This window comes from Sphingomonas panacisoli, assembly GCF_007859635.1.
Lineage (GTDB): Bacteria > Pseudomonadota > Alphaproteobacteria > Sphingomonadales > Sphingomonadaceae > Sphingomonas > Sphingomonas panacisoli.
In genome coordinates this window covers 2,180,578-2,236,718 of record NZ_CP042306.1, presented here as the reverse complement: position 1 = coordinate 2,236,718, position 56,141 = coordinate 2,180,578, and the positions used below count along the sequence as shown (strand labels likewise).

The 56,141-nt window shown below is 66.6% G+C and carries 56 protein-coding genes and 1 pseudogene (2 of these 57 only partly in view); 48 read left to right on the top strand and 9 right to left on the bottom strand.

From position 1 onward, the window contains the following. Window positions 1-422 (top strand): annotated as a pseudogene (locus FPZ24_RS17850) (DUF2155 domain-containing protein) (its annotated part extends 31 nt beyond the left edge of the window); the annotation flags it as partial. Between the two features lie 35 nt (window positions 423-457). On the opposite strand, the gene aat reads toward FPZ24_RS17850, so the two are convergent. The 4 genes from aat to FPZ24_RS11265 all read right to left on the bottom strand — a co-directional run bounded on the left by aat (window position 458) and on the right by FPZ24_RS11265 (window position 3,888). After that, window positions 458-1,120 carry a leucyl/phenylalanyl-tRNA--protein transferase gene (aat, locus tag FPZ24_RS11280; RefSeq protein ID WP_240047703.1) on the bottom strand — a complete coding sequence of 221 codons (663 nt, stop codon included), beginning with the start codon at window positions 1,118-1,120 and terminating at the stop codon, window positions 458-460. Window positions 1,121-1,310: 190 nt separating this feature from the next. After that, the gene (locus FPZ24_RS11275) at window positions 1,311-2,033 is read right to left on the bottom strand and encodes a ParA family protein (protein ID WP_146572045.1); all 723 of its coding nucleotides are present in this window, start codon (window positions 2,031-2,033) and stop codon (window positions 1,311-1,313) included. A gap of 73 nt (window positions 2,034-2,106) precedes the next feature. After that, window positions 2,107-2,502 carry a hypothetical protein gene (locus tag FPZ24_RS11270; protein WP_146572043.1) on the bottom strand — a complete coding sequence of 132 codons (396 nt, stop codon included), beginning with the start codon at window positions 2,500-2,502 and terminating at the stop codon, window positions 2,107-2,109. Between the two features lie 54 nt (window positions 2,503-2,556). Beyond that, the gene (locus FPZ24_RS11265; protein ID WP_146572040.1) at window positions 2,557-3,888 is read right to left on the bottom strand and encodes a DNA polymerase Y family protein; all 1,332 of its coding nucleotides are present in this window, start codon (window positions 3,886-3,888) and stop codon (window positions 2,557-2,559) included. A gap of 60 nt (window positions 3,889-3,948) precedes the next feature. Here FPZ24_RS11265 and FPZ24_RS17210 point away from each other — a divergent pair, with 60 nt between their 5' ends. Continuing rightward, window positions 3,949-4,095, top strand: a complete 147-nt coding sequence (locus FPZ24_RS17210) for a hypothetical protein (protein WP_186728783.1) — start codon at window positions 3,949-3,951, stop codon at window positions 4,093-4,095. Here FPZ24_RS17210 and FPZ24_RS11260 read toward each other — a convergent pair. Further along, window positions 4,079-4,579, bottom strand: a complete 501-nt coding sequence (locus tag FPZ24_RS11260; RefSeq protein WP_146572038.1) for a DNA-deoxyinosine glycosylase — start codon at window positions 4,577-4,579, stop codon at window positions 4,079-4,081. The two genes, FPZ24_RS17210 and FPZ24_RS11260, sit on opposite strands and share 17 nt — an antisense overlap. An 86-nt stretch (window positions 4,580-4,665) precedes the next feature. Between FPZ24_RS11260 and FPZ24_RS11255 the strand changes: the two genes are divergently transcribed. The 33 genes from FPZ24_RS11255 to tatC all read left to right on the top strand — a co-directional run bounded on the left by FPZ24_RS11255 (window position 4,666) and on the right by tatC (window position 40,412). Further along, window positions 4,666-4,896, top strand: a complete 231-nt coding sequence (locus tag FPZ24_RS11255) for a hypothetical protein (protein WP_146572035.1) — start codon at window positions 4,666-4,668, stop codon at window positions 4,894-4,896. A gap of 29 nt (window positions 4,897-4,925) precedes the next feature. Beyond that, window positions 4,926-6,974: an amidohydrolase family protein gene (locus tag FPZ24_RS11250; RefSeq protein ID WP_146572033.1), complete on the top strand. Its 2,049-nt coding sequence runs from the start codon at window positions 4,926-4,928 to the stop codon at window positions 6,972-6,974. A gap of 116 nt (window positions 6,975-7,090) precedes the next feature. Next, complete coding sequence (locus FPZ24_RS11245) at window positions 7,091-7,360, top strand: hypothetical protein (protein ID WP_146572031.1); 270 nt, start codon at window positions 7,091-7,093, stop codon at window positions 7,358-7,360. 137 nt (window positions 7,361-7,497) lie between these two features. Further along, window positions 7,498-8,472, top strand: coding sequence for a cysteine synthase A (locus FPZ24_RS11240; protein ID WP_146572029.1), 975 nt, complete (start codon window positions 7,498-7,500; stop codon window positions 8,470-8,472). Window positions 8,473-8,537: 65 nt separating this feature from the next. Next, window positions 8,538-8,816 carry a hypothetical protein gene (locus FPZ24_RS11235; RefSeq protein ID WP_240047433.1) on the top strand — a complete coding sequence of 93 codons (279 nt, stop codon included), beginning with the start codon at window positions 8,538-8,540 and terminating at the stop codon, window positions 8,814-8,816. Window positions 8,817-9,222: 406 nt separating this feature from the next. Next, window positions 9,223-9,663, top strand: coding sequence for a division/cell wall cluster transcriptional repressor MraZ (locus FPZ24_RS11230; protein ID WP_240047432.1), 441 nt, complete (start codon window positions 9,223-9,225; stop codon window positions 9,661-9,663). Beyond that, complete coding sequence (gene rsmH, locus FPZ24_RS11225) at window positions 9,660-10,601, top strand: 16S rRNA (cytosine(1402)-N(4))-methyltransferase RsmH (RefSeq protein ID WP_146572024.1); 942 nt, start codon at window positions 9,660-9,662, stop codon at window positions 10,599-10,601. The genes FPZ24_RS11230 and rsmH overlap by 4 nt, the downstream gene beginning before the upstream one ends. Next, the gene (locus tag FPZ24_RS11220) at window positions 10,601-11,152 is read left to right on the top strand and encodes a hypothetical protein (protein WP_146572021.1); all 552 of its coding nucleotides are present in this window, start codon (window positions 10,601-10,603) and stop codon (window positions 11,150-11,152) included. Before rsmH ends, FPZ24_RS11220 begins: the two co-directional genes overlap by 1 nt. Beyond that, window positions 11,149-12,882: a peptidoglycan D,D-transpeptidase FtsI family protein gene (locus FPZ24_RS11215; protein ID WP_146572019.1), complete on the top strand. Its 1,734-nt coding sequence runs from the start codon at window positions 11,149-11,151 to the stop codon at window positions 12,880-12,882. Before FPZ24_RS11220 ends, FPZ24_RS11215 begins: the two co-directional genes overlap by 4 nt. Next, complete coding sequence (locus FPZ24_RS11210) at window positions 12,879-14,297, top strand: UDP-N-acetylmuramoyl-L-alanyl-D-glutamate--2,6-diaminopimelate ligase (RefSeq protein WP_146572017.1); 1,419 nt, start codon at window positions 12,879-12,881, stop codon at window positions 14,295-14,297. Before FPZ24_RS11215 ends, FPZ24_RS11210 begins: the two co-directional genes overlap by 4 nt. Next, entirely contained in the window at window positions 14,294-15,664 is a 1,371-nt protein-coding gene (locus tag FPZ24_RS11205) for a UDP-N-acetylmuramoyl-tripeptide--D-alanyl-D-alanine ligase (protein WP_146572015.1), read from the top strand. Before FPZ24_RS11210 ends, FPZ24_RS11205 begins: the two co-directional genes overlap by 4 nt. 6 nt (window positions 15,665-15,670) lie before the next feature. Next, complete coding sequence (gene mraY / locus FPZ24_RS11200) at window positions 15,671-16,750, top strand: phospho-N-acetylmuramoyl-pentapeptide-transferase (RefSeq protein WP_146572013.1); 1,080 nt, start codon at window positions 15,671-15,673, stop codon at window positions 16,748-16,750. Beyond that, the gene (murD, locus tag FPZ24_RS11195) at window positions 16,747-18,027 is read left to right on the top strand and encodes a UDP-N-acetylmuramoyl-L-alanine--D-glutamate ligase (RefSeq protein ID WP_146572011.1); all 1,281 of its coding nucleotides are present in this window, start codon (window positions 16,747-16,749) and stop codon (window positions 18,025-18,027) included. Before mraY ends, murD begins: the two co-directional genes overlap by 4 nt. After that, window positions 18,024-19,244 carry an FtsW/RodA/SpoVE family cell cycle protein gene (locus tag FPZ24_RS11190; RefSeq protein ID WP_146572009.1) on the top strand — a complete coding sequence of 407 codons (1,221 nt, stop codon included), beginning with the start codon at window positions 18,024-18,026 and terminating at the stop codon, window positions 19,242-19,244. Before murD ends, FPZ24_RS11190 begins: the two co-directional genes overlap by 4 nt. Then, window positions 19,241-20,404: an undecaprenyldiphospho-muramoylpentapeptide beta-N-acetylglucosaminyltransferase gene (gene murG / locus FPZ24_RS11185; RefSeq protein ID WP_146572007.1), complete on the top strand. Its 1,164-nt coding sequence runs from the start codon at window positions 19,241-19,243 to the stop codon at window positions 20,402-20,404. The genes FPZ24_RS11190 and murG overlap by 4 nt, the downstream gene beginning before the upstream one ends. A gap of 115 nt (window positions 20,405-20,519) precedes the next feature. Next, the gene (gene murC / locus FPZ24_RS11180; protein ID WP_146572005.1) at window positions 20,520-21,923 is read left to right on the top strand and encodes a UDP-N-acetylmuramate--L-alanine ligase; all 1,404 of its coding nucleotides are present in this window, start codon (window positions 20,520-20,522) and stop codon (window positions 21,921-21,923) included. Window positions 21,924-21,937: 14 nt separating this feature from the next. Beyond that, window positions 21,938-22,819: a UDP-N-acetylmuramate dehydrogenase gene (gene murB, locus FPZ24_RS11175; protein WP_146574428.1), complete on the top strand. Its 882-nt coding sequence runs from the start codon at window positions 21,938-21,940 to the stop codon at window positions 22,817-22,819. Beyond that, entirely contained in the window at window positions 22,816-23,739 is a 924-nt protein-coding gene (locus FPZ24_RS11170) for a D-alanine--D-alanine ligase (RefSeq protein WP_186728781.1), read from the top strand. Before murB ends, FPZ24_RS11170 begins: the two co-directional genes overlap by 4 nt. Beyond that, window positions 23,736-24,656, top strand: a complete 921-nt coding sequence (locus tag FPZ24_RS11165; RefSeq protein ID WP_146572003.1) for a cell division protein FtsQ/DivIB — start codon at window positions 23,736-23,738, stop codon at window positions 24,654-24,656. Before FPZ24_RS11170 ends, FPZ24_RS11165 begins: the two co-directional genes overlap by 4 nt. Before the next feature lie 10 nt (window positions 24,657-24,666). After that, window positions 24,667-25,929: a cell division protein FtsA gene (gene ftsA / locus FPZ24_RS11160; RefSeq protein ID WP_146572001.1), complete on the top strand. Its 1,263-nt coding sequence runs from the start codon at window positions 24,667-24,669 to the stop codon at window positions 25,927-25,929. Between the two features lie 115 nt (window positions 25,930-26,044). Then, a complete protein-coding gene (gene ftsZ, locus FPZ24_RS11155) occupies window positions 26,045-27,520 on the top strand; it encodes a cell division protein FtsZ (RefSeq protein WP_146571999.1) in 1,476 nt (491 codons plus the stop codon). A 116-nt stretch (window positions 27,521-27,636) separates the two neighbouring features. Beyond that, on the top strand, window positions 27,637-29,688 hold the full coding sequence (locus FPZ24_RS11150) for an SPOR domain-containing protein (protein ID WP_146571996.1): 2,052 nt from the start codon (window positions 27,637-27,639) through the stop codon (window positions 29,686-29,688). A gap of 190 nt (window positions 29,689-29,878) precedes the next feature. Further along, window positions 29,879-31,045, top strand: a complete 1,167-nt coding sequence (locus FPZ24_RS11145) for a deoxyguanosinetriphosphate triphosphohydrolase (RefSeq protein WP_146571994.1) — start codon at window positions 29,879-29,881, stop codon at window positions 31,043-31,045. A gap of 80 nt (window positions 31,046-31,125) precedes the next feature. Continuing rightward, window positions 31,126-32,649: a DUF1800 domain-containing protein gene (locus FPZ24_RS11140; protein WP_146571991.1), complete on the top strand. Its 1,524-nt coding sequence runs from the start codon at window positions 31,126-31,128 to the stop codon at window positions 32,647-32,649. Between the two features lie 2 nt (window positions 32,650-32,651). Next, entirely contained in the window at window positions 32,652-33,797 is a 1,146-nt protein-coding gene (locus tag FPZ24_RS11135; protein ID WP_146571989.1) for a DUF1501 domain-containing protein, read from the top strand. Window positions 33,798-33,865: 68 nt separating this feature from the next. After that, window positions 33,866-35,593, top strand: coding sequence for an arginine--tRNA ligase (gene argS, locus FPZ24_RS11130; RefSeq protein ID WP_146571986.1), 1,728 nt, complete (start codon window positions 33,866-33,868; stop codon window positions 35,591-35,593). Continuing rightward, window positions 35,593-36,324, top strand: coding sequence for an SPOR domain-containing protein (locus tag FPZ24_RS11125; protein WP_146571984.1), 732 nt, complete (start codon window positions 35,593-35,595; stop codon window positions 36,322-36,324). Before argS ends, FPZ24_RS11125 begins: the two co-directional genes overlap by 1 nt. Window positions 36,325-36,474: 150 nt before the next feature. Then, window positions 36,475-37,476, top strand: a complete 1,002-nt coding sequence (locus tag FPZ24_RS11120) for a glycoside hydrolase family 3 N-terminal domain-containing protein (protein ID WP_146571982.1) — start codon at window positions 36,475-36,477, stop codon at window positions 37,474-37,476. A 98-nt stretch (window positions 37,477-37,574) separates the two neighbouring features. Further along, window positions 37,575-38,306: a segregation and condensation protein A gene (locus FPZ24_RS11115; RefSeq protein ID WP_146571980.1), complete on the top strand. Its 732-nt coding sequence runs from the start codon at window positions 37,575-37,577 to the stop codon at window positions 38,304-38,306. After that, window positions 38,303-38,905, top strand: a complete 603-nt coding sequence (gene scpB, locus FPZ24_RS11110) for an SMC-Scp complex subunit ScpB (protein WP_146571978.1) — start codon at window positions 38,303-38,305, stop codon at window positions 38,903-38,905. Before FPZ24_RS11115 ends, scpB begins: the two co-directional genes overlap by 4 nt. Window positions 38,906-38,935: 30 nt before the next feature. Continuing rightward, window positions 38,936-39,163, top strand: coding sequence for a twin-arginine translocase TatA/TatE family subunit (locus tag FPZ24_RS11105; RefSeq protein WP_146571975.1), 228 nt, complete (start codon window positions 38,936-38,938; stop codon window positions 39,161-39,163). A gap of 27 nt (window positions 39,164-39,190) precedes the next feature. Further along, entirely contained in the window at window positions 39,191-39,631 is a 441-nt protein-coding gene (gene tatB / locus FPZ24_RS11100; RefSeq protein WP_146574424.1) for a Sec-independent protein translocase protein TatB, read from the top strand. Between the two features lie 4 nt (window positions 39,632-39,635). Continuing rightward, window positions 39,636-40,412, top strand: coding sequence for a twin-arginine translocase subunit TatC (gene tatC / locus FPZ24_RS11095; protein ID WP_146571973.1), 777 nt, complete (start codon window positions 39,636-39,638; stop codon window positions 40,410-40,412). A 212-nt stretch (window positions 40,413-40,624) separates the two neighbouring features. Here the strand turns inward: tatC and FPZ24_RS11090 are convergent, their stop codons facing one another. Next, window positions 40,625-42,208 (bottom strand): sensor histidine kinase, encoded by a 1,584-nt coding sequence (locus FPZ24_RS11090; protein ID WP_240047431.1) that lies wholly within the window; start codon window positions 42,206-42,208, stop codon window positions 40,625-40,627. Between the two features lie 3 nt (window positions 42,209-42,211). Continuing rightward, window positions 42,212-42,379: a NepR family anti-sigma factor gene (locus FPZ24_RS17580; RefSeq protein WP_240047430.1), complete on the bottom strand. Its 168-nt coding sequence runs from the start codon at window positions 42,377-42,379 to the stop codon at window positions 42,212-42,214. 202 nt (window positions 42,380-42,581) lie between these two features. Here FPZ24_RS17580 and FPZ24_RS11085 point away from each other — a divergent pair, with 202 nt between their 5' ends. The 11 genes from FPZ24_RS11085 to FPZ24_RS11040 all read left to right on the top strand — a co-directional run bounded on the left by FPZ24_RS11085 (window position 42,582) and on the right by FPZ24_RS11040 (window position 52,074). Continuing rightward, entirely contained in the window at window positions 42,582-43,388 is an 807-nt protein-coding gene (locus FPZ24_RS11085; protein ID WP_146571971.1) for a response regulator, read from the top strand. Window positions 43,389-43,556: 168 nt separating this feature from the next. Then, window positions 43,557-43,721: a hypothetical protein gene (locus FPZ24_RS17200; protein WP_186728779.1), complete on the top strand. Its 165-nt coding sequence runs from the start codon at window positions 43,557-43,559 to the stop codon at window positions 43,719-43,721. A 78-nt stretch (window positions 43,722-43,799) separates the two neighbouring features. Beyond that, window positions 43,800-44,474, top strand: coding sequence for a sigma-70 family RNA polymerase sigma factor (locus FPZ24_RS11080; RefSeq protein ID WP_146571969.1), 675 nt, complete (start codon window positions 43,800-43,802; stop codon window positions 44,472-44,474). A 331-nt stretch (window positions 44,475-44,805) separates the two neighbouring features. After that, complete coding sequence (locus FPZ24_RS11075; protein ID WP_240047702.1) at window positions 44,806-47,454, top strand: bifunctional [glutamine synthetase] adenylyltransferase/[glutamine synthetase]-adenylyl-L-tyrosine phosphorylase; 2,649 nt, start codon at window positions 44,806-44,808, stop codon at window positions 47,452-47,454. Continuing rightward, window positions 47,444-47,905 carry a peroxiredoxin gene (locus FPZ24_RS11070; RefSeq protein WP_146571965.1) on the top strand — a complete coding sequence of 154 codons (462 nt, stop codon included), beginning with the start codon at window positions 47,444-47,446 and terminating at the stop codon, window positions 47,903-47,905. Before FPZ24_RS11075 ends, FPZ24_RS11070 begins: the two co-directional genes overlap by 11 nt. A gap of 246 nt (window positions 47,906-48,151) precedes the next feature. Next, entirely contained in the window at window positions 48,152-49,336 is a 1,185-nt protein-coding gene (locus FPZ24_RS11065; protein ID WP_146571963.1) for a M23 family metallopeptidase, read from the top strand. A gap of 110 nt (window positions 49,337-49,446) precedes the next feature. Then, window positions 49,447-49,785 (top strand): iron-sulfur cluster insertion protein ErpA, encoded by a 339-nt coding sequence (erpA, locus tag FPZ24_RS11060; protein WP_146571961.1) that lies wholly within the window; start codon window positions 49,447-49,449, stop codon window positions 49,783-49,785. Between the two features lie 7 nt (window positions 49,786-49,792). Then, window positions 49,793-50,563 (top strand): exodeoxyribonuclease III, encoded by a 771-nt coding sequence (gene xth, locus FPZ24_RS11055; RefSeq protein WP_146571959.1) that lies wholly within the window; start codon window positions 49,793-49,795, stop codon window positions 50,561-50,563. A gap of 3 nt (window positions 50,564-50,566) precedes the next feature. After that, window positions 50,567-50,866: a hypothetical protein gene (locus FPZ24_RS11050; protein WP_146571957.1), complete on the top strand. Its 300-nt coding sequence runs from the start codon at window positions 50,567-50,569 to the stop codon at window positions 50,864-50,866. Continuing rightward, window positions 50,863-51,657: a transporter gene (locus tag FPZ24_RS11045; protein WP_146571955.1), complete on the top strand. Its 795-nt coding sequence runs from the start codon at window positions 50,863-50,865 to the stop codon at window positions 51,655-51,657. Before FPZ24_RS11050 ends, FPZ24_RS11045 begins: the two co-directional genes overlap by 4 nt. Before the next feature lie 165 nt (window positions 51,658-51,822). Continuing rightward, window positions 51,823-52,074: a hypothetical protein gene (locus FPZ24_RS11040; protein ID WP_146571952.1), complete on the top strand. Its 252-nt coding sequence runs from the start codon at window positions 51,823-51,825 to the stop codon at window positions 52,072-52,074. 49 nt (window positions 52,075-52,123) lie between these two features. Here the strand turns inward: FPZ24_RS11040 and FPZ24_RS11035 are convergent, their stop codons facing one another. Further along, complete coding sequence (locus tag FPZ24_RS11035; RefSeq protein ID WP_146571950.1) at window positions 52,124-53,278, bottom strand: N-acetyltransferase; 1,155 nt, start codon at window positions 53,276-53,278, stop codon at window positions 52,124-52,126. Between the two features lie 147 nt (window positions 53,279-53,425). On the opposite strand from FPZ24_RS11035, the gene FPZ24_RS11030 reads away from it, so the two are divergent. After that, window positions 53,426-53,716, top strand: a complete 291-nt coding sequence (locus FPZ24_RS11030) for a GIY-YIG nuclease family protein (protein ID WP_420853360.1) — start codon at window positions 53,426-53,428, stop codon at window positions 53,714-53,716. Window positions 53,717-53,847: 131 nt separating this feature from the next. Next, complete coding sequence (locus FPZ24_RS11025) at window positions 53,848-54,951, top strand: fatty acid desaturase family protein (RefSeq protein ID WP_146571946.1); 1,104 nt, start codon at window positions 53,848-53,850, stop codon at window positions 54,949-54,951. 114 nt (window positions 54,952-55,065) lie between these two features. Here the strand turns inward: FPZ24_RS11025 and lptG are convergent, their stop codons facing one another. Further along, window positions 55,066-56,141 carry the 3' portion of an LPS export ABC transporter permease LptG gene (gene lptG, locus FPZ24_RS11020; RefSeq protein ID WP_240047701.1) on the bottom strand. The gene runs 16 nt beyond the window's last position, so the window shows 1,076 of its 1,092 coding nt (coding positions 17-1,092); its start codon lies beyond the right edge, outside the window — the gene reads right to left on this strand; its stop codon occupies window positions 55,066-55,068.

The following is a 56,141-nucleotide window of genomic DNA, read 5'->3' as shown; positions in this document are numbered from 1 at the left end:
CGGCCTTGGCTGGTGTCGGGGCGGCAAGCTGGGCCGGCTATAACTGGTATCAGGGCCAGCACACGTCCGCCCCGGTTGCGACCGCGACCGCCCCCGCGACGACCCTCGACGAGGCCGAAGTGGCGGGCGGGGTCGAGACGGTCGACGTCTCCGGCGACCCGACCAATCCTGAGAACGGCACGACACCGATGAAGGATCGCGTCGCGGTGCTCGGGCTGCTCAACAAGCGCAACGGCCAGGCGCGCGACCTGACGATGAAGCCCGGCCAGGCGACGCGGATCGGCAATGTGATCGTCCGCCTGCGCGCGTGCGAGCAGACCGCGCCGTGGGAGCAGGAGCATTATACCGGCGCGTTCGTCCAGCTGGAGATCGCCCAGACCGACGGGTCGTGGAAGCGCGTGCATTCGGGGTGGCTGTACAAGGAACGCCCGTCGCTCAACGTCGTGCGCGATCCGGTCTATGACGTCTGGGTCAAGAGCTGCACGATGTCCTTCCCGACCAGCGGCCCCGACACGGTTACGGCGCCGTCCGAATCCAAGGGCAGCCGGTCAAGCGCGCCGAAATCGCCCGATTCGACCGACGCCGCCGCCCCGCCCAGCGAACCCTCGATCGCGCCGCCCAGCAACGCGACGTAATCGCCGCGGCTGATCTCGACCGCGCCCATCGAGGCGAGGTGCGGGGTCTGGAACTGGCAGTCGAGCAAGGTGAACCCGCCCGCGCGTAACCGCGCGACGAGCCAGGCGAGCGCGACCTTCGATGCGTCGGTCGCACGGCTGACCATCGATTCACCGAAAAATGCGCGCCCTAAGGCCAGTCCGTAGAGCCCGCCGACCAACTCGTCGCTGTCCCAACACTCGATCGAATGCGTGAAGCCGCGGAAGTGGAGCTGGGTAAAGACTTGCTCGATCGTCGTATTGATCCAGGTGTCGGGGCGATCATCGGCGCTTTCGGCACACAGCGCGATGACATCCTCGAACGCGGCGTCGGCGGTGACGCGGAAGCGATCCGACGCGATCGTTTTCTTGAGCGAGCGTGAAAGGTGGAAGCCGTCGAGCGGCAGCACGGCGCGCTTGCGGGGCTCGACCCAATACACGCCGGCCGCGTCGCGCGCGTCGGCCATGGGGAAGACGCCAACGGCATAGGCGCCGAGCACAAGATTGGGGTCGAGCACGTCGTAGGAGGGCTCGGGCAGGTGTTTCACGCCTCGCTGCCTCTTCCGTGCTCCGGCCTACGCCGGAGCGCTGGCCGCACGTGACGACCTGTCCTGCCAACACTTCGGCCTGCGCCGGAGCACAGGTGGGCGGTTGGCGTCACCGCGCCGGGACCGCCAGCCATTGCTCGACTTCGCGCCACAATCCCGCGAACGCGTCGGCGGCGGGGGAACGGGCGGCGAATTCGCCGACGGGCGCGCGGTGCACGCCCATCTGCTCGATCGCGCTTGCCATCGGGATCGCCGGCCATCCGGGGTTGGCCGCGATACTGTCGGTGTGGAGACGGCGGCGGCGATCGACCATGACGTGAACGGGCAGCACGCGCTTGGTCGTGCCGAGATATCCGATCAGTTCCTCGAACGCGCGCTGCGACAATGGGGATGGGATCACCGGCACGACGATCAGATCGGCCGCGCGCATCGCCTGCTTGTTGGTCTCCGTCAGTCCGGGCGGGCAATCGAGCAGGATGCGGTCATAGTCCTTCGACAGACCATCGAGCAGTTTCGCCAGCCGCTTCTTCTTGTCGAGTTGGTGGAACAGCAGGTCGAGGTCGCGCAACGACGCGTCCGCCGGGATCAGGTCGAGCCGCGCCGTCGTGGTACGGCGGATCAATTTGTCTGGCGGCGCGTCCTTCGAGAACACCGACAGGGCGTCGCCCTTGGACTTTTTGTCCGTGAGTAGGAAACTGCTCGCGGCCTGCGGATCGAGGTCCCACAGCAATGTCCGCCGCGACGACAATGCAGCCGCGGTCCAGGCGAGATTGACCGCCAGCGTCGTCTTTCCGACGCCGCCCTTCAGGCTGTAGATCGCGATGGTGGCCATGGCTTGGGCCTAGGTGCCGGAGGAGAGGCCGGCATGCAACGGCCCGCGTCGCCGCGGGCCGTGCCAGAATGACTTACTTGCTGCAGTTCTGCTTGGCTTTGCCAGGCTGCGTCAGGTCGAACGACTTGTCGGTACCCGACAGCGCCCAGCCGCCATCGGCGGTCATCGGCTTGCCGGCCTCGCCGCTCAGCGTGACGGGCGAAGCATCGACCGGCGACGCGACCGAAGCGGTCATCGTGCCGTCCTTCTTCGCTTCGAAGAAGGTGACCTTCACCAGGCTGTTGTCGCCATGGCAGCGGAACGAGCCTTCCGACTTGATCGCCGGCGGCAATTCGATCGGCGCGGTCGAAACGGTGGTCGTGTTCGCGACGGTGGTGTCGTTGGCGACGGTCGTCGTCTCGGACTTTTGCTGACAGGCCGTGAGCGCGAGCAGCGCGACGGCGGTTGCGGTGAGGAGGGGGGTCTTCATAGGCGTTAACGCTTCGCGCAAGGCGTGGCCGAGGTCAAGACCGCAACAAAAACGTCATTCGTGGAACTCGTCCAGGTCCGGGATGCGGCCGAACGCGATTTTGGTGCCGACGCGGTCGATCCGCCCGCCATGGAACGGCCCGAGCGATACGGCGTGGCGGCCGAACCTCTCGTTCAATCGATCCATCGCGCGGCTCAGCGCAAGCCCGCGCGTTTCGCGCGCCAGCGGGTCGTTGGGGTCGAGATGCGCGAACAGCGATCCCTGCTCGCCGGCAACCGGAACGACTTCGTTGAGCGTCACGCCCACCATACGGACGCGCAAGCTGCCGTGGCGCGCGCGGCCTTCCTCGGCAAGCCGCGGGAACAGCGAGTCGAGCGCGGCGAGCACCTTGAAGCTGTCCTGCGTCGCTTCGAGCTTGCGGCTGCATTGCCAGACCGCCTTGTCCGCCTCGAAGCGCACGTGGAGCACCAGCAGCCGGCTGACATAGCCCTTGCGCCGCAACCGGCTGGCGGCCTTGAGCGCGAGGCGGCGGGCGGTGAGGCGGACCGGTTCGAGCCCGCGTTTGTTGGGTGAAAGGACGTGGCTGTGCCCGATCGAGCGCGTCTGTGTCGGTTTGTCGGGCAGGTCTACGCCGTGGAGAAGGTACCATAGCCGATCGCCGTTGACGCCGCCCCAAGCGCTGCCGGCGTCGCGCGGGCGGCGCTCGCACAAGTCGCGAATGTCGTTGACCCCGTCGCGCGCCAGCCGCCGCTCCATGTTCGCGCCGATCCCGGCAATGTCGCGCAGCTTGAGGTCGTAGAGCCGCTGCGGCAGCTCGGTGGCGTCTAGGACGACAAGCCCGTCGGGCTTCTGCATATCGGACGCGAGCTTCGCCAGCAGCCGGTTGGGCGCGATCCCGACCGACGAGGTCAGGCATTCGCCGACATTGCTCAGGATGCCGGCCTTGATGCGGCGGGCGAGGGCGATTGCGGCGTCGCGGTCATTTTCGTTGTCGAGCAGGCGGCATGCGACTTCGTCGATCGAGCAGACGCGCGTGACGGGGATGTGCTTCCAGATCTCCGCGATGATCGCGTCGTGGAACTCGACGTAGCGTTGGTGCTGGGCGGGCGCGATCATCAGGTCGCGGCACAGGTTCTTGGCTTCCCAGACGGGGGTGCCGGTCGAGATGCCGTAGCGCTTCGCCTCGACCGACGCGGCGATCGCGACAGTGGTGTCGGACCCGACCGGCGCGACGATCACCGGTTTGCCGCGCAATGTGGGATCGAGCTGCTGCTCGACGCTGGCGAAATAGGAATTGAGGTCGAGGAACAGCCACCGCAGCGGTCGCGACGGGAGCGTCAGCAGCGCACTGTTCGAGGTTCGGTCGAGGGTGGGAGACTCGGGCATGGCGACGGAACATTAGCGGAACATTGCCGAGTCCGACAGTTCTTATGCTAAGGGGACGGCATGTATCCCGATCCGCCGAAAAAAGTCTGGCCGTCGAACCCGATCCTGTTCGTCGCGATCCTGCCGCTCGCGGCGGGGTTCATCATCGCCGCGTCGCTGTCGGCGGGCCCGCGCGAAGTGTACAAGGCGCTCAAGGGGCAGAAGTGAGCACCGACCGCAGGGCAGACCACGCCGCCTGCTTGGCCGCTACGCCGACGGTATGGAGCGGGCTGCTCGAGGGCAGGGCGATCAAGGCGTAGCGATCGATGCCCGCCATCTGGCGTATTCCGAGCCGATAGGCGGTGCCGCCATTGAATGCGATCGCGCGGAGATCGGGGAGACCCGCCGCGAGCGCGGGCAGATCGTTGGCGGTGTGATCGCGGATCGCCGCGTCGCGGCTCCCCGGTCGCATAGCGCTGGAGACGACGTCCCACAGTCCGATCCGCGCCGCGCGCATCGCCGCGAGCCGCTGCTCATACTCCAGCGCCGCCAAGTCCACGGCCGCGACCGGTGACAGCAACCGCCAGAACTGGTTCTGCGGGTGCGCATAATACCGCCCCGCCGCCAAGCTGCGGTCGCCCGGCAAACTGCCGCAGATCAGCAGCCGCGTATGGGCATCGACGACGGGCGCGAAGGATCGTTTGAGCGTCATCGCGCAATCATTAGCGTTCTCGTGCGCCGCCGTCTTGACCGCGCGGTCCGATCGGGTGACCATCGGCGCAATCAGGGAGGGCTGGCATGAAGACTTGGCTGATCGCGGGCATCGGATTGATGGCGCTGTCCGGATGCAGCGGTGGCAGTTCGGATGCGGTCGGGGAGAATTCGGCCGGGTCGATCAAGACGACTGCGGTCGGCGAGGTCGTCGCCACGCCGTCGCCCACGGCCACGCCCACCGCCGATGCCGGCATGACCTCCAACGATACCGATGCGACGGCTGACACGGCGTCCGACAACGCCGCCGCCGAATAACGATCCGCTTTTCCACGAGGGGGGACATCATGATAATCCGTTCGATCGCCGCGATATTGCTCGCCGGCGCCGCGCTGTCCGTGTCCGCGCCGGTCGCGTCGCAGACGCCCAAGGATCAATTGCTTACCCCGCCGGCCAATGCGGAGGAGTTCGTCATCGTCTCGTCCGCCGGACAGCATGGCACGGCGTGGATCTGGACGATGCCCGACGGGACCATCGCCAGCCGCCAGAGCTTCCTGCTGCGCGGCATGGTCACCGAGGTGGACGAGACGATCAAGCTCGGTCCGAACGGCCAGCCGGAGAAGATCGTCGGACGCGGGATCACGCCCAACGGCGACGCCGCGGAAAGCTTCGACGTCGTCGGCGGCAAGGCGAGCTGGAAGACGCCGATCGATGCTGGATCGGCCGCCTATGACGGAAAGAGCCAATATGCCACGGTCGGCGGTACCTGGGCCGACCTAAAATACTGGGCGGAATCGCTCTACAAGGCGCCGAACAAGACGCTGACGTTGCTGCCGAGCGGCACCGAACGGATGGAGAAACTGGTCGATATCCAGGTCGGCAGCGGCCCGACCGCCAAGACCGTCACGTCGTGGATGATCAAGGGCCTCAGCCTCGAGCCGGGTCTGGTCCTGATGAACCAGGACGGCAGCTTCTTCGGACAGGCGGGCGGAATGGCGCTGCTACCCAAGGCCTATGCCGACGACCGGCTGAAGCTGCAAAAGGCGCAGATCGACGCCATGGCGGCGCTCAACCCAGCGATCCGCGAGCGCTTCGGCAAAGTGTCGCCGGTGCCGGTCGCATTCACGCACGTGAAGATGTTCGATGCGATCGCGGCCAAGTTCCTCGACGACCAGACGGTGATCGCGGACAAGGGTAAGATCGTCGCGGTCGGCCCGGCCGCCAAGGTCAAGGTCCCGGCGGGCACCAAGGTGATCGACGGCACCGGCAAGACGCTGAGCCCCGGCATCTGGGATGCGCACATGCACACCCAGTCCGACCTGCAGGGCATCATGCTGCTGTCGATGGGCGAGACTAGCGCGCGCAACCCCGGCGCCGATGTCGAGCCGACGATCGAGCGCAACAAGCGGATCGCGGCGGGGCAATTGCTTTATCCGACTGTCTATTCGTCGGTGCTGATCGACGGGAAGGGACCGCTTGCGGCGCAAGGCGGCGTCGCGGTGTCGTCGGCTCAGGAAGCGATCGACGCGGTGCGGATGGCCAAGGAAAAGGGCTTTACCGGGGTCAAGTTCTACACCTCGATGAAGCCCGAATGGCTGTGGCCGGCGATCAAGGAAGCAAAAAAGCTGGGGCTGCACGTCCACGGCCACATCCCGGCGACGTTGCGCCCGACCGACGTGATCGCGGGCGGCTATGACGAGATCACGCACATCAACTTCGTCATGATGCAGGCGATGCCCGACAGCGTGGTCAACATCGACAACGGGATCGAGCGGTTCAATGGCCCGGGCAAATACGCCAAGGACGTCGATCTGACCAAGGAGCCGATGGCGTCGCTAATCAAGGAAATGGCGGCCAAAAAGATCACCGTCGATCCGACCCTGAGTGCGTTCGAGAATTTGTACGTTCCCGAAAACGGCGAACTGCAGCCCGCTTACACAGCGTTCGTCGGCACGATGCCGTCGGTGACCGAGCGCTATTTCCGCTTCGGCGGATTCCAGCCGCCGGCGCCGGTGACGCGCGCCGATTGGCGGGCGAGCTTCGCCAAGATGATGGAACTGGCCAAGCGGCTCCATGACGCTGGCGTGCCGATCGTCGCAGGGACCGACGGCGGCGGGTTGGAGATCATCCGCGAGCTCGAACTGTACGTACAGATCGGCTTAACGACGGCGGAGGCGCTGCAATCGGCGACGATCGTCCCGGCCCGGCTGGTCGGCGCTGACAAGGCGACCGGATCGATCACCGTCGGCAAGGAAGCCGATCTAGTGCTGGTCGATGGCGACGCATCGAAGGATATCGGCGCGATGCGGCGGACGTTGTGGGTGATGTCCGATGGCGCGCTGATGAATGCCGATGACTTGCGGGAGGTGGCCGGCTTCAGCGGCCGGCCGAAATGACACTGATCTAGATTAACCTCCCGTTAGGCATGTTTGCGCGAAATAGGGCCGGAAGGGGCCTGATCGTGCAGCATGTCGATTCTATCGTTGAGCAGCCGCGCGAATGGCGCCGAGCCGTGTTCGACACGGTCGATGAGGCGTATTTCGCGCAAGGCGCCATGCCGCCGGGCAGCGTCGCGCAGCTCCACTGGGCGCTCGATACGATGCGTACGGAGCAAGCCGAGCGCGCGATCATCGACCGCGCCGAGGCCATCGCGGTGACGCTGCACCGCTTGCTCGCCGCGATCCGCACGACGCCCGGCGACAACTTGGCGGTGATGCCGATCCGCCGCGAGTTGCGTGCGATGGGTGTCGATTGGCTGAAGGCGATGCCGGTCTTTCACTGAGTAATTCTCGCGCTCCTGAGAAGGCAGGAGCCCCGGATGATCTGCGAACGCGGCGCTGCTTGGCCCTAGGCTCCTGCTTTCGCAGGAGCACAGGAAACTTTGTTGCCCCCGCCGCGCGCCGGCCTATCTATTCGTGCATGACCATCGTTCCCGACACGCTCTCGCTCATCGGCAATACGCCGCTCGTCCGGCTCAAGGGGCCGAGCGAGGCCGCGGGCGCCGACATCTACGGTAAGTGCGAGTTCGCCAATCCCGGCGCCAGCGTGAAGGATCGCGCGGCGCTGTTCATCGTGCAGGATGCCGAGGAGCGCGGGCTGCTCAAGCCGGGCGGGACGATCGTCGAAGGAACGGCGGGGAATACCGGCATCGGTCTGGCGCTGGTCGCCAACGCCAAGGGCTACAAGACGATCATCGTCATGCCCGAGACGCAGAGCCGCGAGAAGATGGACACGCTGCGCGCGCTCGGCGCCGAACTCGTGCTGGTGCCCGCCGCGCCCTACGCCAATTGCGCGCATTTCGTGCACACTAGCCGGCGGATTGCCGAAGAAACCCCCAACGCGGTCTGGGCGAACCAATTCGACAATGTCGCGAACCGTAAGGCGCATATCGTCGGCACGGCGGAAGAGATTTGGGACCAGATGGACGGGCGGATCGACGGCTTCACTTGTTCGGTCGGGACCGGCGGGACGCTGGGCGGGGTCGGGCTGGGGCTGAAGGCCAAGGACGAGAAGGTCGTGATCGCGCTGAGCGACCCACATGGCGCGGCGCTGTACGATTATTATGCGTGCGGCGAGTTGCATAGCGAGGGCTCGTCGGTCGCCGAAGGGATCGGGCAGGGGCGGATCACCGCCAATCTGGAAGGCGCGCCGATCGATACGCAGTTCCGCATTTCGGATGCCGAGGGGTATGAATGGGTGCGGCGACTGCTTGACGAGGAAGGCCTGTGCATGGGCCTGTCGTCGGGAATCAACGTCGCGGGCGCGGTGCGGCTGGCAAAGCAATTGGGACCGGGCAGCCGGGTCGCGACGATCCTGTGCGACACCGGATTCCGCTACCTTTCGACGCTCTACAACAACGCCTGGTTGGCGTCCAAAGGATTGGTTCCCGCCTGATGCGACGGGCCGTGCTATCTGCAAGGTCGACAAACCTGGATTAATCCGTTACAAAATTGCCACACATGAAAATAATGGTTCGCGATTCAATACAGACGATGCAGCGCGTGAAGGTGGGCGTGATCGGCCTTGCTTCGGTGTTGCTGATGATCGGGTTGGCGGCGACGATCTTCGGGATCGTCAGTCGCGAGAAACCCGGGACCGCCGTTGGTGCGCCCAAGGCGGACGTGGCGGCTAATCTGACCGCTTCCAATGGCGCCGTGCCCAGTGCCGCGCCGACCAGCGAACCGCTCGCCGAAATCGGCGTCGCCCCGGCCGCCTCGCCGACTCCGACCAAGCCGTGACCGCCCGACATTGCAGTCGATGTGGAGGCGTCATGGGAATTTCCCCCACGGCGCGGCCGGCCCCACGCGTTTCCGCCGTTTTCGCGCACGCGCGCGCATCGACTTTGGTCGAACCCTGCGAATTCGGGGAAGAATCTTTTGGCCGAGTTAGAGTGACTTAGCGATCTGGTGGGCGAAATAGCCCATAGAACCCCAAAGATTACCATTGTATCCCATGCCGTCCCTTGATACGCCTTCGGGCAGCAAGAGGGGCGTTCTTACCCATTGATTCGTATCGCGTCGGAGGTGGCAGGGGCCATTTCCGCGACGGGGAAGGCGTGCGTGTTTTTGGGGTCGGGGTCGAAGCGTGGCTGGTCGTGGGATATACACCGGTACGGCACTGCAATCGGTCGATGATAAATCGCGCGTGTCGATTCCTGCCAAGTTCCGCGACGCGATCATCGCCAACAGCGATCCCGAGACGCTGAAGGCCGGCCCGACCGTCCGCATCGCCGTCCATCCCAAATACCAGTGCCTGGTCGGCTACGACCAGGCGCGCTTCGACGAAGAGATCGCGCGTGCGACCCGCACCTCGCTCGAACGCCTCGACGAGAATGGCGACCCCGACGACAGCCAGCTGCGGCGCTTGTCGGGCGGCGGCGAGATGGTCGGGTTCGATTCGACCGGCCGCTGCGTCCTGGTCGGTTGGCACAAGCGCAAGGCGAACATCACCAAGCACGCCTTCTTCTACGGTTCGATCCATTCGTTCGAAATCTGGGACCCCGAAACGCTGCTGGCCGACCCCCACGCGCCGGAAGTGATGAAAGATGCGTGCCGCGGCGCGCTCGAAGAAAAGGGCCTGTTGTGAGCACGGCCACCCCTCATATTCCCGTTCTCCTCGATGCGGTGATCGACGCGCTCCTCCCCACCCCGGGTGAGCGCCATGTCGATGCCACGTTCGGCGCCGGCGGCTACACGCGAGCATTGCTTGCCGCCGGCGTTTCCGTGTTCGCGTTCGATCGCGATCCGGCTGCGATCGCTGGTGGCCTACCCCTCTTGGCCACCAGCGATCGCTTCACGCTCATCGAGGCGCCGTTCTCCGCGATGGAGAGTGAGCTCGATGCGCGCGATGCGACGCCGGTCGATGGCGTGGTGATGGACATCGGCGTGTCGTCGATGCAGCTCGATCAGGCCGAGCGTGGCTTCTCGTTCCAGGCCGATGGTCCGCTCGACATGCGGATGAGCCAGTCGGGCGAGAGCGCGGCGGATTTCCTCAACACCGCGGCCGAAGAGCAGATCGCCGACGTCATCTATCAGTACGGCGACGAGCCCAAGAGCCGCCGGGTCGCCCGCGCGATCGTCGCGGCGCGGCCGCTGACGACGACCGGGGAACTCGCGACCGTCGTGCGCAAGGCGTTGGGCCACAAACCGCATGACAAGAAGGACCCGGCGACGCGGACCTTCCAGGCGATCCGCATCCATATCAACCGCGAGTTGGGCGAGCTGTCTGACGGCCTCGCCGCTGCGGAGCGCGTGCTGAAGCCCGGCGGGCGGCTGGCGGTGGTGACGTTCCACAGCCTCGAGGACCGGCTGGTCAAGCGCTTCTTCCGCGAACGCAGCGGATCCACGCCGGCGGGGTCGCGGCATCTGCCGCCGGCCGCCGCTCAGGCAGCGGCAAGTTTCGAAAAGGTCGGCCGCGCGGTGCGCGCCGGCGAGGGGGAGATCGCGGCGAATCCCCGCGCGCGGTCGGCAACATTGCGGGTGGCGCATCGGACGGCGGCGGCACCCTGGGCGGGAGAAGCGTGATGGTCGTGGTGAATCGGTTTCGTTGGTTCGGCTGGTTCGTGCTCTGCGTGGGCGTGATCCTGGGCTGCTACCTGATGTCGTCGCGCGTCGCCGCCGAGCGCAACAAGCTGGCCGATGTCGAGCGCGCGATCGCCACGACGCAGCGCGACATCCGCGCGCTCGAAACCGAATTCGACACGCGTGCGAACCTGGCGCAGCTGCAGCGCTGGAACGGCGACACGCTCAAGCTGTCGGCGCCGACCGCCGCGCAATACGTTCGTGACGATGCGCAGCTCGCGATGCTCGACAGCGGCCAGCCGCAAGTCCAGAACGCGGCGGTGATTCCGAGTGCGCCCGCCGCCACCATCGAAACCACCCCGGCCTCGGTCACCGTGACCGTGGCGCCCGCCGCCGCGCCCAAGGCTAAGCCCGCTGTCGCGACCACCGTCGCGGTCGTAAAGCCCGCCGCCAAGCCACGCGCGCAAATGGCGATGCTCGACCGCCGCATCATGGGCGGTTCATCGCTCGGCGACCTGATGCGCCGCGTCGGCGCCGACGGCAGCCGCCAATGACGACCACGATCGCGCGGCCGCTCTCGCCGCGCAGACTAACCGACGATCGCGGCATGTCCCGCGCAACCGCCCAGAAGCGGTTGATGATCATGATGCTTCTCTACGGGTTCGCCGTCGGCATCGTGCTGACGAAGCTTACCTTTTTCGCGGTGTTTGCGGGTCCCGCATCGGCCAAGACGATCGGCGGGCGCGTCTCGCGCGGCGATATCGTCGATCGCAACGGCGCGCCGCTCGCGCGGACGATCGACGCCTGGGCGATCGGGGTGCATCCCGAGCAAATCCTCGGCGACAAGCGCGACATCGCGCAACGGCTCGCCGGCATCCTGGGCCTCGACGAGAACAAGATCTACGCGCAGCTCGCGGGCAACAATTTCGCCTATATCGAGCGCGACGCCTCGGCGTCGCTCGTCACCGAAGTCAACGCGATCGGCGAGCCCGCCATCGTGTTCGAGCGCGAGCCGCAGCGGCTCTATCCGCAGTCCGAACTCGCCGCGCCCGTGCTCGGCTTCCTCGACATGAGCGGCAAGGGTGCGTCGGGCATGGAGCGCGCGCTCGACACCCGCCTGACCGACCCGACCAAGAACGGCCAACCGGTCGCGCTTTCGATCGACCTGCGTGCGCAGTCGGCGCTGGAAAACGAACTCGGCCAGCAAGTCGTCGCGCTGAAGGCAAAGGGCGGGGCGGGCGTGGTGCTCGACGTCAAGACCGGCGAGATCATGGCGCTGGCGTCGTTCCCGACCTTCAACCCCAACAACCCCGGTGCCGCGCCCGCGCCAACGCGTACACCCGAGGGCCGCGAGATTCCTGGGCCGTTCTTCAATCGCGTAACGACCGCGGCGTACGAGCTCGGATCGACGTTCAAGCCGATCACAATGGCTGCTGCGATCGATAGCGGGACCGTGACCTCGATGGCGCGGCGCTTCGACGCGACCCAGCCGCTGTCGATCGACGGGTTCAAGATACACGATCATGACGGCCAGAACCGCTGGCTCGATATCCCGGAGACTTTGATCCATTCGTCGAACATCGCGACCGCGCGGATCGCCGACGAAGTGGGCGGCGATCGGCTGTCGCACATGTTCCGCCTGATGGGCTTCGACCAGCCGATGCCGTTCGAGCTGCCCGCGCGCGGCCGCACGCTGTTCCCGGCGAAGTTCAGCCGCATCACCACGATGACCACCGCGTACGGCCATGGCATCGCGGTGACGCCGCTGCACCTCGCCGCCGCTTATGCCGCGCTCGTGAACGGTGGGGTCTGGCATCCGGCGACCCTCATGAAGGTCGCCGACGGCCAGGCGATCCCCGGCCGCCGCGTGATCAGCCAGGCGACCAGCGACCGCATGCGTCAATTGCTCCGCCTCGTCGTGCTCGAAGGCACCGGCCGCAATGCCGATGCCGCCGGCTTCCGCGTTGGGGGCAAGACCGGTACCGCCGAAGTCGCGACCGGTGGCGGCTATTCGAAGCGCGCCAACGTTTCGACGTTCGCGGCGGCTTTTCCGATGGACGCACCGCGCTATGTGGTGATCGTGATGCTCGACTCGCCGAACGGTGCCGTGAACACCGCCGCCTACACGGCGGCCCCCGTCGTCAGCCGCTTCATCCTGCGCGCCGGACCGATGCTGGGCGTGACGCCCGACGCGACGCGCGACATCGACGTCAGCGGATTGCAGGCGATGGTCTGGCGCCGCCCCGGCGAAGAGAAAGCCAAATCGACGGTGGATCCCGAATGAAACTCGGCGGGCTGGTGTCGGGCGGCGGCGACGCCAGCGTCACCGGCTTCGCGATCGACCATCGGAAAGTCGCGCCCGGCACGATCTTCGGCGCGTTCGAAGGCGCCAAGGTCAATGGCGAGGATTATATCGCGGCGGCGGTGGCGTCGGGCGCGATCGCGGTGGTCGCGCGGCCGGGGGTGACCGTCGAGGGCGCGCTGCACATCGCCGCAGACAATCCGCGCCAGGAATTCGCGCACCTCGCCGCCAAGTTTTTCGCGCCGTTCCCCGACTATGCGGTCGCGGTGACCGGCACCAACGGCAAGACCTCCACGGTCGAGATGACGCGGCAGCTCTGGCGGATGACCGGGCTCAACGCCGCGTCGATCGGGACGCTGGGCGTGACCACGGCCGACGACAGCGTGCTGACCGGGCTGACCACGCCCGACGTCGTCACGTTCCTGTCGAATGTGGCCGGGTTGGCGCGTGAGGGTATAACCCATGTCGCGTTCGAGGCGTCGAGCCATGGGCTGAGCCAGTATCGCACCGAGGGGCTGAAGGTGTCGGCGGCCGCCTTCACCAACCTCAGCCGCGACCATCTCGACTATCATGGCGACATGGCCAATTACCTGACCGCGAAGCTGCGCCTGTTTGCCGAAGTGCTCGATGCGGACGGGACAGCGGTGGTGTGGGCCGACGACCCGCAGGCGGCGCGCGTCGTCGATCTCGCCCATGCGCGGCGGCAGCGGATCATCACGGTCGGTGAGCGCGGCGGCACGCTCAAGCTGGTCGGGCGCGACCCGACCTTGCTGGGGCAGGGGCTGACGATCGAGCATGACGGGCAGGCGCACAAGGTCAACCTGCCGCTCATAGGTGCCTATCAGGCCGCGAACGCGCTGACCGCGGCGGGACTGGTGATAGCGACCGGCGGCGACGTCGCGCAGACGATCCAGAACCTGTCGCGGCTGCAGCCGGTGCGCGGGCGGTTGGAGCGCGCGGTCATCAATCGCGCCGGCGCGCCGGTCTATGTCGATTATGCGCACACGCCCGACGCGCTCGAAGCGGCCATCGCTGCGCTGAAGCCGCACACCGCCGGGCGTCTGATCGTCGTATTTGGTGCAGGGGGCGACCGCGATCACGGCAAGCGCGAGTTGATGGGAGAGATTGCCGCACGCTACGGCGACATGGTGATCGTGACCGACGACAATCCGCGCAGCGAAGACCCCGCCGAGATCCGCGCCGAGGTGCTGAAGGGCGCGCCCGACGCGACCGAGATCGGCGACCGTCGCCGCGCGATCGGCGAGGCGGTGGCGGTCGCGGGTCCCGCGGACATCGTGCTGGTCGCGGGCAAGGGACATGAGCAGGGGCAGATCGTCGGCGACCTCGTCCTGCCGTTCGACGACGTGACCGTCGCGCGAGAGGCGGCCGCGACATGAGTCTGTGGGCCTCCCAGCAAATCGCCGAAGCAGCCGGCGGCGCCGCTTCGGCGGCGTTCGACGTTTCAGGGGTGACGTTCGATTCGCGCGAGGTCGGGCCGGGCGATCTGTTCATCGCGATGACCGGCGAGGCGACCGATGGCCACCGGTTCCTCGACCAGGCGTTCGAGCGCGGGGCGGCGGGGGCGTTGGTCAGCCGGCCTACCGCGCATCCTCACGTGCAAGTGGCGGATACCTTCGCTGGGCTGGAGGCGCTGGCCAAGGCGTCGCGGGCGCGGACGCATGCACGGATCATCGGCGTTACAGGATCGGCGGGCAAAACCGGGACCAAGGAGGCGCTATTTGCTGCGCTCGACCGGTCGCCGAGCAAATCGGCGCATCGATCGGTCAAGAGCTACAACAACCATACCGGCGTCCCGCTCAGTTTGTCGCGGATGCCAGCCGAGGTCGATTACGGCGTGTTCGAGATGGGGATGAACCATCCCGGCGAACTCGCGCATCTGACCACGCTGGTTCGTCCGCACGTCGCGATCGTCACTGCGATCGCGCCTGCGCACGCCGCCTTCTTCCCCGACGAAAGCGCGATCGCCGATGCCAAGGGAGAGATTTTCCAGGGGCTGGAACCCGGCGGCGTCGCGATTATCCCCTATGACAGCCCGCACCGCGACCGGCTGATCGGTCACGCGCAGCCGCATGCTGCCAAGATCGTGACGTTTGGGCTAGACGCAGGCGCGGACGTCGCCGCGCTCGAAGCGATCCGCACCGCTAGCGGCGGTACCTTCGTTACCGCGCGCGTCGGCGAGCGGGAACTGAGCTACACCATCTCCCAGCCCGGCCAACATTGGGTCAGCAACTCGCTCGCCGTCCTCGCGGCGGTCGATGCGGTCGGCGGCGATCTCGCGCTGGCGGGGCTCGCTTTGGCCGAGCTTGGCGGGCTAGCGGGGCGGGGCGACCGCTTCACCGTGACGGTCGGCGACGGCACGGCGCTGGTGATCGACGAAAGCTACAACGCCAATCCCGCCTCGATGCGCGCGACGCTCGCGGTGCTGGGCGCGGAGGAAGGCCGCAAGCTCGCAGTGCTCGGCGAAATGCGCGAACTGGGCGAGAAATCGGACGCCTATCATGCCGAGCTGGCCAGCCCCGTTCGTGACGCCGGCGTCGAAACGGTCATCCTGGTCGGCGAAAAGATGAAACCCCTCGCCACGGCGCTTGAAGGGCAGATCGAAGTCATGCATGTGCCCGACGCCGCGACCGCGCGCGACCGCCTGACGGCGATGCTGCGTGCTGGGGATGCGGTCCTCATCAAGGGTTCGAACGGCGTGGGATTGTCCGCGGTCGTCGCGGCGTTATCAGGCGGGAAGGTTTAGGGTCCGATGCTCTACTGGCTCGCTGCGCAATTCCAGTTCGCCCATGGCTTCAATCTGATCCGGTACCAGACGTTCCGGGTCGGCGCGGCGGTGGCGACGGCGCTGCTGATCGGCCTGATCATCGGCCCCCGCTTTATTGGCTGGCTGCGCGTTCGCCAGGGCAAGGGCCAGCCGATCCGCACCGACGGTCCGCAGTCGCACCTCGCCAAGCGCGGCACGCCGACGATGGGCGGGCTGATGATCCTGACCAGCATGGCGGCCTCGATCCTGTTGTGGATGGACCTCAGCAACCCGTACGTCTGGGCCTGTCTGTTCGTGACGCTCGGCTTCGGGACGATCGGGTTTCTCGACGATTACGACAAGGTACGAAAGGCGAGCACCGCAGGCGTCTCGGGCAGGGTCCGACTGCTCGGCGAGTTCGTCATCGCCGGCATTGCCAGTGCGATCATCGTCCACACTAATGTGCGCAACGGCACGCAGCTCTACCTGCCCTTCTATAACGGCCACGTCATCGATCTCGGCTGGTTCTACATCGCGTTCGCGGCGTTCACGATCGTCGGGTTCGGCAATGCGGTGAACCTGACCGACGGGCTCGATGGGCTCGCGTCGATGCCGGTTATCATCGCCAGCGTGACGCTGATGATCATCGTCTACCTGGCCGGCAACGTGAAGTTCGCTGATTATCTCGGCATTCCGCACATCCCGCGCGTCGGCGACCTCGCGATCTTCTGTGGGGCGATGATCGGGGCCGGCCTTGCGTTTCTGTGGTTCAACGCCCCGCCTGCGGCGGTCTTCATGGGCGATACCGGCAGCCTGGCGCTCGGCGGCGCGCTCGGGGCGATCGCGGTCACCGCGCATCACGAAATCGTGCTCGGCATCATCGGCGGCCTCTTCGTGGTCGAGGCGATGAGCGTCATCATCCAGGTGTTCTGGTACAAGCGCACCGGCAAGCGCGTGTTCAAGATGGCGCCGATCCACCATCATTTCGAACAGCTCGGCTGGGCTGAGAGCACCGTTGTGATCCGTTTCTGGATCGTCGCACTGGTGCTGGCGCTGGCGGGGCTCTCGACGCTCAAGTTGCGGTGATCACGTGCCCCGCCTGGCGCGGCGAACGCTATGCGGTGCTGGGGCTGGCGCGCTCGGGCGCGGCGACGGTGCGCGCGTTGCTGGCGAGCGGGGCTGAGGTCGTTGCCTGGGATAGCGACGAGGCGAAGCGCAACGTCGAGGGCGCGAGCTATGCCGACCCGACGACGATCGATCTGACCGGGTTCGCAGGCGTCGTCGCCTCGCCGGGTGTGCCGCTCAACCGTCATCCGATCGCCGCCAAGGCGCGCGACGCCGACGTGCCCGTCATCGGCGACATCGAACTGTTCGCGCAGGCCCGCGAATACATGCCCTCGCACCGCGTCGTCGGGATCACCGGGACCAACGGCAAATCGACGACCACCGCTTTGATCCATCATATCGTCGAGACCGCCGGCATCTCGGCGCGGCTCGGGGGCAATATCGGCCTGCCGATCCTGGGCGAGGAGCCGTTGCCGCTCGGCGGGATCTACGTGCTCGAACTGTCGAGCTACCAGATCGACCTGACCCACAGCCTCGATTGCGACGTCGCGGTGCTGCTGAACCTCACGCCCGATCATCTCGACCGTTATGACGGGTTCGAGGGCTATGCGGCGTCGAAAGCGCGACTGTTCGCGATGCAATCGAAGGATCACGACGCGGTGATCGGGATCGGCGACGCTGCCTCGGCGGCGATCGCGCGGACCTTGTCGTCGCGCGGCGAGCATCTCCACAAGATCGCGCCCGGCGTATGCATGGACCAGTCGCGCTGGCCCTCGCTGCAGGGACCGCACAATGCGCAGAACGCGCTTGCCGCGATCGCCGCGTGCCAAGCGCTCGGCGTGCCCGAGGCGGCGATCGACGCGGGACTGGAGAGCTTCAAGGGCCTGCCGCATCGGATGGAGCGGGTCGGCGTCGTCAACGGCGTCGCATACGTCAACGACAGCAAGGCGACCAACCCGGATTCGACCGCGCCGGCGCTGGCGGCGTTCGACCGCATCCACTGGATCCTGGGCGGGCAGGCCAAGACCGACAATCTCGACGCGTGCCGACCGTCGTTCGGCCACGTCTGCGCCGCCTATACGATCGGCGAGGCTGGGATGCTGTTTCGCGATCTGCTGTCGAACGATATCCCGACCACTTACGCCGAAAACCTGACCGACGCGCTCGACCTGGCGCGCGCCGCGGCCGAGCCGGGCGACACCGTGCTGCTGTCCCCGGCCTGCGCGTCGTTCGATCAGTTCCGCGACTATGAAGACCGCGGCGATACGTTCCGCGGGCTCGTCGAGGCGATGGCATGAACGACATGCCGCAAAAAGATGGCTTGCTGACGCGCGTCGCTCGGCGTGGCGGGCGGGCGGATCGCTCCGCGCTGGGCTCGTGGTTCTGGGACATCGACTGGCTGCTGCTGATCCTGACCCTGTTCCTGATCGCGATCGGGCTGGTGGCGGTGGCGGCGGCATCGCCGGCGACCGCCCAGCGTTATTCGGACGCGACGCACCATATGCCGGCGCTCTATTATTTCTGGCGGCAGCTGATGTGGGTGTGCGTGTCGCTGCCGGTACTGGTGATCGTGTCGATGCTGCCCGCCGATCAGGCGCGGCGCTTCGCGTTGATCGGGTGCGCGGGGTTTTTGCTCTGCCTGGCGCTGGTGCCGATCGCCGGGGTGACGGTGAACGGCGCGCGGCGCTGGCTCGGTGTCGGGATCGCGCAGTTCCAGCCGTCGGAATTCCTCAAGCCCTGCTTCATCGTCGCGACCGCGTGGCTACTGTCGATGAAGGGCAAGGAGGGGTTGTCAGCGACCGTGCTGATGCTGCTGACCGGCGGGCTGACCGCGGTGGTCGCGGTGCTGCTGATGCTCCAGCCCGATTTCGGCCAGACGGTGGTGTTTTCGCTGGTGTGGATCGCATTGCTGCTGATCTCCGGCATTTCCCCGCGCGTCATCCTGTCGCTAGGCGGGCTGGCGCTGGGCGGCGTGGTGGCGGCGTATTTGTTCTATTCGACGGCGCGCACGCGGATCGACGCCTTCCTGTTCCCCGGATCGGGCGACGGTGCCGAGCATTTCCAGGTCAACGCGGCGCGCGCGACGCTGACCGCGGGCGGCTGGTTCGGCACCGGACCGGGTGGCGGGCAGATGAAGTATCGCCTGCCCGAGGCGCATACTGACTACATTTTCTCGGTGATCGGCGAGGAATTCGGCCTGATCGCCTGTGCCATCGTCGCGATCATCTTCCTGGCGATTGTTGTACGCGTGTTCGTGAAACTGCTGGACGAACAGGACGATTTCCGCCTGCTTGCCGCCGCCGGGCTCGCGATCCAGTTCGGTGCGCAGGCGCTGATCTCGATGGCGGTCAATACCGGCCTCGCCCCGTCAAAGGGCATGACGATGCCGTTCATCAGCTATGGCGGGTCGTCGATGATCGCTTTGTCGGTCGGGATGGGGTTGCTGCTTGCCTTTACCCGCCGGAACCCGTTTGTGCTCCGCTCACCCTATGTCGTGAAATGGAGCGGCGAATGACGAGAGTGCGGCAGTTCGTGCTGGCCGCGGGCGGCACCGGGGGGCACATGGTCCCCGCGGCGGCTTTGGCCGAGGAACTGAAGCGGCGCGGGCATCGCGTCGATCTGATCAGCGACGAGCGCGGCGTGCGTTTTCCGGGGCTGTTCGAGGGCGTCGAGACGCACGTCCTGCCGGCGGGCCGCGTGCAGGGTGGACCGATCGGCTGGTATCGCGCGGGTCGTGCGATGTGGGCCGGCCGCGCGCAGGCGATCGAGCTGTACAGGGAGTTGAAGCCGGCGGCGGTGATCGGGTTCGGCGGCTATCCGGCGCTGCCCGCGCTGATGGCGGCGTTCAACCAAGACATCCCTACCGCGGTGCACGAGCAGAATGCGGTGCTGGGCCGCGTCAATCGGCTGGTCGCGGGGAAGGTAGATGCGATCGCGACCTCGTACGGCAAGGTCGAGCGGCTGGCCGACAAGTATCGCGACAAGGTGACGCTGACCGGCAACCCGGTGCGCGACGAGGTGCTGGCGCTGCGCGATAAGCCCTACCCGCTGCTCGAGGAGGACGGCATCTTTCGCGTACTCGTGACCGGCGGGAGCCAGGGCGCGAGCGTGCTGAGTTCGGTCGTGCCGGACGGGCTCGCGATGCTGCCGGTGCAATTCCGTCGTCGCTTGCAGGTCACGCATCAGGCGCGGGTCGAGGACATCGAGAAGGCTCGCGCCAAGTATGCCGAACTCCAGATCGCCGCAGATCTCGCGACGTATCTGCCCGATCTGCCCGATCATCTCGCCTGGGCGCATCTCGTCATCGCGCGCGCCGGCGCCTCGACCATCGCCGAGCTGACCGCCGCAGGGCGTCCCGCGATCCTGGTACCGCTGCCGACCGCGACCGACGATCACCAGACCGACAATGCGCGCGAGATCGCCGAGGCGGGCGGGGCGCGGGTGATCGCGCAGAGCCAGTTCACGCCGGTCGAACTCGCCAAGCAGATGCAGAAACTCGGGCTCGATCCCGAAGCGCTGACCAACGCCGCCGCCCGTGCACGCTCGTGCGGGCATCCCGACGCCGCGCGCGACCTCGCCGATCTGGTCGAGAACATCAGCAACCCGGCAGGGGACATGCCGGTGGGCGAGGCGCAGCCCGAAACGCCTGGCGGCGGAAAGGTAGCCTACGCATGACGGCGGTTATCGCCCCTCAGCTCCTGTGCTCCGGCGCAGGCCGGAGCGTTGGCCTCATGGTGCGCCGCCCGGCACCCAACGCTCCGGCCTGCGCCGGAGCACAGAAGGTAGTAATATGACCGGCCTGAAGACCGACATCGGTGCGATCCATTTCGTCGGCATCGGCGGCATCGGCATGTCCGGCATCGCCGAGGTGATGCACAATCTCGGCTACAAGGTGCAGGGGTCGGACGTCGCCGAGGGCTATGTCATCCAGGGGCTGCGCGACAAGGGCATCGACGTGAAGATCGGCCATGCCGCCGACAATCTGGGCGACGCGGCGGTGGTGGTGACCAGCACCGCGATCAAGCGCGCCAATCCGGAGGTCGAGGCCGCGCTCGAACGCCGCATTCCGGTCGTGCGTCGCGCGGAAATGCTCGCCGAACTGATGCGGCTGAAGTCGAACGTCGCGGTCGCCGGCACGCATGGCAAGACGACCACCACCTCGATGGTCGCGGCACTGCTCGACGCCGGCGGGATCGATCCGACCGTCATCAACGGCGGGATCATCAATCAATACGGCTCCAACGCGCGGCTCGGCGACAGCGAGTGGATGGTGGTCGAGGCCGACGAGAGCGACGGCAGCTTCCTGCGCTTGGACGGCACGATCGCGGTGGTCACCAACATCGACCCGGAACATCTCGACCATTACGGCAGCTTCGACGCGATCAAGGACGCGTTCGTCCAGTTCATCGAGAACGTGCCGTTCTACGGCGCGGCACTACTGTGCCTCGACCATCCCGAAGTCCAGGCGGTGCTGCCGCGTGTCCGCGACCGGCGCATCGTCACCTACGGCTTCTCGACCCAGGCCGACATTCGCGGCGTCAACGTGACCCCGATCCCCGGCGGCAACCGGTTCGAGGCGATCATCCGCCAGCGCGACGGCACGACGCGCTCGATCGAGCATATCGAACTGCCGATGCCGGGCCGGCACAACGTCCAGAACGCGCTGTCGGCGATCGGCGTCGCGCTCGAAATGGGCGTACCCGACGCGACGATCCAGCAGGGCTTCAAGCAGTTTTCCGGCGTGAAGCGCCGTTTCACCAAGGTCGGCGAGGTCGGCGGCGCGGTCGTGATCGACGATTACGGCCACCACCCGGTCGAAATCCGCGCGGTGCTGGCCGCGGCGCGCGAGGGTGTGTCGAACCGCGTCATCGCCGTGGTCCAGCCGCACCGTTACACGCGGCTCGGCAATCTGATGGAGGACTTCCAGCAGGCGTTCAACGATGCCGACATGGTCTATGTGACGCCCGTCTATGCCGCGGGCGAGCAGCCGATCGAGGGCGTCGATGCGCAGGCCTTGGTCGATGGCCTGAAGCGGCGCGGACATCGTGCCGCGGCAACGATCGGCTCGGCGGAGGAACTCGCGAGCGAACTCGCCAGCGTGGTGCAACCGGGCGACATGATCGTGTGCCTGGGCGCGGGCGACATCACCAAATGGGCGGCGGGCCTCGCCGCCGGGATTGAGGCGGGGCGGTGACCGTCTGCTACGCCATGCCCCCGGTGCGTGGACGCCTGACGCACGGCGCGCCGCTCGCGCCGCTCGTGTGGTTCAAAAGCGGCGGCGCGGCGGAATGGCTGTTCGAGCCGGCGGACGTCGCCGATCTCGAAACCTTCCTCTATGCGCTCGATCCCTCGGTGCCTGTCATGGGCCTCGGGCTGGGCTCGAACATGATCGTGCGCGACGGTGGCGTGCCGGGCGTCGTGGTGCGGCTGGGCAAGGCGTTCGCCAAGGTCGAGCGGCTCGACGACACGACGCTGAAATGCGGCGGCGGGGCTCCGGGCATCCTCGTCACATCGCAGGCGCGCGACGCGGGTATCGGTGGACTGGAGTTCATGCGGTCGATCCCCGGCACCGTGGGCGGGTTCGTGCGGATGAACGGCGGCGCCTATGGCCGCGAGGTGAAGGACGTACTGGTCGAGGCGGAGGTCGTGCTGCGTTCCGGCGAGACGCGGACGCTGGCGCTCGGCGATCTCGGTTACACCTATCGACATAGCGGCCTGCCCGACGGCGCGATCGTCGTCTCGGCAACGTTCCGCGGCCATCCCGAAGAACCTGCGGTCGTTCAGGCCGAAATGGACCGTATCGCCGCTGCACGCGAGGAATCGCAGCCGCTGCGCTCGAAGACCGGCGGATCGACCTTCAAGAATCCGGAAGGCCACAAGGCTTGGCAATTGGTCGATAAAGCGGGGTGTCGCGGCTTGCGCCGGGGCGACGCGCAGGTATCGGAAAAACACTGCAACTTCCTCCTCAACCTCGGCGACGCGACCAGCGCCGACATCGAAGGCCTGGGTGAGGAAGTGCGCGCAAAGGTGAAGGCGGACAGCGGCGTGACGCTCGAGTGGGAAATTCAGCGCGTAGGGGTGTCGGCATGAGTACGCCGTTGCATGTCGTCGTCCTGATGGGCGGCTGGTCGGCCGAGCGCGAAGTGTCGCTGATGTCGGGCAAGGGCATCGTCGCGGCGCTCGAATCGCTCGGGCATCGCGTCACCGCGATCGACATGGATCGCGATGTCGCCGCGAAACTCGCCGCTGCAAAGCCCGACGTTGTGTTCAACGCGCTGCACGGCACGCCCGGCGAGGACGGCAGCGTGCAGGGTATGCTCGAGCTGATGGGGCTGAAATACACGCATTCGGGCCTCGTCACCTCGGTGATCGCGATCGACAAGGTGCTGACCAAGAACGCGCTCGTCCCGCACGGCATCCCGATGCCCGGCGGCCGCATCGTCAAGTCGGCGGAAGTGTTCGAAGGCGATCCGCTCAAGCGGCCCTACGTACTGAAGCCCGTCAACGAAGGCTCGTCGGTCGGCGTCGCCATCGTCACCGACGACGGCAATTACGGCAACCCGATCGGCCGCGACGTGGCGGGACCGTGGCAGGATTTTGAGGAATTACTGGCCGAACCCTATGTCCGCGGGCGCGAGCTGACGACTGCGATCCTGGGCGGCAAAGCGCTCGGCGTGACCGAACTCAAACCCAAGTCGGGCTGGTACGATTACGACGCCAAATATACCGACGGGATGACCGAGCACGTCTTCCCTGCTCAAATCCCGGATCATATCGCCGAGGCGTGCAAGCGCATCGCGCTTGAAGCGCACCGGCTGCTCGGCTGTCGTGGTGCGTCGCGGTCGGATTTCCGCTGGGACGACGAGCGCGGCGAGGACGGGCTGTTCCTGCTCGAGGTCAACACCCAGCCCGGCATGACGCCGCTCAGCCTCGTACCCGAACAGGCCAAGCATCTCGGCATTTCCTATCCCGAACTCGTCCAGATGATCGTCGACGAGGCGCTGGCATGAGCAAGCGCCCGACCAATCGCGGTCGTCCGACCAACCGCAAGAAGAAGGCGTCGATCCTCGACCGCATCCTGGCGCGCATCCCGCTCAGCCATATCGCGCTGCGCCGGATCGCGACCTGGACGATCGTGCTGGTCGCGGGCGGTGCGGTCTATGCGGCTGGAGCGGTGACCGGGGCGAACGCCGCGATCGGGACCGCGCTCGCCGAACAGGTCGGCAAAGCGGGGCTGCGCGTCGAGCAGATCGAAGTGCGTGGCGTGAAGCGGATGGACGTCACCACGGTCTACGCCGTCGCGCTCGACCAGAAATCGCGCGCGATGCCGCTGGTCGATCTCGAACTCGTCCGCGACCGGTTGCTGCAATATGGCTGGGTACAGGATGCGCACGTGTCGCGGCGACTGCCCGACACGCTGCTGATCCGCATCGTCGAGCGCACGCCCGCCGCGGTGTGGCAGGACAAAGGGCAGTTGAGCCTGATTGATCGCGACGGCGTCTATCTCGAACCGGTGTCGTCGGACGCGATGCCCGACCTGCCGCTGGTGATCGGCCCCGGCGCCGACCGGCAGGAACCGGCCTATCAGACGCTGATGGTCGCCGCTCCCGCGCTCAAGCCAAAGGTCCGCGCCGCGACATGGGTCGGCAACCGGCGCTGGGACCTGCTATTCGACACGGGCGAGACGCTGTCATTGCCCGAGGGTGACGACGAAGCCGCCAAGGCGCTCAAATTGTTTGCCGAAAAGGATGGCACGAGCAAATTGCTTGGCAGCGGCTATGTGAAGTTCGATCTGCGCGATCCGACGCGGATGGTGGTACGCAAGAGCAATCAAGGGAGTGGGCAGGGGACGCCCACGCCGAAACCGACGTCGACCGCGAAGCCGACGACGACAACGAACCGCGCGCCGACGCGCGACGACGTGTAAGGGGGAGTATATGGCAAAGGCTGGACCGGAAGGACTGATCACCGCGCTCGATATCGGGTCGTCGAAGGTCTCCGCGATGATCGCGCAGAAGGGCGATGGCGGCGAGCTGATCGTGCTCGGCACCGGCCAGCGCGAGAGCCGCGGGGTCAAGCGCGGCTGCATCGCCGATATGGGCGCGACCGAGGTCGCGGTGCGCGAAGCGGTCGAACAGGCGGAACGGATCGCGCAGACCAATATCGAGAATGTCTGGGTCGGGTTTTCGGCGGGCGGCCTCGTCAGCGACGTCGCCTCGATCGAGTTTGAGATGGGCGGGCACCGGATCGAGCAGTCCGATATCGATGCGCTGCTGCGCGCCGGGCGGGAATCGATCGACCCGGCGGGGCGGATGGTGCTCCACGCGCAGCCGGCGCTCTACACGCTTGACGGACTGACCGGGGTCAAGGATCCGCGCGGCCTGCATGCCGATCGGCTGGGCGTCCATATCCACGTCGTCGCCGCCGACGGATCGCCGGTGCGCAACGTGGGCCTGTGCGTCGCCAAGTCGCACCTGGAGGTGAAGTCGATCATCGCCGCCCCGGTCGCGACGGGCCTCGCCTGTTTGAGCGCGGAAGAGCGCGAACTCGGCACCGCGCTGGTCGAAATGGGCGCGGGGATCACCAACGTCTCGCTGTTCGCGGGCGGGATGCTGGTCGGGCTGACCACGATCCAGATGGGCGCGGCGGACATTACCGACGACATCGCCTCGACCTTCGGCGCGAGCCGTACCCAGGCCGAACGGATCAAATGTTTCCACGGCTGTGCGAACGCGACACCGCGCGACAATCACGAGGTGATCGAGATCACGCCGCTGTCCGAGGATGGCGCGAGCGAGGGGCCGCGCATCACCAAGGCGCAGCTGATCGCGGTGATCCGCACGCGGCTGGAAGTGCTAATGGGCGAGATCGGCAAGGCGCTGACCGCGATGAAGTTCGACGGCAATGTCGGGCGTCAGGTCGTGCTGACCGGCGGCGGGGCGGAACTGAAGGGCATCGCCGATTATGCGCAGTCGTCGCTGGGCCGATCGGTGCGCGTAGGCCGGCCGCGCGGGCTGGCTGGACTGCCCGATGCGCATTCCGGACCGGCGTTCGCGACGCTCGCTGGGCTTATCCATCACGCCGCGACGAACCCGATCGATCTTCGTGCGTTGGCGGCGGATGAACGGCAACTCGTACACAAGCCATCGCCATTTTCGATGGTCCGTCGCCTGATCCGCACGGCTCGGGCGAATTATTAACAAAATAAGTCACCGAACCCCTAATTGTGGTGGATAGTATAGGGGGGATGGTGCAAGAAGTTGTGGGCATAGGGCGTTCCCGCCCATTTTCGGGAACATGACGGAGACAGGTGACATGGTCGAATTTCTTCCGCCGGAAGTTGACGAGTTGACCCCGCGAATCGCGGTGATCGGTGTGGGTGGCGCGGGCGGCAACGCGATCGCGAACATGATGAAGAACGACGTCCAGGGCGTCGACTTCCTGGTCGCCAACACCGACGCCCAGGCGCTCAAGCAGAGCCAGGCGGGGCAGAAGATCCAGCTCGGCGCGAAGATCACCCAAGGCCTCGGCGCAGGCAGTCGGCCGGAGATCGGCCGTGCGGCGGCGGAAGAGACGATCGACGCGGTCGCCAAGACGCTCGAGGGTAGCCACATGTGCTTCATTGCGGCCGGTATGGGTGGCGGCACCGGCACCGGTGCGGCCCCGGTCATCGCCAAGGCGGCGCGCGACGCGGGCATCCTGACCGTCGGCGTCGTGACCAAGCCGTTCGCATTCGAAGGCAATCGCCGCGCGAAGGCGGCCGAGGCGGGCATCGAAGAGCTGCAAAAGTATGTCGATACGCTGATCGTCATCCCTAACCAGAACCTGTTCCTGGTCGCCAACGCCAACACGACCTTCAAGCAAGCGTTTGAAATGGCCGACGAAGTGCTGCAGCAGGGCGTGCGCGGCATCACCGACCTGATGGTCATGCCCGGCCTGATCAACCTCGACTTCGCCGACGTCCGTTCGGTGATGCAGGAAATGGGCAAGGCGATGATGGGTACCGGCGAGGCCGAGGGCGACAACCGCGCCATCGAAGCCGCGTCGAAGGCGATCGCAAACCCGCTGCTCGACGGTGTCAGCATGAAGGGCGCGAAGGGCGTCATCGTGTCGATCACCGGCGGCGAGGACATGCGCCTGCTCGAAGTCGACGAAGCAGCGAACCATATCCGCGAGCTGGTCGACGAAGACGCCAACATCATCTGGGGCTCGGCGTTCAACCCCGACCTGGAAGGCAAGATCCGCGTTTCGGTCGTCGCGACCGGGATCGAGGCCGACGCCAATGCGGTTGCCGCCGCCGAGCCGGCCACCCGCGCCTTCTCGTTCGGCCGTCGCAGCGAAGCGGTTGCGCCGGTGTCGGTGCCGGAAGCGCCCGCCGCCGTCGAACCGACGCACGAGCCCGAAGTCACCGCGGCCGCCGATCCGATCGTCGACACCGCAGCGGACGACGAGCCGCTCGAACTGTCGGCGCCGGTCGTCGAGCCGACTGCCGAGGACGGGCTGGACACGCCGACCGCCGATACCGACGAGCTGGTGCTCGATGCCGGCGCAGAGGTCGAGCCGGCACAGCCGACCCGCCTGACGTTCGGTGACGACGATTACGTCAACGATCGCGGCGCAACCATCGCGACGGGCGAGGAAGAAACCCCGGCGCCCAAGGTCAAGCTGGGCGGCACCTTGTTCGAGCGGATGCAGAACGTCGCACGCGGTGCGTTCGGCGAGTCCGAGCCGGAAGCCGAGAAGGATTCGCTGGATATCCCGCGTTTCCTGCATCGCCAGAACAACCAGTAATTGTCTCATCCTGAAACGGGGTGTGACGGTTCGTCGCCGTCGCGCCCCGTTTTGGCGTTTGTGACCCAGCCAATCATTTCCCGTTCAGCCAGCGATCGGCTTAAGCTACACCCCAGATGATGTTGCGCCGGACCCTGACCTTTGCCGCGCTCGGTTTTGCGGTGGCGGGTGGCGCACAGGCGCAGACCGCGAGCGAGAATCGTGACGCCGATGCGCTCGCTGCCGACATGCGGCTGCTGGCCGCCAACCCGCTCGATATCGAAGCGCTGATCACCGCGGGTGAGCTGACGCTGCGGATGGGCGACAGCACCGCGGCGGCGACCTTCTTCGGCCGCGCCGAGAAGCTCGACCCCAACAATCCCCGGATCAAGGCAGGCTGGGGCAGCATCATGGTCCGCGCCGAGCGCCCCGGCATGGCGCTGATGCGGTTCCAGGAGGCCGAGCGGCGCGGGCTGAGCCCCAGCAAATATGCCGGCGATCGTGGGCTCGCCTACGATTTGATCGGCGAGCAGGAGCGGGCGCAGCGCGACTATCGCCTGGCGTTGCGTGATGGCGCCGATGATGAGGTGACGCGGCGTTACGCCCTGTCGCTCGGCATTTCGGGGAAGAAGGACGACGCGCTCAAGCTGCTCGACCCTTTGATCAAGACCGGCGATCGCGCGGCATGGCGCGACCGTGCGTTCATCCTGGCGATGAGCGGCGACACGGCGGGCGCCGAGAAGATCGCCGAGACAATGATGTCGCCGGGGCTCGGCGCGGGCCTGACGCCCTTCTTCCGCCGCCTGCCTCAGCTTGCCGCGGCCGATCGCGCGTTCGCGGTGACGTTCGGCGAAACTCGCGCGACGCCAGAGCGAGTCGCCGACGCGCAGTTGGTGCCGCAATTGCCGCGACTCGGCCCCGATCCGTACGCGCCCAAGCCGGTTGTCGCGCCACCGCCGGTGGTGCTGGCGTCGGTCGATGACGGACGCAAGCGCAAGAAGCGCAAGAAGGACGAGCAGGCGCTCGCCGCGCGAACACCGGTCGTCGCCAAGCCGGTCGAGGTCGCCGCTGTCGCACCGCCGGTCTATGTTCCGCCGCGCGCGACGCCGACGCCAACCCCGGCAACGCTGCCGCCGCCGGTCCGTGTCGCAGCGGTTGCGCCGAGCCCGGTTCCCGCACCTGCACCTGTTCCGGCCCCGGCGCCGACGCCAACGCCAGCCGTAGCGGCCGTGGCGCCCCCGCCGACGCCTGCGCCGACTCCGAACCCGGTGAGCGTCGGCGCGGCGATGCCGTCGAGCTCCGCACCGGCACCAGCGCCCGCCACTCCTGCGCTAAATCCGGCCCCGACCGCGCCGGTCGAAGTCGCGGCGAATACGCCGATCGCGACCCCCGCCGAACCGATCCCCGGCACCGCCGACCAACCGAGTGCCGCGGAAGCCGGCGTGCCGCAGCCGACCGCCACCGCACGGGTCAGCGAGGACACCGTGCTCGCGCGGATCGTCGCCGGGCTCGACAAGCCGCCGCCCGCGCCGACGCCGAAACCTCGTCCGGTACCCGCCGTTGCGCCGGCGGCGGCGCCCGCCGAGGTCAAGGTCAAGCCGGTCGAGGAGGCCAAGCCCGCGACGACGCGCACGCGCAAGCCTTCGAAAAGCGAGATAGCCGACGCCGCGGTGGAGTCCGCGAAGGGCAAGATGCCGAAGCTCGACGCGCGGGGCCGGCCGATCAAGGTCGCCGCTGACGATGACGAACCCCCGCTCGACAAGAATGGCTGCCCGATCCCGCCCAAGCCGGTGAAGGGCAAGGTCGCAGCGCCCGTAAAGTTCAAAAAGCCGATGACCGCGCGCGAAAAGGCGAACGACGCACGCTGCAAGACCGCGACCGCCAAGGCCAAGGCGGACGCCGAAACCAAGGGCGAGCCCGCGCGCGTCTGGGTCCAGGTCGCGGGCGGCGCGAACGAGGGCGACCTGCGTAAGGCTTGGGCTGCGCTGCAGTCGAAGGCGCCCGACCTGTTCCGCGGCCGCCAAGGCTGGAGCACGCCGCTCCGCGCCACCAACCGCGTCCTGACCGGGCCGTTCAAGGACAGCGACGAGGCGCAGGCGTTCGTCAACCGCATGAGTAAGGCCGGGCTGTCGGGCTTCGTCTTCACGAGCACCAAGGGGCAGAAGATCGATCGGTTGGGGGCTAAATAGGCGTCATGCTCCCCTCCCTGGAAGGGAGGGGCTGGGGGTGGGTGGAAGTATCGCGATACCGCCATCGTCACATCTTGACGTCGCGTCTCGCCACGCCTCGACCCACCCCTGACCCCTCCCTTGCAGGGAGGGGAATATTGGCCGCAAGTATCGGTTAGATTTCAGCGCGCTCGCCAGCTACATCCCCGGCATGCCCGAGCTCGCGCCCTACGCCTCCGACCCATGGCTCACGCGGGGACGGCTCTATCCCGAGGACGAGACGACCGCGCGCGGCCCGCGCGATGCGTTTCAGCGCGACCGCGACCGCATCGTCCATTCGATCAGCTTCCGGCGGCTGCGCCACAAGACGCAGGTGTTCCTCGCGCCCGACGGCGACCATTTCCGCGTCCGGCTGACGCACAGCATCGAAGTCGCGCAGATCGGCCGCACGATCGCGCGCGCGCTCGGGCTCAACGAGGATCTGACCGAGGCGTTGTGCCTTGCGCACGATATCGGCCACCCGCCGTTCGGCCATGCGGGTGAGGATGCGCTGCAGGCGGCGCTGAGCGGGCAGGGCGGGTTCGACCACAATGGCAATACGCTCCGCGCGCTGACCGAGATCGACAGCCCGTATCCGCGCTTTCCCGGGCTCAACCTGACATGGGAGACGCTGGAGGGATTGGCCAAACACAACGGACCGATCCACGCCCCGCAATGGGCGCTCGCGCGTGCCGACGAGCAATTCCCGCTGGATCTCGACACGCATGCCAGCCTGGAGGCGCAAGTCGCGGCGATCGCTGACGACATCGCCTACGACAATCACGACATCGACGACGGCCTGCGCGCCGGACTGCTGAGCCTCGACCAGTTGCTTGGCGTGCCGATGATCGCCGCGCGCTGGGACCAGTGCCGCGCCCGCTTTCCGGAGGTGCCGCCGTCGCGGCTGGCAGGTGAGCTGATCCGCGGTCAGATCGGCGCGATGGTCAACGATCTGATCGCGACCAGCCGTGCGGCCATCGCCGAATCCGGGATCACGTCACCCGACGATGCGCGCGATACCGGGCGGCCGCTGATCGGCTTTTCGGACGCGATGCGCGAGGACGAGCGCGGGCTGAAGCGTTTCATGTACGCCAACCTCTATCACCACCCGCTGCAACTCGCGGCGGCGGACCAGGCGCGGGTCGTCGTCGCCGGCTTGTTCGGGGCCTATCACGCCGACCCGTCGCTGATGGCGGGGGAGTGGCCCGATCGGATGCCGTCCGACGAGCCCTGGCTGAGCCGCCACATCGCCGATTTCATCGCCGGGATGACCGATCGCTACGCCATCGCGCGGTATCGCGAGGTCGTCGGGCCGATCGACTTGCCCGAAGGGTTCTAGGCGGTCCCGCGTTATCGCCGGGATATTTGTGCGACAAAGGCGTTGTACCCCGCAGTCGCATCGCATGGAGTGACGTGGCAATGGCCGATGCCAGCATCGCGCTCAATCGCTTCGGGCTCGGCGCCCGTCCCGACGAGAGCATCCCGAACGACCCGAAAGGCTGGCTGAAAGGCCAGATCGACAAGTTCGAGCCCAAACCCGCGGCGTTCGCCAATGTGCCGACGCGGACCAAGGTGGCGGGCGAGCTCGCCGACTATCTCGAGCAGCAACGGATGCTGCGGCAGCAGGGGCTGGGGCGAAAGCAGCAGGCTGCCGCGGCGATGCCTCCGCCGCCAATGACGCCCGGAATGGCCCCGACCATGGCTCCCGGTACGCCCGAACCCGGCGCCAAGCCCGACCCCGATGCCGGCGACCCGCTCAAGGCCGCGCGCCGCTTCGTCGGCGGGCAAGTGCGCGACGACTATGCCGCAGCGGTGGGTGCGCGGATCACCGCGGCGCTGATTAGCCCGACGCCGTTCGCCGAGCGCCTAACGCATTTCTGGGCCAATCATTTCGCGGTGTCGGCCGACAAGCTGCAGGTGATCGGCCTGTCGGGGCTGCTCGAATTCGAGGCGATCCGACCCAATTTGATGGGCAAGTTCGGGGATATGCTTAACGCGGTCGAACGGCATCCGGCGATGCTGCTCTATCTCGACCAGGCGGTGTCGGTCGGGCCGAACAGCCCTGCCGGTCAGTTCGCCGCCAACCGTCCACGGGCCAACGGACAGAAGGTCGGGCTAAACGAGAATCTCGCGCGCGAGATCATGGAGCTGCACACGCTCGGCGTGCGCACGACCTACACCCAGGCCGACGTGACCGAGTTCGCGCGCGCGCTGACCGGCTGGACCGTGAGCGGGATCGGTCGCGGGCCGGGTGCGCGGCTGGCCGGGACCGACGGTGCGCCGGGCGAGTTCGTGTTCGCGCCGCGGCTGCACGAGCCGGGCGAGCGGACGATCATCGCGCGCAAATATGCCGAGGGCGGCGAGAAGCAGGCGCAGGCGGTGCTCGACACGCTGGCGACCAGCCCTGCCACCGCGGAACATGTCGCGACCAAGCTCGCGCGGCACTTCGCCGGTGATATGCCGCCGGCGGCGCTCGTCGCGCGGTTGAAGGCATCGTTCCTCAAGACCGGCGGCGACCTGCCGTCGCTCTATCGCGTGCTGATCGACAGCCCCGAATGTTGGGTCGCCGCACCGGTCAAGTTCAAGTCTCCGTGGGAATGGACGGTATCGACGGGCAGGGCGCTCGGGATGAAGCAGATGCTGCCGCTCGCCGCGGTCGGCCTGCTCAATCAGCTCGGGCAACCGACCTGGAAGCCCGGATCGCCGGCCGGCTATGACGATATAGCCGCAAGCTGGGCCGGCCCTGACGCGCTCGTACGCCGGGTCGAGGCGTCCGAACGCTTCGCCACGCGTTCTGGCGGCGCGATCGACGCGCGCGCGCTCGCCCCCAAACTCTTCCCCGGCGCGCTGACGCCGGCCACCGAACAGGCGCTGGCGCGCGCCGAGAGCCCGGGTCAGGGCCTCGCGCTGCTGCTCGTGTCGCCCGAAATGCTGCGGAGGTAATCATGTACGATCGCCGTTCCTTCCTGATCCGCTCCGGTGCCTTTGCGGGCCTCGCGCTTGCGCCGCGCATGGCGTTCGCCAAGGCAGAGACCGACCGCCGTTTCGTCTTCATCATCCAACGCGGCGCGGCCGACGGGTTGGGCACGATCGGCGCGGTTGGCGATCCGGCCTTTGCCGGCGCGCGCGGGCAGCTCGCGGCCGATTTTGCCGGCGCGAAGAAGCTCGACAGCATGTTCGCGCTGCACCCCGCGATGACCTCGTTGGCGGGGATGTACGACGCGAAGGAGGCGCTGTTCGCGCATGCCATCGCCTCGCCGTATCGCGACCGCTCGCATTTCGACGGGCAGAACGTCCTCGAGAGCGGCGGTACCGGCGCGTACCAGGTCAAGGACGGCTGGCTCAATCGCATGCTCGGGCTGATCCCGTCGGGCGAGGCAAAGGCGATCGCGGTGTCGGCGACGGTGCCGCTGGCGCTGCGCGGGCCGCATGAGGTCAGCAGCTACGCCCCTTCGGCGCTGCCTCAGGCGTCCGACGACCTGATGATGCGCGTCGCGTCGCTCTACCAGGGCGACGGCCAACTGCACGGCCTGTGGAGCGAGGCGATGAACACGCGGACGCTGACCGGCGACCTGACCGCGGCCAATGCGGCCAACGCCGCCGCGACCGGTGCGCTCGCGGCCAAGCTGCTTGCGCCCGCCAACGGCGCGCGGATCGCGATGATCGAGACCGGCGGCTGGGATACGCATGCGGGTCAACGTGGTCGGCTGGCGGCGCAGCTCAAGGGTCTCGACGCCATGATCGCCGCGCTCAAGACCGGCATGGGGCCGGCGTGGAGCGATACGATGGTGTTGGTCGCGACCGAATTCGGCCGCACGGTCGCGGTCAACGGCACCGGCGGCAGCGACCACGGCACGGGTTCAGCCGCGATGCTGATCGGTGGCGGGGTCAAGGGTGGTCGCGTGATGGCCGACTGGCCCGGGCTGGGCCAAGCCGCGCTCTACGAAGGCCGCGATCTGAAACCGACGCTCGGGCTGGACCAGTTCGTCGCGGGCGCGGTCGCGGGACATTACGGCGTCGAGCCAGGCAAGGCGATGGCGACCCTGTTCCCCGATACCAAGGGTGCGGCGGCGGTTAGCGGACTCGTCTAGGCCGGAGGGTTTGAAGCAGCGCCGTCATTCCGCTACAGGCGCCGCTTCCTCCCACCGCTGGACCCGTAATGACGCTCTACACTCGCTTTGCCGCGCATATCGACGCGGCGCTCGACGCCTTGACCGCGAACGGCGATTTGCCGAGCGGGTTGGCGCGAGCCGCGGTGACGATCGAACCGCCGCGCGACGCCAGTCATGGCGATCTTGCGACCAACGCCGCGATGGTGCTGGCCAAGCCGGCAAACACCAATCCGCGCGCGCTGGCCGACAAGATCGCGGCCGAACTCGGCAAGCTGGACGAGGTCGCGTCCGTGTCGGTCGCCGGGCCGGGGTTCATCAACATGAGCCTGACCGACGATACCTGGCGGAACGAACTCGCCGCGATCAACGACGGGGGCGCCGACTATGGGCACTCGGCGACCGGCAAGGGCCGGACCGTCAACGTCGAATACGTCTCCGCCAACCCGACCGGTCCGATGCACATGGGGCATTGCCGGGGCGCGGTCGTGGGCGACGCGCTGGCCTCGTTGCTCGAATGGGGCGGCTACAAGGTCATCCGCGAATATTACGTCAATGACGCCGGCGGGCAGGTCGATACGCTCGCGCGGTCGGCGCACCTGCGGTATCGCGCGGCGCTGGGCGAGGATATCGGCGAGATCCCCGAAGGACTGTATCCCGGCGACTATCTGGTGCCGGTAGGGCAGGCGCTCGCGAAGGAATTCGGCGACAAATACGTATCCGCGCCCGAGAGCGAATGGCTCGTCCTGTTCCGCAAGGCGGCGGTCGCGGCGATGATGGCGCTAATCAAGGCCGATCTGGCGCTGCTCGGCATCCATCACGACCTGTTCTCGTCCGAGGCCGAGCTGCAGGCGGCGAAGAAGCCAGAGGCTGCGGAGAAGGAGCTGCGCGCGCGGGGCCTGGTCTATGACGGCATGCTCGAAGCGCCCAAGGGCGAGACGCCCGAGGATTGGGAGCCGGTCGAGCTGCCGCTGTTCCGCTCGTCGCAATTCGGCGACGATCAGGACCGGCCGATCAAGAAATCGGACGGCAGCTGGACCTATTTCGGTGCCGACCTCGCCTATCACTGGCAAAAGGCACAGACGGCGGATGCGCTGATCGATATCTGGGGCGCGGACCATGCCGGGACGGTCAAGCGGATCGTCGCGGCGGTGCAAGCACTGACCGGCGGCAAGACGCGGTTCGACGTCAAACTTGTCCAGATGGTGCGGCTGCTGCGGGCCGGCGAGCCGGTCAAAATGTCCAAGCGTTCCGGTAACTTCGTGACGCTTGCCGACGTCGTGCGTGAAGTCGGTAAGGACGTGGTGCGCTTTACGATGCTGACCCGCAAGGCCGACGCCCAGATGGACTTCGACTTCGCCAAGGTGGTCGAGGCGTCGAAGGACAATCCGGTGTTCTACGTGCAGTATGCGCATGCCCGAGTCGCGTCGCTCAAGCGGCGCGCGGCGGAGGCTGGCATCGCCTGTAAATCGGTCGATTTGTCCCGCCTTGATACGGAAGACCTGACGTTGGTGAAGCTCGCCGCGCAGTTCCCGCGGGTCGTCGAGACTGCGGCCGCGGCACGCGAACCACACCGTATCGCCTTTTATCTCTATGACTTGGCGGCCGCTTTTCATGCATCATGGAATGTCGGCAACGATCGACCGGAGCGTCGCTTCCTGTTGACCGACAACCACGAGCTCACCTGCGCCCGTCTTTTCCTCGGCGACGCGATCGGGCAAATTGTCCGCAACGGCCTGGCCATCATGGGGGTGGAAGCGGTCGAGGAGATGAATTGATGGCGGGGGAGAAATGGAGCGAGCCGTCGGTCACCGACAATGACCGGCTGCCCTGGCTCGAGACCGCGGGGGACGATTACGAAGAGGGTCCGCCGCTCAGCCGTATCGTCGGCATGGTGCTGATCGGGCTGGTCGCGCTCGCCGCGGTGCTGGGGGGCATCTACTGGTTCAAGCATCGCACGCCGGCCGCGGGGAATGGCGATCTGATCGCCGCGCAGGAAGGCGACTACAAGGTCAAGCCGGACGATCCCGGCGGAATGAAGGTGGCCGGCGAAGGCGACGCGGCGGTCGCGGCGAGCGGTGGGGCGGCGGGCGGCAACGGCTCGATCGCGGTCACTAGCCTGCCCGAGGCGCCGATCGTCGGCAAGAAGGCCGGTCCAGACGCCAAGGGCGGTCCGGGCGCGTCGACCGCAACCGCAAGCGTTTCCGGCTCGGGCGGTAAGCTGACCGCGCCGGCCCCGGGCCGTCCGGTGACCATCGCCAATGGCGGCGGCGGTGGGGCGCTCGTCCAGCTCGGTTCGTTCCCGAGCGAGGGTCAGGCCAACACCGCCTGGGGGCAGGCGTCGAAGCGGTTCGGCTATCTGGCGGGCCTCGGCAAATCGATCGAGAAGGCGGAGGTCAACGGCCGCACCTTCTATCGGTTGAAGGTCAATGCCGGCAGCGCGGGCGCGGCGCAGGAACTCTGCGGCAAGCTGAAGGTCGCGGGCGAGGCGTGCATCGTTACGAGCTGAAACCGTTCCCCTCCCGCTTGCGGGAGGGGCTAGGGGTGGGCAAGAAAGGTCGGGGTTCCCCCAGCGTTTTCTTTTGCGGTCGGGGTTCTGCCCGTAAGATTACGCCCACCCCCGACCCCTCCCGCAAGCGGGAGGGGAGAAAGTTGGTCCATGAAGCCCGTCATCTACGGCCTGTCCGGCCTTGCCCTCACCGACGACGAACGCGCGTTCTACAAGGATGCCGATCCGTGCGGCTACATCCTGTTCAAGCGCAACGTGCAGGATCGCGCGCAACTCCGTGCGCTGACCGACTCGCTGCGTGACCTGTCGGGCCGCGACGACGTACCGATCCTGATCGACCAGGAAGGCGGCAAGGTGCAGCGGATGGGGCCGCCCGAATGGCCCGATTTCCCCGCCGGCCCGGCATTCGACGCGCTGTACGAGGTTGCCCCGGTCTCCGCGATCGAGGCGGCGCGCGCGCATGCCAATGCGACCGCGCTGATGCTGGCCGAAGTAGGGATCAACGTCGATTGCTGGCCGCTCCTCGACGTCAGCCAGCCCGACACGACCGAGGCGATTTCGATCCGCGCGCTTGGTCACGAGCCGATGCGCGTCGCCGCGATGGGCCGCGCGATCCTCGACGGGTTGCGCACCGGCGGCGTCGTCGGCGTGGTCAAGCACATGCCGGGCCACGGCCGCGCGGTGGTGGACACCCATCACCACCTGCCGACCGTGCGCGCGTCGGAGGCCGAGCTCGAAATCGATCTCGAACCGTTCCGCAGCCTGGCCGATGCGCCGATGGGCATGACGAGCCACATCGTGTTCGAGGTGTGGGACAAGGAGCGCCCCGCGACGCTCTCTCCGATCGTCGTCGATCATATCATCCGCGGCCAGATCGGCTTCGACGGGCTGCTGATGACCGACGATATCGACATGAAGGCGCTGTCGGGCACCGCGGGCGAGAAAGCAGCGGGGGCGATCGCGGCGGGATGCGACGTGGTACTCGATTGCTGGGGCCGGATGGACGAGATGGCGGAGATCGCCGCGCTGCTCAACGACATGCCGGCGAAGTCGCTGGAGCGGCTCGACCGAGCGATGGCGACGGTGAAGGCCCCGGAAGGGGATTTCAACGCATTGATCGCCAAGCGGGACGAGCTTCTAGGGTTGGCCTAAGTGCGTCACCCCAGCGAAAGCTGAGGTCTCGGGCGCTGGCGCGGTCCGCCAGAGATCCCAGCTTTCGCTGGGATGACGGATGTGGCTAAAGTACGTCGATGGACTCCGACACCGACACGCTGACGCTCGACATCGACGGGTGGGAAGGACCGCTCGACCTGTTGCTCGCGCTGGCGCGGGCGCAGAAGGTCGATCTCAAGCAGATTTCGATCCTGGCGCTGGTCGAGCAATATCTGGTCTATGTCGAGCAAGCGCGCGCGTTGAAGCTGGAGGTCGCGGCCGATTACCTCGTGATGGCGGCGTGGCTGGCGTATCTCAAGTCCGCGCTGCTGCTACCGCGCGATCCTGAGGTCGAGCCGAGCCCCGAGGAGCTGGCGCTGCGGCTGCAAATGCGGCTCGAACGCCTCAACGCGATGCGCGACGCGGGCGCGCGACTGCTGGCGCGCGATCGGCTGGGCCGCGACGTGTTCCGTCGCGCCGCACCCGAGGGGCTGCGTACGGTCCGCAAAGCGCAGTGGCAGGCCGAAATCTACGATCTGATCGCTGCCTACGGGCAGATCAACGCGCGCAACCGCCCGGTCTTCCACGTCGTCCACGAACGCCCCGTCATGACGCTCGACGCCGCGCTCGAACGCGTGTCGCGGCTGCTCGGCGTGCAAGTCGAATGGGCGACGATCGAAAGCTTCCTGCCCGACAGCCTTGACGGCGCGTTCCGCAAGTCGGCGCTCGCGTCCAGCTTCGTCGCCGCACTCGAACTCGCCCGGAGGGGGAAGGCAGAACTGCGTCAGCAATCGCCGTTTGCGCCGCTCTACCTTAAGGCCACGGCATGATCGAACCCGACGATTTGTCGCGTGCGGTGGAGGCGGTGCTGTTCGCGGCCGACGAGCCGCTGACGATCGAGGCGATCCGCGCGCATGTCGGCGATGACGCCGATGTCCGTGCGGCGCTGACGACGCTGGCGGAACACTATGCCGGGCGCGGTATCGAACTCGTCCAGCGCGGTGACCGCTGGCATTTCCAGACCGCGGGCGACCTCGCGCATTTGCTTCGCCGCGATCGCGAGGAGGCGCGCAAGCTCTCCCGCGCGGCAATCGAGACGCTCGCGATCATCGCCTATCACGAGCCCGTCACGCGCGCCGAGATCGAGGCGATCCGCGGCGTGCAGATATCCAAGGGCACGCTCGACGTGTTGATGGAAGCGGGCTGGGCGCGCCCCGCCGGGCGGAGGGAAACGCCGGGCCGTCCGTTGCAGTTCGCGACGACCGCGGAATTCCTGACGCATTTCGGCCTTGCCAGCCGCCGCGACTTGCCCGGGATCGACGATTTGCGCGCGGCCGGGCTGCTCGATCCGATCAACCTGGCGATGGCCGAACTGTCGATTGGCGAGGAGGCTGACGAAGAGATGGCAAATGCGTCCGAAGAAGACTAAGTGGCGTATATTGCCTGAGGAGATTGAGTGATGGGTAGCTTCAGCCTGGTGCATTGGCTGATTTTCGGGGTGATCGCGATCCTGGTGCTGGGGGGCGGCCGCTTTTCGAACATGATGGGCGACGTCGCCAAGGGCATCAAACAGTTCAAGAAGGGCATGGCGGAAGAAGACGAGACACCGCCGAGCCGCCTCGAATCGAAGCGCGCCGACACGGTGATCGACGCCGAACGCGAGCGCGCCCGCGACGCCGACCGTTAATTCTCGCCGGAGAGCCGTCCGGCCGTGATCTTCGATATTGCCCCCACCGAATTGCTGGTGCTGGGTGCGGTGGCGCTGGTCGTCATCCCGCCCAAGGATCTGCCCAAGGCGATGCGTCTCGCCGGGCAGTGGATCGGGCGCGCGCGCGGCATGGCGCGGCAATTCCGCTCGGGCTTCGACGACATGATCCGCGAATCAGAATTCCAGGAGATGGAAAAGAAATGGAAGGCGGAGAACGAGCGCATCATGCGCGAATTCCCCGCGACGCCCGATCAGGCGATGCTGATGGCGCCGGTGCCGCAAGACGATTCCACGCCCGAGAGCGAGGATGCACTGGCGATGACGACGGAGATGGCGCCGGTCGAGGCTACGCCCGCCCCTAAGCGCAAAACACCCGCCAAGCCGCGTGCCGCGGCCGCCAGGAAACCGACAGCGAAGAAGCCCGCCGCCAAACGGGCAAAGCCGTGACGCGATGAGCGACGACGACGAAATCGACGCCAGCCGCGCGCCGTTGCTCGAGCATCTGATCGAGTTGCGCAAACGGCTGCTCATCAGCTTCGCGACGCTCGCGGTGCTGTTCGGTATCTGCCTTTACTTCGCCGAGCCGATCTTCGGCTTCCTGATCGAGCCGCTCGCCAAGGCGGGCGAGAAGAAGGTCTATTATACCGAGCTGTTCGAAGCGTTCTTCGTCCAGCTCAAGGTCGCGTTCTTCGCGGCGACCGTGCTGTCGTTCCCCGTTGTCGCCAATCAGCTGTGGCAGTTCGTCGCACCCGGCCTGTACCGCAAGGAAAAGCGCGCGCTGTTGCCGTTCCTGCTGGCGACGCCCATCCTGTTCACGGCGGGCTGTGCGATGGCCTATTACGTCGCGATCCCCGCCGCGGTGCATTTCCTGCTCGGCTACCAGACCAAGGTCGGCGACGTGCAGCAGGAAGCGTTGCCGCGCGTCGGCAATTACCTGACCTTCGTCATGCAGTTTCTGTTCGGGTTCGGCGTGTCGTTCCTGCTGCCGATCCTGATGATGCTGCTGGAACGGGCCGGGATCGTGACGCTGGGGCAATTGGCGCGCGCATGGCGCTATGCGATCCTCGGCTGTTTCGCGATCGCGCTGGTGCTGGCGCCGCCCGACGCCGGGTCGATGGTGATGCTCGCGGCGCCGCTGGTCGGGCTTTACTTCCTGACGCTGGGCGTGATCTGGCTGACGCATCGTCGGCGTGCAAAGGCTGTGGAAGCGGAAGAAACCGCCGCCTGATTACCTGCCGATTTCACAAGTCCCGGAAAGAATTTAGGCCCGGAAGCGTCACCGGGGGGAGGGGTTGACGCTTCCGGGCCTATGTCATGGATAGCGAGAGCGGGGGGGCATAAGGTCGCTATCCGAAGATGAAAACGCGCTTGGTGCGATCGGGTTCCAAAAGAAATCGCATTTTTCGAATTTTTTTTCGCAGCCGGGTTTTTCGCGGATTTTCAGTCTTTTCCGGTGACCGCGACGGCGATTTCGTAGGATCCTGCCAGGGGATCGTGGTGCAGCGGCGATCGGAGTTGCCGCGACAATCCTTCCATCACGCGGCCATAGCGCTGGCCGAGCGCTGCCTTCAATGCGTCGCTGTCGGCAAGCGCTGGCGAACTCGCGCGCAAGATCGCCGATGCGGGCGTTTCGCCGGCCCGCACGGACAAGCGGAACTGCGCGCCGGGCGAAATGCTGATCGCCAGTTCGATGATTTCGGTCAGCAGGAACGCGATCGCAATCGCCGTATCCTGGCTCACCAGATAGGGCTCGATCTCGAGCTGGATGCCGAGCTTCGACGCCTCCGGGCTGGTCGCGCGGATGTTGGAGGCGAGTTCGCCGATCACCGCGCGCAGCGACAGGCCGCGATGATCTTCCATTTCCGCGAAATGGTGACGATGCACGACCGACAGCGCATCGACACGGCGCTGGATCGACGAATAGGCGCGCGCCGCTTCCGCCGCCTCCGCACCGCGCGAATGCAGGTTGATCAGGCTGGAAATGACCTGAAGGTTGTTCTTGACGCGGTGATGCACCTCGCGCGTCAGCTTGGTCTGGCGCACGAGGCCCTCGGCGAGCCCGGCCTCGTGCAGAATCAGCGTCCGGCTGAGCGACCGAAACGTCTCGCCGAGCTCCCGAATCTCCTGCGCGGGGAGCGAGCGGACGTCGGCCGAATCGATCGCTTCGCCCGGGCGATATGCCGCGACACGCGCGCGCAGGGTACGCAGCGGCTGGATCAGCAGTCGATCGACCACGAACCAGGCGATGCTCGCCGCCGCGAGCCACATCAGGATCGGCAGCAGCATCGCGATCAGGATCGGCGATGTTATCAGGTTGCGCCGCATGCTGACGTTGAGGGTCAGATTGCCGACATTCAGCGGCGCGTTGACGGCCTGATGACTATCCAAAGGGCTGTCGCGATCGAGCGCGCGCAAAGCTAGATCCTGACCGTCAGCGCCGCGGATCGTTTCGGCGTAATCGACGCCGGTCACGGTCGGCTTGGCGATGTCGGTCAGGAACGGCGCGGGAAAGAAGGCGCTGCCGCGCAAATCACCATTGGCCGCCGTGATCGATAGCACGACGCCCTTGCCGGGAACGACTCGCCCTGCCGGTTGGCCGCCCGCGATGGCGTCGGGGGCGGGGTAGGGGGACGATGTCCCGCACAGCATCCGGCCGGTGCGATCGATGATGCTGAAGCTGGCGCCGGCGGCGATCTGTTGCGCGAAGACGCCGCGGGCGCGGGCGCAACTCGGCGCGTCGGCATGATCGGCGGCGAGCGCGTTCATCGCCGTCGTCAGCGCTGCCATATCGCCGACCAGTTCGATCGCCAGGTTTCGTGAGCTTTCCTGCGCGGCGACGCGAAGCTGCGACTGCGCTTCCATGCTCGCCTGACGGGTGGTGCTGAGCGTTGCGAGGATCGCGATGATCGCGAACGGCAGCAGCGCGGCGAGCAGGATCAGGAAAATCTTCGCCCCGGTCTGCAGCCGGCCGAAGCGCGCACCGATCGTCATCCCTGCGCGCTCACCGGCGGTGAGGCTGGCCACGAACTATCCCAGCTTACGGAGGAGATCGAGCATTTCGTCGGGGACAGGTTCGCTGACGGCGTCATGATAGACCGTGCGCAGCGCGGTCCCCATCGCTTCGTCCTTTGCCTTCTTGCTCTTGTCGCCAACGTTGCCGGGCGTCCCGCCTTTTGATGACCGCCGATCAGGCAACGCAAACCCCCATTGAAATCACCCGGCCGTACCGGAATCACTATCCGCATACGCGGTAACACGGCGCTTTATGCGCACCGTTATATTCGTGAAACCAAAAAGCATCTCGATTGTTCCACTAGCGAACAGAAAAATCTTGTTTGCGTAAACCAAGGCCCGCTCGCACAAGAGCCCGCGCCTTTTCGGGGAGATAGAATACATCATGTCGCTTGGTCAGCAGCTTGCACCTCACCTGCCTTTCTTGCGTCGCTACGGCCGCGCGCTGACCGGAAGCCAGGAACATGGCGACCGTTACGTCCGCGCCGCGCTGGAAGCGATCGTCGCCGCGCCGGACGAGTTCCCGCGCGACGTCGAGCCGCGGCTGGGACTGTACCGCACATTCCAAGTCATCTGGCGTACGACCAATGCCGACGACGAAGTCGCGCTCAGCGACGACGGGTCGGCGGCGGAAGGGCAGGAGGCGGTCGCCAATGCCCGCCTCGCACGCATGACGCCGCTGTCGCGCCAGGCGCTGCTGCTGACCGCGATGGAAGGGTTCACGCCGGAGGACGCCGGGTACCTGATCGACCACGACGCCGACGAGGTCGAGGCGCTGGTGACGGAGGCGCTGGCCGAGATCGAGAAGCAGACCCGCGCGCGGGTGCTGATCATCGAGGACGAGCCGATCATCGCGATGGATATCGAGACGATCGTCCGCGACCTGGGTCACGACGTGACCGGCGTTGCGGTCACGCGCGACGAAGCCGTGGCCTCTGCGATGAGCGAGCGGCCGGGTCTCGTGCTCGCCGATATCCAGCTCGCCGACGACAGTTCGGGGATCGACGCGGTCAAGGACATCCTGGCCGAATTCCAGGTGCCGGTGATCTTCATCACCGCCTTCCCGGAGCGTCTACTGACCGGCGAGCGGCCCGAGCCGACCTTCCTGATCACCAAGCCGTTCCAGCGGTCGACGGTGAAGGCGGCGATCAGCCAGGCGCTGTTCTTCGACGAGAGCACGATCCCGGCTTAATCGGATCGCGATGCCGGCCCGCTCCCCCACCCGACCGCCCATAGCATATCCTGTTTGGACGGCCGGGTGGGGGAGCGGGCCGGCACCGCTCGTCGCCGAAAGGCTACCAAAAAACGGAAAGTTCCATCGGTTACGGAGCCAAAACGGAACTAGCGCGTTCGAGGGTGCATGACTGATCCAGATACTCCCGAGACCGGTACGCACGAAACCGGCGACGAGGCGCGGGCCGGCGAGACGTCGGGACATATGCGTTATGTGCTGCTGATTTCGATTCTGCTAGCCATCGGCATATTGTCGGCGATCGTCTGGGTACCGCTGCTGTTCCATAAATAAGCTTGATGCAGTTGGTTGCGGCGGCGGCCAACCTATCTATTTCGTAAGGCGCTCGTTCGCGCCCATTCCCGGAGTTCCATGACCACGATCGACAGCGATGCCATGAACGAGGGGGAAGCGGTCGAGCACGTCGCGCTGTCGGACACCGAGTTCAAAGAGCAATTGGGACAGGTCATTCCGCACCTGCGCGCGTTCGGCCGTTCGCTGTCGGGCAGCCGCGATCTCGCCGACGATCTCGTCCAGGAAACGCTGATGAAGGCGTGGGCCGCGCGTCAGCGATTCCAGGCCGGCACCAACATGCGCGCCTGGACGTTCATCATCCTGCGCAATCTCTATCTCAGTCAGATGCGCCGTGCGCGGTTCAAGGGCGAATGGGACGATCTGGTCGCCGACCGGGTGCTCGCCGCACCCGCCAGTCAGGATAAGCATGTCGAACTGGGCGATATGCAACGCGCGCTGCTGCATCTTCCGCAACCGCAGCGTGAGGCGCTGATCCTCGTCGGTGCCGGTGGCTTCGCCTATGAAGAAGCCGCTGAAATCTGCAACGTCGCGGTCGGCACGATCAAAAGCCGCGTTGCGCGTGGGCGGGTCGCGCTCGAAGCGTTGCTGAGCGGAGGTGACATGTCGTCACGTCGCACCGCGCCGGACAATCAAGGCCGCACCGCGCTCGACACGATCATGGATGAAGTCGATGACCTGAGCGGCGACCATCACCCACGACCCGACGATATCGAGGACGAAGACGACGATTAACTGTCGTTGAGGCGGGTAAGCAGCGCCTTCAGATCGGCGGGGAGAGTCGTTCCACCGTTGAAGATGTGGCGAAGCGCGTTGCCCACGCCATCGCTTTCGCGCGGCATGCGGACGGTCTGTCGCAGATTACCACCTGTGGAGGCGCTGGAGGAGCTAGGGGGGCTCATGACCGTCAGAACGACCGGTGCGACGTTTTGTTGCCCTTTTGTTGCTGCGCCGCGCTTAATTTAAGTTAACCCCGTAACGACTTGGCTGCGACGCGGGCAATTCTATCGGCGCGCGCGTTGGTCTAGAGCGGCGGTGTGAGCCACCCCCCTACTTCGCTGACGCCATTGCGCGCGCTTCCGCGCATGCACCGTTTCTGCGCGTCGCGATCGAGCAGCAGCCCGATCTGGTTGCCGACCTTGCGCAAGGGATCGTCCCCGATCCAGCGCCGTTCGACCCCGATCTCCCGATCGGCATCGCGATGCGGCGGGCGCGGCGTCGGGAGGCGCTGATCGTTGCGATTGCGGACTTGGCGGGCGCGCTCGATCTCGATGGGGTAACGCGGCGGCTGACGGCGTTTGCCGACCGCGCGCTCGACGCCGCGATCCGCGCCGCGATCCTGGAGCGCGTGCCCGATGCCGAACCTGTAGGGCTCGCCGCGATCGCGCTGGGCAAGCAGGGGAGTTGCGAACTCAATTATTCGTCGGACATCGATCCGATCCTGTTGTTCGACCCAACGACCTTGCCGCGCCGCGCGCGTGACGAACCCGAGGAGGCCGCGGTCCGGATCGGTCGCCGCGTCGTCGAACTGCTCCAGGCGCGCGACGGCGAGGGTTATGTGCTGCGCGTCGATCTGCGCCTGCGCCCGTCGCCAGAGGTCACGCCGATCGTGCTGCCGGTCAACGCCGCGATCTCCTATTACGAGAGCGCGGCGCTGCCGTGGGAGCGCGCCGCGTTCATTCGCGCGCGTGCCGCCGCCGGCGATCTTGCGCTGGGGCGGCATTTCCTCGACGCGATCCGCCCGTTCGTCTGGCGCCGCGCGGTGGATTTCGGTGCGGTCGGTGAAATCCGCGAGATCACGCGCCGCATCCGCGACCATCATTCGCAGGGCCAGGCGTTCGGCCCCGGCTACGACCTCAAGCGCGGACGCGGCGGGATTCGCGAAATCGAATTCTTCGCGCAGATCCACCAACTCATCCACGGCGGCCGCGACCCGGCATTGCGCGCGCCGGCGACGATGGACGCGCTCGACGGATTGGCGGCGGCGGGGCGGATCAGTCGCGACGAAGCGGCGGCGTTGAAGGCGGCCTACGTCGCCTTCCGCACCACCGAACACCGGCTGCAGATGGTCGACGACCGCCAGACCCATGCGCTGCCCCGCGCGCAGGATGCGCTCGACAATGTCGGGCTGCTCGCGGGGTTAGGCAGCGGCGCGTCGCTGATCGCGATGCTGAATCCCCATGTCGTCGCGGTCGGCGGCATCTACGATTCGCTCGATCCGCCCGACACCGTGGCGCTGTCGAGCGACGACGACACGCTGCCCGCGCAACTCGAAGCGATCGGGTTCGCCGACGCCGCGACCGCGGTGCAACTGGTCGAGCGCTGGCGTGGCGGGTCGTATCCGGCGCTGCGTAGCCCGGCGGCGCGGCAGGCGCTCGAAGCGGTGCTGCCCAGCCTGATGGCGGCTTTGGGGCAGGCGCCCGATCCGCGTGCCGCCTTGATCCAGGTCGACGCGATGCTGTCGCGGCTGCCCAGCGCGATCAACTTCTTCCGCCTGCTCGAAGCGCGCCCGCAGCTCGCGCAATTGATGGCGACGATCCTCAGTCACGCGCCGCCGCTCGCCGAGGCGCTGGGGCGACGGCCGGCCTTGCTCGATGGCTTGATCGACGCGACCGCGTTGGCGCCGGTGGGGGACGTATCGACGCTGATCGCCGAGATGGCGCGGGGCGAGGCGGGGGACGATTACCAGGCGACGCTGGATCGCGTGCGGCGGATCGTCGGCGAAAAGCGCTTCGGGCTCGGCGCGCAGTTGGTGGCGGGGGCGAGCGACCCGCTCGACGTGTCGCACGGCTATGCGCGGGTCGCGGTCGCCGCGATCGAGGTACTCGCCGCCGCAACCGTCGCCGATTTCGCCGCGACGCATGGGCGGGTGCCGGACAGCGAACTCCTGATTCTCGCGCTCGGGCGGCTGGGCGGCGGAGCGTTGACGCACGCGTCCGACCTCGACCTGATCTATCTGTTTACCGGCGATTTTTCCGCGGAATCGGATGGCGCGAAGCCGCTCGGCGCGGTGCATTACTACAATCGCCTTGCGCAGCGCGTCAGTGCAGCCTTGTCCGTGCCGACCGCTGCCGGTCCGCTCTACGAGATCGACACGCGATTGCGGCCATCGGGCGCGCAGGGGCCGCTGGTCGTCTCGCTCGACGGGTTCGCACGGTATCAGCGCGAGGATGCCTGGACGTGGGAGCATATGGCGCTGACGCGGGCGCGGGCGATCTTCGGCTCGGATGCGGCGCGGTCGGCGGTCGCCGCGGTGATCGACGAGGTGCTTCAGACCCCTCGCGATCACGCCAAGACTGTCGCCGACGCGGTCGAGATGCGCAGCGAAATGGCACGCCACAAGCCGCCCGCCGGCCCGCTCGACGCCAAACTGTTGCCCGGCGGTCTGGTCGATCTGGAATTCGCGGTACACGTCGCGCAATTGACTCATAACGCCGGGTTCGATGCCGATCTCGATCCGGCGATCGCGACCTTGGCGGATCGGGACATCCTTCCCGCGACGATGGGCGAGGCGTACCGGCTGCTCACGCGCATCCTCGTCCTGCTCCGCCTCGTCGCCCCCGACAGCCAGCCGCCGTCCGACGCCACCCGCGCGCTGATCGTGCGCGTACTCGGCACAAGCGATTGGGATACGCTGGTTGCGCGGTTCGACGCGACGCGGCAGGAGGTCGCGGCAGTGTGGGCGGACGTCAGCGGAGGCACGAATGAGCGTTGAGATAGGGGACGATCTGCCCGACCTCGAATTGACCGGCGCCGACGGCCCGATCCGGCTGCGCGATTATGTCGGCAAGCCGTTAGTGCTCTATTTCTATCCCAAGGACGATACCGCGGGCTGCACCAAGGAAGCGCAGGAATTCAGCGCGCTCGGTGACGATTTTGCCAAGGCCGGGGCGGTCGTCCTCGGCGTGTCCAAGGACACGCAGGCCAAGCACGCCAAGTTCACCGCCAAATACGGCCTGACAGTGCCGCTCGCGAGCGACGAACGCCAGGTGATCGAGGCGTTCGGCGCCTGGGTGCCGAAAGTGCTTTACGGCCGCGACTATATGGGTATCGACCGCTCGACCTGGCTGTTCGACAAGACCGGGAAACTGGTCAGAAGCTGGCGCAAGGTGAAGGTGCCCGGACACGTCGAACAAGTGCTGTCGGCGGTGAAGGAACTCGGGTGAATCGTTGATCGGCCACGCGAATCACTTCACGAAGTGAGCGATTGGTTCCCGTCATTCATCCGCGATTCAACGACTCGCCGCGCGGACGTGCCGGTCTGCCCCACGAATTAACCTTTGCTATTGCATGAAAACGACGCCGCGGGCTGATTGCATCCCGTAATCCGGACGAGTGTGGGGTTGGTCCGGTCGTTCAAGCAATCACAGGTCGTCGCTTGCGGTGACCGTCGCCAGAGTCGCCGGGGACACATGATCAATTTTACGTCTTTGCGGGGCGCCGTCGCGCGCTTCGGGCAATTCTTCAAGACGCGCGATTTCATTTTCCACGACGGCCGTGACTTGCGACGCTTTTCGATCGCGGGCCGGACGCAGGCGGCGCTTGCCGCGGCGTTCGCTGTTACCCTGTTCTTCTCGGCCTATGGCGTGGCGCAGGCCGGCGCCGGTGCAATCGCGCTGACCGGTCTCACCGAAAAGCCGCTGTCGCCCGAGGCGAAGGTCGCCAGCATGGAGGCCGCCGTCGCCGACATGCAGACCAAAATCCAGCAGATCAAATATGTCGCCGACGTCCGCGCCAAGCGCGTCGAGGCGCGCCAGGCGATGCTCGCCGCGGCGCTGAACAACCAGGGCAACGTCCAGCCGATCGCGTACGAACCGATCGACGCCAAGGCCGCCGCGGTCGCCGCCGATGTCGTCGAGCCGCTCGCCCGTGTCGAGCGCAGCCAGGTGAATCTGGCGATCAAGGCGCGTGTCGCGACCGAGAAGCGCTACATCGCGGCGGTGGCGCGCGCGAAGGCGATCGGGATCGACCCGGCGCGCTTCCAGCCCAAGCCGGTCGCGATGGGCGGTCCGCTGATCGCCGCCGACAGCGCCGAAGCCGCAGCCGATCTTGCCGCCGACGCTCAGTTCCGCGCGCTGTTCCAGACCTGGAAGAAGCTCGACACGCTGGAGGACGGTCTGATCTCGATCCCGTCGGTCCAGCCGGTGACCGACATGAAGTTCACCAGCAATTTCGGCATCCGCAGCGATCCGTTCCGTGGCACCGCGGCGTTCCACCCCGGCGTCGATATCCCGTGCGCGACCGGCACCGCCGTCTACGCTACCGCCGATGGCGTGGTCGATAAGGCGGAGCGGTCGGGCGGCTACGGCAACATGGTCGAGATCGACCACGGCCGCGGCATCCAGACGCGCTTCGGTCACTTGTCGAAGATCCTGGTCACCGCCGGCCAGAAGGTTAAGCGCGGCCAGCTGATCGCGCTGTCGGGCTCGACCGGCCGGTCGACCGGCCCGCACCTGCACTACGAAGTCCGCATCGATGGCCGCGCGGTCAATCCGATGCCGTTCCTGACCACCGCGGATTACCTGACGGCGCTCAAGAACCCGCAGCTCAACGCGGTGCCTGTGAGCACCGAGGCGGCGTCCGACTCCGCCGACTGATCGAGTTATTATAAGGAGAGGAGGGGCCGCGCCGGGCAACCGGCGCGGCCCTATCTTTCGACGCGTGAACGGGCGTTGCCGATACGGTCGCCAGCCCCTATCTCCGCCCCATGGCAACGCTCGCATCCGACGTGACCCTCACCCCCGCAGCCGCTGCGCGAGTCGCGGCTATCGCCGAGCGGCAGGGCAAGCCTGCCATCCTGCGACTGTCGGTCGAAGGCGGCGGGTGTTCGGGGTTCCAGTACAAGTTCGGCCTGGCCGACGCGCCGGAAGCGGGCGACACGATCGCGGAGACCGACGGCGTGCGGCTGGTGGTCGACGACATGAGCCTCGATCTCGTGCGCGGATCGGCGGTCGATTTCGTCGATAATCTCGGCGGCGCGCACTTCGCGGTGACCAATCCCAACGCCGCGTCCGGTTGCGGCTGCGGCACGAGCTTTTCAGTCTGACGCGCGCGTGAAGATCGTCACGTACAACGTCAACGGCATCAAGGCGCGGATCGACCGGTTGGTCGAGTATCTGACCGAGCAGCAGCCCGATATCGTCTGCCTTCAAGAGCTGAAGTCGCAGGACGACGGTTTCCCGATCGATCGTATCCACGAGGCCGGCTACGGCGCGGTGTGGCACGGCCAGAAGAGCTGGAACGGCGTCGCGGTGCTGGCGAAGGGCAAGGTGCCGGTCGAGCGTCAGCGCGGGCTCGCGGGCGACCCCGAGGACGAGCATAGCCGATACCTCGAATGCGAGATCGACGGGCTGGTCGTCGCCGCAATCTATCTCCCAAACGGCAACCCGCAGCCCGGGCCGAAGTTCGATTACAAGCTCAAATGGATGGATCGGCTCGCCGATCGCGCGCGTGCCTTGCTGGCCGAAGAAGTCCCGGTGGTGCTCGCGGGCGATTACAACGTCATTCCCAACGACGACGACACCTTCTCGGTCCGCGCGATGCAGGACGACGCGCTGATGCAGCCCGAAAGCCGCGAACGCTATCGCGCGCTGTTGGCGCAGGGTTGGACCGATGCCCTGCGCACGAAGTTTCCTGGCGGCAAGGTGTGGACCTTCTGGGACTATCAGGCGGGCGCGTGGCAGCGCGACGCGGGGTTCCGCATCGACCATCTGCTGCTGAGCCCCCAGGCGGCCGATCGGCTGCGCGATGCCGGCGTCGACAAGGAGTATCGCGGCCGCGAAAAGGCGAGCGACCACGCGCCGACCTGGGTCAGGTTGCGCTAAGCCGTGGCGTTCGACTTGCAGAAGATGCTGCACCGCAAGGGTGAGTTCGAAAGTGCGCGGCTGGATGCGTTCGCGTTTCATGTCCGCGCCCGGACGATGCGGGCGCTCGCGGCGGCGCTGGCGATCGACGCCGACGAACTAGTGAAAAGCGTCGCCGCGCATGACGACGACGCGATCCTCGATCAGCTCGGCGAGACCCATGGCCGCGACCGCGTCGACACCGCGTACATCGCAGCGCGCGCGGCCGCCGAAGCCGAGGCGATTGCCGAATTCGGCGATCCCACCCCGGTCAGGCTGGCATGAGGCTCGCTCTCTTCGCCGGTCTGCTGCTGCTCCCTGGCGTGGCCTGGGCCGAGGACGGCAAGCCGCGCGATTATTGCCCCGCGCGCCCGGGATTGGGCTCGCCCGCCTGCACGATCGACTCGGGCCGCGTGTCGGTCGAGACGTCGCTCACCGACTGGACGCTCGACAAGCAGCCGGGCGACCGCACCGACACGATTCTGATCGGCGACACGCTGGTCCGGATCGGGCTGACGAAGACGCTCGAGGCGCAGATCGGCTGGACGCCGGTCGGATTCGTGCGCGAACGCCAGGGCGGCAGCGTCGATCGCGCGACGCGCACCGGTGACGTGACGCTGGGGCTCAAGGCGAACCTCGCCAATCCCGACGGTAGCGGGCTGTCGTTTGCGGTGCAGCCGTTCGTCACGCTCCCCGCCGGTCGCACGCCGGTCGGCGCGGGGGATTGGGGGGCGGGCGTGGTGGTGCCGGTGACCTACGATCTGTCGAAAACGGTCAACGTCCAGTTCGTGCCGGAGATCGATGCCGCGGTGAACGGCGATGGGCGCGGCCGCCATTTTGCGGCAAGCGCGGTGGTCGGACTGGGCATCGCGCTCAACGACAAGCTGACGGTCGAGCTCGAAGGGCAGGCGCTCCGCGACGCCGATCCGATGGGCAAGACGTGGCAGGACAGCGCGGCGCTGTCGTTCGCGTACAAGGTCAATGACGACCTCCAGCTCGATATCGGCGGTATCGCGGGGCTCAATCGCGACGCGCCCGACCTCGAACTCCTGGCCGGGGTATCGCGCCGCTTCTGATCGCCGATGTTCGGTGCGGTGCCCCATTGATTGGCAAAATCCGCCAACAACTACAAACGTAGTTGTTTGATAAAGCATTGAAATAATGTCATTCAAGTGTTTGGCACAGTTAATGCACCAACACAGTCGTCGACGGCCCCTTGTCGACTGTGAAGGAGCAGAATCATGTTCAGTAAAGTCTCGATCGTCGCTCTCGCCGCCATCGGCCTCGTCGCCGCCAGCCCCGTGCTCGCCGCCGGCAAGAATCAGGACCCCAGCGGCACCGCGACGACGGAGCAGCCCAACGGCAACGCGAAGACCCGCTATTGCATCCGGGCCGAAATGGTCACCGGCTCGATCCGCCAGGGCCGCGTCTGCAAGACCGCGACCGAATGGCGCGCCGAGGGCGTGGACGTGACCAAGCTGCAGGCACGCTGAGCCATGCCGATCTTGTCCGGCGAGGGCGAATGCCCTCGCCGGGCAGACGTCACAACGTCTTTTCGTAGATCACATATACCTTGTTGACGTGACTATCGATCGCGTCGGCGATGGCGTTCATGCCCTGATTGTCGTCGAGCACCCAGCCGATCTCGCCCCGCGTCGCGCCGTAATTCGCGACCGCCGCACGGCGGATATATTCGATCATCATGAAGGCGAGCTGCCCCGCCAGCCGCGACGCCTGCAATTCCTTGACCACGCCCATCAACGGTACGCGCATCGTCCGCACTTTGGGCTTGCGCAGCCACAGCAGCAGTTTCGCCCAACCGAACGGCAACAGCGATCCGTTGAGCGGCTTGATCGCTTCGTTGAGGTCGGGGAGCGTGATCATGAACGCGACCGGCTTGCCGTCGAGTTCGGCGATGCGGATCAGGTCGTTGAACACGATCGGCTTCAGCTTCACGCCGACATCGTCGATCTCCGGCGGGGTCAGCGGCACGAAGCCCCAGTTGTCGGACCATGCATCGTTGAGGATCGCCAGGATAATCGCGGCTTCCTCGTCGAACTTCGACTTGTCGACCTCGCGGATGCGAATGCTCGGGTTGCGTTCGCCCGACTTGATGATGCGCTGGACGATCGGCGGAAATTCCTTCGTCACGTCGAGATCGTAGGTCTGCAGCGTCTTGGCATGAGTGTAGCCGGCGCCTTCGATCCAGCCCTTATATTCGGGCTTGGCATGGCCCATCATGATCGTCGGCGCGTGATCGTAGCCCTGGACGAGCAGCCCCGGCTCCTCCCAGATCGACATGCTGATCGGGCCGAGCGCACGGTTCATGCCCTGGTCGCGCAACCAGCCTTCCGCGGTCGCGATCAACGCCTTGGCGGTGTCCTCGTCCTCGGCATCCATATAACCCCATTGCCCGCAACCCGGCCCGAACCCCTTGTCGGCGGGCATCGTCAGCGCGAGCGTATCGATATGCGCGGATATACGTCCGACCACACGGCCATCGCGCTCCGCCAGGAACAGTTGCGCCTTGGCGTGGCTGAACCAGCCGTTCTTCTCCGGCGTGATCAGCCCGAGCGCTTCGCCCTTCAGCGGCGGCACCCAGTTCGGGTCGTTCTTGTAGAGGCGGAAAGGGAGGTCGACGAACTTCTTGCGGTCGGCCTTGCTGTCGATCGGTCGGATGGCGGCTGGGGAGGGCATCGGTACCTCGCGTTGGGACAGCGCGGGTTAGGGAAAGAGAGGCGGATCGGCAATGCCGGCTTTGTAACAAGGCCTATCCGTCACCCCGGCCTTGTGCCGGGGTCCGCCCCGCCGCAGGCTATGGCCATGAGAGAGATCATCCCATGCGTGTATATCCTCGCCAAGACGTACCACGGCACGCTTTACACCGGAGCGACCTCGAACCTCATTGGCCGCGTCATTCAGCATCGCGAGGAGGCATTCGACGGATTCACGAAGCGATACGGCATCAAACGGCTGGTTTATTACCAGGAAGGCGCGACGATGGAGGACGTCATCCGGCGCGAGAAGCAGATCAAGCGCTGGCCGCGCGAATACAAATACAACCTTATCGAACGGCTGAATCCGGAATGGAATGACTTGGCGGTGGCGTTGGGCCTATCACCTCTGGACAATTGATCCTCGGCCACGCGGACCCCGGCACAAGGCCGGGGTGACGGCTGCACGGAAATCTCGATCACACTGATCGCGCGTCCTTCGCCGTTGGTTTGCCACCGTATCGCCACTATATTCGGCCAATGGCGAGCCCCATGGAAACAGTTGCGACCCTCGACCGCCGGGAAACCGGTGCTGCCGCCGCCGTGGCCGCGCGCGCCGCGGCGCGTGCGCGGATCGACGACGATAAGGCCATGCTGAAGGCGGCCGCCGATTTGACGCGCGACCTCAACGTGCCGAAGCCGAGGATTTATTGGGCGGATATGCTGGCGTCGGCGGTGATCGGCTATGGCGCGCTGATCATCGCGATTCTGGCGCCGTCGCTCGGCTGGAGCATCGCAGCGGGCGTCGTCGCGGCGCTGGCGCTGTATCGCGCGGAAAGCTTCATCCACGAACTCACGCACATCAAGCATGCCGCGGTGCCGGGGTTCCGGCTCGGCTGGAACTTGATCGTCGGTATCCCGCTGCTGACGCCGAGCTTCATGTATGAGGGCGTGCATAACCTCCACCACGCGCGCACGCGCTATGGCACGGCCGAGGATCCCGAATATCTGCCGCTCGCGCTGATGAAGTGGTGGACGCTGCCAGTGTTTATCCTGGTCGCCGCGCTGGCGCCGGTCGCGTTGCTGGTGCGCTATGCGGTGCTCACGCCGCTATCGGCGATTGTCCCGCCGCTGCGTCGCGTCGTCGTCGCGCGCTACTCGGGGCTGCAGATCAACCCGTCGTTCCGCCGCCGTCCGCCCGAAGGCCCGGCGCGCGCGCTGTGGCACCGGTTGGAAGCAGGTGCGAGCATCTACGCCATCGCGCTGATTGCGCTGACCGCGACGGGGATCATCCCGCTCAAGGCCTTCCTGATCTTCCTCACTGTAACCTCGGGCCTCGCGGTGACCAATCAGGTCCGCACGCTGGTCGCGCATCTGTGGGAGAATGAGGGCGAGGCGATGACCGTCACCGCGCAGTATCTGGACTCGGTCAACGTGCCGCCGCCGGCGCTGTTGCCGATGCTGTGGGCGCCGGTGGGCTTGCGCTATCACGCCTTGCACCATCTGCTGCCCGGTCTGCCCTACCATGCGCTCGGTACCGCGCACCGCCGGATCACCGCCGCGCTCGATGCGGAGTCGGTCTATCACAAGGGCAATTACAAGGGTCTGCCGTTCCTGGTCGGCAAGATCGCGCGGAGCACGATGCTGCGCCGCTGATCGCGCTTGCAATGTAGGATTTCGCCTGTCAGCGTTCTCGGTATCTTATTGATTCTAGAGAAAGAAGCTCGGCCGGGTCGATCGCGTTAGTGTCAACTTGGTGTCAACTTCGCGCTATTCCTCGGTCCTGATCAGCACCGCTTCGCCGATCATCAGGAACAACAGGAACGGCGCCCAGGCCGCGAGATAGGGCGGGTAGGCGCCGAGGTTACCCATCGCCAGCGCGAAATTATCGACGACGAAATAGATGAAGCCCAGGCTCATCCCGATCACCGCGCGGATGAACAGCTTGCCCGATCGCGCGATGCCGAACGCCGCGACCGCGCCGAGCAGGGGCATCAGCACCGCCGATAGCGGTCCGGACAGCTTGTGCCACAGCTCGCCTTCATAGGATTTGGTCGGGCGCCCCGCCGCCTTCAGCGCGGCAACCGCGCTGCGAAGTTCGAGGAACGACAGCCCCTCCGCATTGACGCTGGCAAGCGTGAACTGGCTGGGCTTCACGCCCTCGGCGACCAGGACGGATCCGAGCGTGCTCACCTTCCCGGTCGCGACGTCGAACTTGCGGGCGGGCCAGATGCGCCAGGCGTTGCCCTCTTGCCGGCCGTGATCGGCGGTAATCGTGGAGATCAGCCGCCCCTGCGCGTCGCGGTCGTAGAAGGCGACGTTCGTCAGTGCCGCGGTATCGCCGGTCATCTTGACGTGCCGCACGTTGATCAAATCGTCGCCGGCCTTGGTCCAAACGTTGGTGCGGTCGCCGTGATCGATCGGGACCGGCGCATATTCGACCTTCTTCCAGGCATCGAGCGTTTCGGTCGCGCGGCTGACGATACGGTCGTTGAACGCGAAGCTGAGCGCCGCCATGCCGATCGCCGCCACGATCATCGGCGCCAGGATCTGGTGCGCGGACAGGCCCGACGCCTTCAGCGCGATGACCTCGCTGTTCTGGTTGAGCGTCGAATACGTGATGATCGCACCCAGCAGCACCGAATAGGGCAGGAATCGCGCGACGAGTTGCGGCGTGCGCAGCGAGATGTAGTGCCAGACGTCGGCCTGGGTATTGCCCGGATGCGCGAGGATGATGCCCGACTCGCTCAGCGCGTCGAGGAACTGGAGCACCAGGACCAGCGCCGCGAGCACCGCGAAGGCGCGGACGATGAACGTCTTCGCCATGTAGATCGATACCGTCCGCG

What these genes read in the sequence shown, in the direction of transcription:
- aat (WP_240047703.1), bottom strand. Translation starts at nt 1,120, where the DNA reads ATGGCCGACGCGCGCGACGCGGCCGGCGTGTATTGGGTCGAGCCCCGC.
- FPZ24_RS11275 (WP_146572045.1), bottom strand. Translation starts at nt 2,033, where the DNA reads ATGGCCACCATCGCGATCTACAGCCTGAAGGGCGGCGTCGGAAAGACG.
- FPZ24_RS11270 (WP_146572043.1), bottom strand. Translation starts at nt 2,502, where the DNA reads ATGAAGACCCCCCTCCTCACCGCAACCGCCGTCGCGCTGCTCGCGCTC.
- FPZ24_RS11265 (WP_146572040.1), bottom strand. Translation starts at nt 3,888, where the DNA reads ATGCCCGAGTCTCCCACCCTCGACCGAACCTCGAACAGTGCGCTGCTG.
- FPZ24_RS17210 (WP_186728783.1), top strand. Translation starts at nt 3,949, where the DNA reads ATGTATCCCGATCCGCCGAAAAAAGTCTGGCCGTCGAACCCGATCCTG.
- FPZ24_RS11260 (WP_146572038.1), bottom strand. Translation starts at nt 4,579, where the DNA reads ATGACGCTCAAACGATCCTTCGCGCCCGTCGTCGATGCCCATACGCGG.
- FPZ24_RS11255 (WP_146572035.1), top strand. Translation starts at nt 4,666, where the DNA reads ATGAAGACTTGGCTGATCGCGGGCATCGGATTGATGGCGCTGTCCGGA.
- FPZ24_RS11250 (WP_146572033.1), top strand. Translation starts at nt 4,926, where the DNA reads ATGATAATCCGTTCGATCGCCGCGATATTGCTCGCCGGCGCCGCGCTG.
- FPZ24_RS11240 (WP_146572029.1), top strand. Translation starts at nt 7,498, where the DNA reads ATGACCATCGTTCCCGACACGCTCTCGCTCATCGGCAATACGCCGCTC.
- FPZ24_RS11235 (WP_240047433.1), top strand. Translation starts at nt 8,538, where the DNA reads ATGAAAATAATGGTTCGCGATTCAATACAGACGATGCAGCGCGTGAAG.
- FPZ24_RS11220 (WP_146572021.1), top strand. Translation starts at nt 10,601, where the DNA reads ATGGTCGTGGTGAATCGGTTTCGTTGGTTCGGCTGGTTCGTGCTCTGC.
- FPZ24_RS11215 (WP_146572019.1), top strand. Translation starts at nt 11,149, where the DNA reads ATGACGACCACGATCGCGCGGCCGCTCTCGCCGCGCAGACTAACCGAC.
- FPZ24_RS11210 (WP_146572017.1), top strand. Translation starts at nt 12,879, where the DNA reads ATGAAACTCGGCGGGCTGGTGTCGGGCGGCGGCGACGCCAGCGTCACC.
- FPZ24_RS11205 (WP_146572015.1), top strand. Translation starts at nt 14,294, where the DNA reads ATGAGTCTGTGGGCCTCCCAGCAAATCGCCGAAGCAGCCGGCGGCGCC.
- mraY (WP_146572013.1), top strand. Translation starts at nt 15,671, where the DNA reads ATGCTCTACTGGCTCGCTGCGCAATTCCAGTTCGCCCATGGCTTCAAT.
- FPZ24_RS11190 (WP_146572009.1), top strand. Translation starts at nt 18,024, where the DNA reads ATGAACGACATGCCGCAAAAAGATGGCTTGCTGACGCGCGTCGCTCGG.
- murG (WP_146572007.1), top strand. Translation starts at nt 19,241, where the DNA reads ATGACGAGAGTGCGGCAGTTCGTGCTGGCCGCGGGCGGCACCGGGGGG.
- murC (WP_146572005.1), top strand. Translation starts at nt 20,520, where the DNA reads ATGACCGGCCTGAAGACCGACATCGGTGCGATCCATTTCGTCGGCATC.
- murB (WP_146574428.1), top strand. Translation starts at nt 21,938, where the DNA reads ATGCCCCCGGTGCGTGGACGCCTGACGCACGGCGCGCCGCTCGCGCCG.
- FPZ24_RS11170 (WP_186728781.1), top strand. Translation starts at nt 22,816, where the DNA reads ATGAGTACGCCGTTGCATGTCGTCGTCCTGATGGGCGGCTGGTCGGCC.
- FPZ24_RS11165 (WP_146572003.1), top strand. Translation starts at nt 23,736, where the DNA reads ATGAGCAAGCGCCCGACCAATCGCGGTCGTCCGACCAACCGCAAGAAG.
- ftsA (WP_146572001.1), top strand. Translation starts at nt 24,667, where the DNA reads ATGGCAAAGGCTGGACCGGAAGGACTGATCACCGCGCTCGATATCGGG.
- ftsZ (WP_146571999.1), top strand. Translation starts at nt 26,045, where the DNA reads ATGGTCGAATTTCTTCCGCCGGAAGTTGACGAGTTGACCCCGCGAATC.
- FPZ24_RS11150 (WP_146571996.1), top strand. Translation starts at nt 27,637, where the DNA reads ATGATGTTGCGCCGGACCCTGACCTTTGCCGCGCTCGGTTTTGCGGTG.
- FPZ24_RS11145 (WP_146571994.1), top strand. Translation starts at nt 29,879, where the DNA reads ATGCCCGAGCTCGCGCCCTACGCCTCCGACCCATGGCTCACGCGGGGA.
- FPZ24_RS11140 (WP_146571991.1), top strand. Translation starts at nt 31,126, where the DNA reads ATGGCCGATGCCAGCATCGCGCTCAATCGCTTCGGGCTCGGCGCCCGT.
- FPZ24_RS11135 (WP_146571989.1), top strand. Translation starts at nt 32,652, where the DNA reads ATGTACGATCGCCGTTCCTTCCTGATCCGCTCCGGTGCCTTTGCGGGC.
- argS (WP_146571986.1), top strand. Translation starts at nt 33,866, where the DNA reads ATGACGCTCTACACTCGCTTTGCCGCGCATATCGACGCGGCGCTCGAC.
- FPZ24_RS11125 (WP_146571984.1), top strand. Translation starts at nt 35,593, where the DNA reads ATGGCGGGGGAGAAATGGAGCGAGCCGTCGGTCACCGACAATGACCGG.
- FPZ24_RS11120 (WP_146571982.1), top strand. Translation starts at nt 36,475, where the DNA reads ATGAAGCCCGTCATCTACGGCCTGTCCGGCCTTGCCCTCACCGACGAC.
- FPZ24_RS11115 (WP_146571980.1), top strand. Translation starts at nt 37,575, where the DNA reads ATGGACTCCGACACCGACACGCTGACGCTCGACATCGACGGGTGGGAA.
- scpB (WP_146571978.1), top strand. Translation starts at nt 38,303, where the DNA reads ATGATCGAACCCGACGATTTGTCGCGTGCGGTGGAGGCGGTGCTGTTC.
- FPZ24_RS11105 (WP_146571975.1), top strand. Translation starts at nt 38,936, where the DNA reads ATGGGTAGCTTCAGCCTGGTGCATTGGCTGATTTTCGGGGTGATCGCG.
- tatC (WP_146571973.1), top strand. Translation starts at nt 39,636, where the DNA reads ATGAGCGACGACGACGAAATCGACGCCAGCCGCGCGCCGTTGCTCGAG.
- FPZ24_RS11085 (WP_146571971.1), top strand. Translation starts at nt 42,582, where the DNA reads ATGTCGCTTGGTCAGCAGCTTGCACCTCACCTGCCTTTCTTGCGTCGC.
- FPZ24_RS17200 (WP_186728779.1), top strand. Translation starts at nt 43,557, where the DNA reads ATGACTGATCCAGATACTCCCGAGACCGGTACGCACGAAACCGGCGAC.
- FPZ24_RS11080 (WP_146571969.1), top strand. Translation starts at nt 43,800, where the DNA reads ATGACCACGATCGACAGCGATGCCATGAACGAGGGGGAAGCGGTCGAG.
- FPZ24_RS11070 (WP_146571965.1), top strand. Translation starts at nt 47,444, where the DNA reads ATGAGCGTTGAGATAGGGGACGATCTGCCCGACCTCGAATTGACCGGC.
- FPZ24_RS11065 (WP_146571963.1), top strand. Translation starts at nt 48,152, where the DNA reads ATGATCAATTTTACGTCTTTGCGGGGCGCCGTCGCGCGCTTCGGGCAA.
- erpA (WP_146571961.1), top strand. Translation starts at nt 49,447, where the DNA reads ATGGCAACGCTCGCATCCGACGTGACCCTCACCCCCGCAGCCGCTGCG.
- FPZ24_RS11045 (WP_146571955.1), top strand. Translation starts at nt 50,863, where the DNA reads ATGAGGCTCGCTCTCTTCGCCGGTCTGCTGCTGCTCCCTGGCGTGGCC.
- FPZ24_RS11040 (WP_146571952.1), top strand. Translation starts at nt 51,823, where the DNA reads ATGTTCAGTAAAGTCTCGATCGTCGCTCTCGCCGCCATCGGCCTCGTC.
- FPZ24_RS11035 (WP_146571950.1), bottom strand. Translation starts at nt 53,278, where the DNA reads ATGCCCTCCCCAGCCGCCATCCGACCGATCGACAGCAAGGCCGACCGC.
- FPZ24_RS11025 (WP_146571946.1), top strand. Translation starts at nt 53,848, where the DNA reads ATGGAAACAGTTGCGACCCTCGACCGCCGGGAAACCGGTGCTGCCGCC.